Below are 54,677 nucleotides of genomic sequence, written 5' to 3' on the forward strand. Positions count from 1 at the left end.
GTAGGTCATCGTCAAGATTAAATTCCGAAACCCCTATCTGCGTATGCAGGTAGGGGTTTTGTTTTGTCCGCAGGAAAATCTCGCTTGTAGGGTTTCTATGCAACAGCCCGGGGCATGGATATCATGCGGGCCTCATTGTGAGGCGAGACTTGCATGCTGACGTTGTTAAAGCTTCTTAAGGATGGTCGATTCCATTCGGGCCAAGCCCTGGGTGCTGCCTTGGGCGTCAGTCGTAGCGCTGTATGGAAGCAACTTCAGCACTTGGAAGCTGAACTCGGTTTATCCATTCACAAAGTGCGCGGTCGCGGCTATCAACTAACTGCGCCATTGACACTGCTTGATCCTGCGGAAATAAGCGCGCGGGCGCCTTCTTGTGAGTGGCCCATTCTAGTCTTCGACTCAATTGACTCCACCAACGCTGAAGCCTTGCGCGCTATCGAGCGTGGCCAGCCTGCGCCATTTCTGGTGCTCGCTGAGCGGCAAACGGCCGGTCGTGGACGGCGTGGGCGCAAATGGGTCAGCCCGTTCGCGGAAAACATCTATTACAGTCTGGTGCTGCGTATTGATGGTGGGATGCGGCAGCTGGAGGGCTTGAGTCTTGTTGTCGGGCTTGCCGTAATGCAGGCCTTGCGAGAGCTTGGTGTCTCGGGTGTGGGGTTGAAGTGGCCGAATGATGTTCTGGTGGGGCAGCAAAAGATTGCTGGAATACTGCTCGAGTTGGTGGGGGATCCTGCTGATGTGTGTCACGTGGTGATCGGTGTCGGAATAAATGTGAACATGCAGATGACCGATGAGGTTGATCAGCAATGGACGTCCATGCGCCTCGAGTCGGGTAAGGCAGTTGATCGCAATCATCTGGTTGCGGAGTTAGGGTTGATGCTCCAGGCCTATTTAAATCGCCACCAGGCCGGCGGATTTTCGGCTATCCAGGCGGAGTGGGAGCAAAATCATCTATGGCAGGGGCGGGCGGTATCGTTGATTGCCGGTGTGAGTCAGATAGATGGGGAGGTGCTGGGTATCGATAGTCAGGGTGCCTTGCGCTTGAAGGTGAATGGTGTGGAGAAGGTCTTTAGTGGTGGCGAGCTCAGCCTGAGGTTGCGTGATGATTCTTGAGCTCGATTGTGGAAACAGTTTCATCAAATGGCGTGTACTCGGCGAGGATGTCCGGCGGGTGATTGGCGAGGGGGTCGTTGATACAGATCTCGCATTGCTGGAGAGCTTGAGAGGGCTCAAGGGGCTCGCTCTCATGCATTGTCGTTTGGTTAGTGTCAGAACCGCCGAAGAAACCAGTGCATTGATTTCTCTGTTGACCGAGGCTTTTGGCGTTTCCGTCGTGTGCGCGGCACCGGCTCGGGAGATGTCCGGGGTTCGAAATGGCTATGAGGAGTTCGAGCGGCTAGGGCTTGATCGCTGGCTTGCAGTGCTCGGAGGATTTCATCTGGCTTCGGGTGCTTGTCTGGTGCTCGACTTTGGTACGGCTGTTACGGCTGACTTTATTGCAGGAGATGGTGAGCATCTCGGCGGATTCATCTGTCCAGGGATGCCTTTGATGCGCAACCAGTTGCGTACCCATACCCGTAGAATTCGCTATGGAGATCTTGCTGCCGAGCGCGCTTTGGAGAGTCTTGTTCCTGGGCGCACAACCGTCGAGGCGGTCGAGCGAGGTTGTTTGCTAATGTTGAGAGGGTTTGTCCTGACTCAGCTAGAGTTGGCGCGCAGCTATTGGGGAGAAGATTTCGCAGTCTTCCTGACAGGAGGGGATGCTGATCTGATCTCCGAGATTGTGCCCGAGGCCAGGGTGGTTCCAGACCTGGTATTTGTAGGTTTGGCGATGGCGTGTCCCTTGTCCTGAGGTTTTTATGCGTTGGTTGTTCCTGCTGTTGCTTGTTCTCAATGTGTTCTATTACGTCTGGCACCAACAGGAGGCTCCGCTTCGCGCGAAGGATGTAACCCCCTTGAGTTTGTATCGCGGCTCGCAGCAGGACATTCGTTTGTTGAGCGAGGCGACGGATGCGGCTCGAGACAAAGGAAAATCCACGCAGGCGGATAGCAGTTGTCTCTATCTGGGAGGTTCTGCTCGGCAGGACGTCGCCCAGGTAATCGAGCGTCGATTGAGTGACATGGATATCAAGTTTCAGTCCTTGCCGAAGGATCTCCCCGAATATGCTGGTTACTGGGTGCGCATAGCCCCGGAAAGCCGGCGTTTGCTGGGTGACTGGCAGTTGCAAAACCTTTCTAAAGAATTCAATGAGTTAAAACATAAAATAATGCCGTGCGAGGGGGTTGCACCCGTCGAATAGTTTGCATAGAATGGCGCCCGCTTCGCAGTGAAGACCTTTAGCGGTCAGCAGTGTGAAGCGAGGTCAACGCAGCTAACCTCAGGTTTTTAATGAGAAAATGCTTGACAGAAGGCTGGCATGATATAGAATGCCGGCTCGCTTAGGAGGGGTTCCCGAGCGGCCAAAGGGATCAGACTGTAAATCTGACGTCTACGACTTCGAAGGTTCGAATCCTTCCCCCTCCACCATTTTTAGCGAGAGCTGCAAGCTCCGCGGGTATAGTTTAGTGGTAGAACCTCAGCCTTCCAAGCTGATGATGCGGGTTCGATTCCCGCTACCCGCTCCAAGTTTGCAGGTCCTGCAAAGTGTTACGCTCTTGTAGCTCAGTTGGTAGAGCACACCCTTGGTAAGGGTGAGGTCAGCGGTTCAAATCCGCTCAAGAGCTCCATATAACAAGGCAGATATGAAAATATCTGCCTTTGTTTTAATGGCTGATAGTACTTGCTTAATTCTTCTGCTAGGGGTGATTTCGATGGCTAAGGAAAAGTTCGAACGTAACAAGCCGCACGTCAACGTTGGCACCATTGGTCACGTAGACCATGGCAAGACGACCTTGACCGCCGCTCTGACCCGCGTCTGCTCCGAAGTGTTCGGTTCGGCAAAGGTTGACTTCGACAAGATCGATAGCGCCCCGGAAGAAAAAGCTCGTGGTATCACCATTAACACCGCTCACGTTGAGTACGATTCGGCTGTGCGTCACTATGCACACGTTGACTGTCCAGGTCACGCCGACTACGTAAAAAACATGATTACCGGTGCTGCGCAGATGGATGGTGCGATTCTGGTTTGCTCGGCCGCTGATGGTCCGATGCCGCAAACCCGTGAGCATATCCTGTTGTCCCGTCAGGTTGGCGTTCCGTATATCGTTGTCTTCCTGAACAAGGCTGACATGGTCGACGACGCTGAGTTGCTGGAACTGGTTGAGATGGAAGTGCGCGATCTGTTGAGCACTTACGATTTCCCAGGTGATGACACTCCGATCATCATTGGTTCGGCGCTGATGGCGCTGAATGGTCAAGACGATAACGAGATGGGCACTACTGCTGTCAAGAAGTTGGTCGAGACTCTGGATAGCTATATTCCGCAGCCTGAGCGTGCTATCGATAAGCCGTTCCTGATGCCGATCGAGGATGTGTTCTCGATCTCCGGTCGCGGTACTGTCGTGACTGGTCGTGTTGAGCGTGGCATTGTCCGCATTCAGGAAGAAGTTGAGATTGTTGGTCTTCGTGACACTGTCAAAACTACTTGCACTGGTGTTGAAATGTTCCGCAAGCTGCTCGACGAAGGTCGTGCAGGTGAGAACTGCGGCGTTTTGCTGCGTGGTACCAAGCGTGATGATGTTGAGCGTGGCCAGGTTCTGGTCAAGCCCGGCACTGTTAAGCCGCATACCAAGTTCACTGCTGAGGTTTACGTTCTGAGCAAGGAAGAAGGCGGTCGTCACACTCCGTTCTTCAAGGGCTACCGTCCACAGTTCTACTTCCGTACAACTGACGTGACTGGTAACTGCGAGCTGCCAGAAGGTGTTGAGATGGTGATGCCAGGTGATAACGTTCAAATGACCGTTACCCTGATCAAAACCATCGCGATGGAAGATGGTCTGCGTTTCGCTATCCGTGAGGGCGGTCGTACCGTCGGCGCTGGTGTCGTAGCAAAAGTCATCGAGTAAGTTGTTGTAATGTCTTTTTCGGGCCGGCATAATGGTCGGCCTGATTTTGTTTTAGGTCAGTAGCTCAATTGGCAGAGCGACGGTCTCCAAAACCGTAGGTTGGGGGTTCGATTCCCTCCTGACCTGCCAGATTCACTTGGTGTGTCTGGCTTTCTTTTCACAGGATCTTCATAGATGACTCCTAAAGCTGAAGCTCAAGGCTCTCGCTTCGATCTGCTCAAGTGGCTAGTAGTAGTCGCTTTGGTGGTTGTTGGCGTTGTTGGCAATCAGTATTACTCTGCTTCGCCGATCCTGTACCGCGTACTTGCTTTGCTTGTCATTGCTGCTGTAGCTGCCTTTGTAGGCCTGCAGACAGTCAAGGGCAAGTCTTTCTTTGTACTGGTTAAGGAAGCTCGCACCGAGATTCGTAAAGTCGTATGGCCAACTCGCCAAGAAACCACGCAGACCACGCTGATTGTTGTGGCTGTTGTCCTAGTTATGGCGTTGCTGTTGTGGGGGCTTGATTCCCTGCTCGGCTGGCTTGTTTCCTTGATTGTCGGCTAAGGGTGTCCCGTGGCTAAGCGTTGGTACGTTGTGCATGCTTACTCCGGTTACGAGAAGCATGTCATGCGCTCGTTGGTAGAGCGCGTAAAGCTGGCTGGCATGGAAGATGGCTTTGGCGAAATTCTGGTTCCCACTGAAGAAGTGGTTGAAATGCGTAATGGCCAGAAACGCAAAAGCGAGCGCAAGTTCTTCCCGGGTTATGTGCTGGTCCAGATGGACATGAACGAGGGTACTTGGCACTTGGTCAAGGATACTCCTCGGGTGATGGGTTTCATCGGCGGTACTGCTGATAAGCCTGCACCGATCACGGATAAAGAGGCAGAAGCGATTCTGCGTCGCGTTGCTGATGGTAGCGACAAGCCGAAGCCGAAGACGTTGTTCGAGCCGGGTGAGTCGGTACGTGTCAATGACGGGCCGTTTGCTGATTTTACTGGCACGGTTGAAGAAGTTAACTACGAGAAGAGCCGGATCCAAGTGGCAGTGCTCATTTTCGGTCGCTCTACTCCGGTAGAGCTAGAGTTCAGCCAGGTCGAAAAGGTCTAGCTGAGCAAGCATCCCAACCCCGCAGCCCTAGGCTGTGGGGTTTTGTCGTCACTGGGATAAACGCGCAAGTAACCGGGGAGCCTTTCGAGGCGTTCGAACCCGTAATTGGAGTGCCTCATGGCCAAGAAGATTACCGCTTACATCAAGCTGCAAGTGAAGGCCGCTCAGGCTAACCCAAGTCCACCTGTTGGTCCTGCTCTGGGTCAGCACGGCGTGAACATCATGGAATTCTGCAAGGCTTTCAACGCCCGTACTCAGGGTATTGAGCCAGGTCTGCCGACTCCAGTGATCATCACTGTCTACAGCGACCGTAGCTTCACTTTCGAAACCAAATCCACACCTGCTTCGGTTCTGCTGAAGAAGGCTGCTGGTCTGACTAGCGGTTCCGCTCGTCCGAACACCGTTAAGGTTGGCACCGTGACCCGTGCTCAGCTGGAAGAAATCGCGAAAACCAAAAACGCGGATCTGACTGCAGCTGATATGGAAGCAGCCGTGCGTACTATCGCCGGTTCTGCTCGTAGCATGGGCCTTAACGTGGAGGGTGTGTAATGGCTAAGTTGACCAAGCGTCAAAAGGCTATCGCCGGCAAAATCGAAGCAGGCAAGTCCTACAACTTTGTAGACGCTGCTGCTCTGCTGGCTGAGCTGTCGACTGTAAAGTTCAGCGAGTCGTTCGACGTTGCTGTGAACCTGGGTGTTGATCCGCGTAAATCCGACCAGGTCGTTCGTAGCGCTACCGTGCTGCCACACGGCACTGGCAAGACTGTTCGCGTTGCTGTGTTCACCCAGGGTCCAGCTGCCGAGGCTGCTCTGGCTGCCGGCGCTGACCGTGTAGGCATGGACGACCTGGCTGCCGAAATGAAAGGCGGCGACCTGAACTATGACGTAGTTATCGCATCCCCGGATGCCATGCGCGTTGTTGGTCAGTTGGGTCAGATCCTGGGCCCACGCGGCCTGATGCCTAACCCTAAAGTCGGCACTGTAACTCCAGACGTAGCTACCGCGGTTAAAAACGCCAAGGCTGGTCAGGTTCGTTATCGCACCGACAAAAACGGCATCATCCACACCTCCGTTGGCAAGGTCGGCTTCGATGCCGTCAAGCTGAAGGAAAACGTTGAAGCCCTGATCGCTGATCTGAAGCGTATCAAGCCAGCTTCCTCGAAAGGTATTTACGTCAAGCGCGTTACCCTGAGCACCACCATGGGTCCAGGTCTGGTCATCGACCAAGGCTCGCTCGACGCGTAAGACACAGGTTGGCGCAAGCGATTGCGCCAATTGAAAGATTGGGGTCCCTGCCTGGCGGGGGCTATCCAAGACCGTAGGCGACGCAAGTCTTAAACCACAAGCCTACGCAGATGGTGCTCCCGGTTCCTTACCGAATCAGACACCAAAACGACATCCGGCTTCGGTTGGATGAAACGGTAACAAGCAGGAGTTAAACCCGTGGCAATTAAACTCGAAGACAAGAAGGCCATCGTCGCTGAAGTCAACGAGGCTGCCAATGTTGCCCTGTCTGCTGTTGTGGCTGATGCCCGCGGCGTGACAGTTGGCGCTATGACCGGACTCCGTAAAGAGGCTCGTGAAGCTGGCGTTTACGTACGTGTTGTACGTAACACCCTGCTCAAGCGCGCCGTTGCTGGCACTCAATATGACGTGCTCAACGACGTGTTCACCGGCCCGACCTTGATTGCATTTTCGAAAGAACATCCGGGCGCTGCTGCTCGTATCTTCAAAGAATTCGCAAAAGGTCAGGATAAGTTCGAGATCAAGGCAGCTGCGTTCGAGGGCAAGTTCCTCGCAGCTAATCAGATCGACGTACTGGCAAGTCTGCCGACCCGTGACGAAGCAATTTCTCAGCTGATGAGCGTGATTCAAGGCGCAACCAGCAAATTGGCTCGTACTCTGGCGGCCCTTCGCGACCAGAAAGAAGCTGCCGCAGCCTAAGGCTGAGCGACTCCTTTCAGCGTTTATTGTTTATTTCGATGGCCGCGTAGGCTGTCACCCCAATACAGGAATTTATAGTCATGTCTCTGACTAACGACCAAATCATCGAAGCAATCGGCGAAAAATCCGTTCTGGAAATCGTTGAGCTGATCAAGGCCATGGAAGAGAAGTTCGGCGTTTCCGCTGCCGCTGCTTCCGCTGGTCCAGCTGCTGTTGCTGCCGTTGTTGAAGAACAAACTGAATTCAACGTCATGCTGACCGAAGCTGGCGAGAAGAAAGTTAACGTGATCAAGGCAGTACGTGAACTGACCGGTCTGGGCCTGAAAGAAGCCAAGGCTGTAGTTGATGGCGCTCCTGGCATCGTTCTGGAAGCTGTTTCGAAAGACGCAGCTGACAAAGCAAAAGCCACTCTGGAAGAAGCAGGCGCTAAAGTCGAGCTGAAGTAAGCATCGACTTTGCACCTCCAGCCCGAGCGTTAAGCGAAAGGCTGATGGCTGGTGGCTCTTGCCACCGGCCTTTTTCCGTTATTGGCAGCCGACTGGGTCGGTGCTGGTAACGAGCTGTAACCACCCGATGCGGTGGCGCAAACCATGGGGTTTGCACGATTTTCTGGCTGCTCCCGTCGGGAGGGGCCAAACAAGCAGGTGACCAAGCTGGGGAACGCTGATGGCTTACTCATATACTGAGAAAAAACGTATCCGCAAGGACTTTAGCAAGTTGCCGGACGTCATGGATGTGCCGTACCTCCTGGCCATCCAGCTGGATTCGTATCGTGAATTCTTGCAAGCGGGAGCGACTAAAGATCAGTTCCGCGACGTGGGCCTGCATGCGGCCTTCAAATCCGTTTTCCCGATCATCAGCTACTCCGGCAATGCTGCGCTGGAGTACGTCGGTTATCGCCTGGGCGAACCGGCATTTGATGTCAAAGAATGCGTATTGCGCGGTGTAACTTACGCCGTACCTTTGCGGGTAAAAGTGCGCCTGATCATTTTCGACAAAGAATCGTCGAACAAAGCGATCAAGGACATCAAAGAGCAAGAAGTCTACATGGGTGAAATCCCCCTGATGACTGAAAACGGTACCTTCGTAATCAACGGTACCGAGCGTGTAATCGTTTCCCAGCTGCACCGTTCCCCGGGCGTGTTCTTCGACCACGACCGTGGCAAGACGCACAGCTCCGGCAAACTGCTGTACTCCGCGCGCATCATTCCTTACCGCGGTTCGTGGCTGGACTTCGAGTTCGACCCGAAAGACTGCGTGTTCGTGCGTATCGACCGTCGTCGCAAGCTGCCTGCATCGGTACTGCTGCGCGCGCTGGGCTATACCACTGAAGAAGTGCTGGACGCGTTCTACACCACCAACGTCTTCCACGTGCAAGGTGAAAACCTCAGCCTGGAACTGGTGCCTCAGCGCCTGCGTGGTGAAATTGCTGTCCTGGATATCCTGGATGACAAAGGCAAGGTTATTGTCGAGCAAGGTCGTCGTATCACTGCTCGCCACATCAACCAGCTGGAAAAAGCAGGGATCAAAGAGCTGCAAGTGCCTCTGGACTACGTCCTGGGTCGCACTACCGCCAAGGTCATCGTGCATCCGGCAACCGGCGAAATCCTGGCAGAGTGCAACACCGAGCTGAACACCGAGATCCTGGCAAAAATCGCCAAGGCTCAGGTTGTTCGCATCGAAACTCTGTACACCAACGATATCGACTGCGGTCCGTTCGTCTCCGACACTCTGAAGATCGACTCCACCAGCAACCAATTGGAAGCGCTGGTCGAGATCTATCGCATGATGCGTCCTGGCGAGCCGCCAACCAAAGACGCTGCCGAAACCCTGTTCAACAACCTGTTCTTCAGCCCTGAGCGCTATGACCTCTCTGCGGTCGGCCGGATGAAGTTCAACCGTCGTATCGGTCGTACCGAGATCGAAGGTTCGGGCGTGTTGTGCAAAGAAGACATCGTCGCGGTACTGAAGACTCTGGTCGACATCCGTAACGGTAAAGGCATCGTCGATGACATCGACCACCTGGGTAACCGTCGTGTTCGCTGCGTAGGCGAAATGGCCGAGAACCAGTTCCGCGTTGGCCTGGTACGTGTTGAGCGTGCGGTCAAAGAGCGTCTGTCGATGGCTGAAAGCGAAGGCCTGATGCCGCAAGACCTGATCAACGCCAAGCCAGTGGCTGCGGCGGTGAAAGAGTTCTTCGGTTCCAGCCAGCTTTCCCAGTTCATGGACCAGAACAACCCGCTGTCCGAGATCACCCACAAGCGTCGTGTTTCTGCACTCGGCCCTGGCGGTTTGACTCGTGAGCGTGCTGGCTTTGAAGTGCGTGACGTACACCCGACTCACTACGGTCGTGTATGCCCGATTGAAACGCCGGAAGGTCCGAACATCGGTCTGATCAACTCCTTGGCTGCCTATGCGCGCACCAACCAGTACGGCTTCCTCGAGAGCCCGTACCGTGTGGTGAAAGACGCTCTGGTCACTGACGAGATCGTGTTCCTGTCCGCCATCGAAGAAGCTGATCACGTGATCGCTCAGGCTTCGGCCACGATGAACGACAAGAAAGTCCTGATCGACGAGCTGGTAGCTGTTCGTCACTTGAACGAGTTCACCGTCAAGGCGCCGGAAGACGTCACCTTGATGGACGTATCGCCGAAGCAGGTAGTTTCGGTTGCAGCGTCGCTGATCCCGTTCCTCGAGCACGACGACGCCAACCGTGCGTTGATGGGTTCGAACATGCAGCGTCAAGCTGTACCAACCCTGCGCGCTGACAAGCCGCTGGTCGGTACCGGCATGGAGCGTAACGTAGCCCGTGACTCCGGCGTTTGCGTCGTGGCTCGTCGTGGCGGCGTGATCGACTCCGTCGATGCCAGCCGTATTGTGGTTCGTGTTGCTGATGATGAAGTTGAAACTGGCGAAGCTGGTGTCGACATCTACAACCTGACCAAGTACACCCGCTCCAACCAGAACACCTGCATCAACCAGCGTCCGCTGGTGAGCAAGGGTGATCGGGTTCAGCGCAGCGACATCATGGCCGACGGTCCGTCCACCGACATGGGTGAACTGGCTCTGGGTCAGAACATGCGTATCGCGTTCATGGCATGGAACGGCTTCAACTTCGAAGACTCCATCTGCCTGTCCGAGCGTGTTGTTCAGGAAGACCGTTTCACCACGATCCACATTCAGGAACTGACCTGTGTGGCGCGTGACACCAAGCTTGGGCCAGAGGAAATCACTGCAGACATCCCGAACGTGGGTGAGGCTGCACTGAACAAGCTGGACGAAGCCGGTATCGTTTACGTAGGTGCTGAAGTTGGCGCAGGCGACATCCTGGTTGGTAAGGTCACTCCGAAAGGCGAGACCCAACTGACTCCGGAAGAAAAACTGCTGCGTGCCATTTTCGGTGAAAAAGCCAGCGACGTTAAAGACACTTCCCTGCGTGTGCCTACCGGCACCAAGGGTACTGTCATCGACGTACAGGTCTTCACCCGTGACGGCGTTGAGCGTGATGCTCGTGCACTGTCGATCGAGAAGACTCAACTCGACGAGATCCGCAAGGATCTGAACGAAGAGTTCCGTATCGTTGAGGGCGCCACTTTCGAACGTCTGCGTTCCGCTCTGGTCGGCCACAAAGCCGAAGGCGGCGCCGGTCTGAAGAAAGGTCAGGAAATCACCGACGAAGTTCTCGACGGTCTTGAGCATGGTCAGTGGTTCAAACTGCGCATGGCTGAAGATGCTCTGAACGAGCAGCTCGAGAAGGCTCAGGCCTACATCGTTGATCGCCGCCGTCTGCTGGACGACAAGTTCGAAGACAAGAAGCGCAAACTGCAGCAGGGCGATGACCTGGCTCCAGGCGTGCTGAAAATCGTCAAGGTTTACCTGGCAATCCGTCGTCGCATCCAGCCGGGCGACAAGATGGCCGGTCGTCACGGTAACAAAGGTGTGGTCTCCGTGATCATGCCGGTTGAAGACATGCCGCACGATGCCAATGGCACCCCGGTCGACGTCGTCCTCAACCCGTTGGGCGTACCTTCGCGTATGAACGTTGGTCAGATCCTTGAAACCCACCTGGGCCTCGCGGCCAAAGGTCTGGGCGAGAAGATCAACCGGATGGTCGAAGAGCAGCGTAAGGTTGCTGAGCTTCGCACCTTCCTGGACGAGATCTACAACCAGATCGGCGGTCGTAACGAAGATCTGGATAGCTTCTCCGACCAGGAAATCCTGGATCTGGCGAAGAACCTGCGTGGCGGCGTACCAATGGCCACTCCAGTGTTCGACGGTGCCAAGGAAAGCGAAATCAAGGCCATGCTGAAACTGGCAGACCTGCCAGAAAGCGGCCAGATGCAGCTGACCGACGGCCGTACCGGCAACAAGTTCGAGCGCCCGGTTACTGTTGGCTACATGTACATGCTGAAGCTGAACCACTTGGTAGACGACAAGATGCACGCTCGTTCTACCGGTTCGTACAGCCTGGTTACCCAGCAGCCGCTGGGTGGTAAGGCACAGTTCGGTGGTCAGCGTTTCGGGGAGATGGAGGTCTGGGCACTGGAAGCATACGGTGCTGCTTACACTCTGCAAGAAATGCTCACAGTGAAGTCGGACGATGTGAACGGTCGGACCAAGATGTACAAAAACATCGTGGACGGCGATCACCGTATGGAGCCGGGCATGCCCGAGTCCTTCAACGTGTTGATCAAAGAAATTCGTTCCCTCGGCATCGATATCGATCTGGAAACCGAATAACACGTGACGCGAATCGAGAGCGGGGCAGGATTGCCCGCTCTCTGCTCCGCCAGGAGGAAAGGCCTTGAAAGACCTACTGAATTTGCTGAAAAACCAGGGTCAAGTCGAAGAGTTCGACGCCATCCGTATTGGATTGGCATCGCCTGAGATGATCCGTTCGTGGTCGTTCGGTGAAGTTAAAAAGCCGGAAACCATCAACTACCGTACGTTCAAACCTGAACGTGACGGCCTGTTCTGCGCCAAGATCTTTGGCCCGGTAAAGGATTACGAGTGCCTGTGCGGTAAGTACAAGCGCTTGAAGCACCGTGGTGTGATCTGCGAGAAGTGCGGCGTTGAAGTCGCGCTGGCAAAAGTTCGTCGTGAGCGCATGGCGCACATCGAACTGGCCTCGCCAGTTGCCCACATCTGGTTCCTGAAATCGCTGCCGTCCCGTATCGGCTTGCTGATGGACATGACCCTGCGTGATATCGAACGCGTTCTCTACTTCGAGAGCTATGTCGTTATCGATCCAGGCATGACCACCCTTGAAAAGGGTCAGCTGCTCAACGACGAGCAGTACTTCGAAGCGCTGGAAGAGTTCGGCGACGATTTCGATGCCCGCATGGGTGCTGAAGCTGTCCGTGAACTGCTGCACGCTATCGACCTGGAGCACGAGATTGGTCGCCTGCGTGAAGAAATTCCGCAAACCAACTCCGAAACCAAGATCAAGAAGCTGTCCAAGCGTCTGAAGTTGATGGAAGCCTTCCAGGGTTCCGGCAACCTGCCAGAGTGGATGGTGCTGACCGTTCTGCCGGTTCTGCCGCCAGATCTGCGTCCACTGGTCCCGCTGGATGGCGGTCGCTTCGCGACTTCCGACCTCAACGATCTGTATCGTCGAGTGATCAACCGTAACAACCGCTTGAAGCGTCTGCTCGATCTGTCCGCTCCGGACATCATCGTGCGCAACGAAAAGCGTATGTTGCAGGAAGCCGTCGATGCACTGCTCGACAACGGTCGTCGTGGCCGCGCGATCACTGGTTCCAACAAGCGTCCTCTGAAATCCCTGGCTGACATGATCAAGGGTAAGCAAGGTCGTTTCCGTCAGAACTTGCTCGGTAAGCGTGTTGACTACTCCGGTCGTTCGGTAATTACCGTAGGTCCGACCCTGCGTCTGCATCAGTGCGGTCTGCCGAAGAAGATGGCTCTCGAGCTGTTCAAGCCGTTCATTTTCGGCAAGCTGGAAATGCGTGGTCTTGCTACCACCATCAAAGCTGCCAAGAAGATGGTCGAGCGCGAGCTGCCAGAGGTTTGGGACGTTCTCGCTGAAGTGATTCGCGAACACCCGGTTCTCCTCAACCGTGCACCGACCCTTCACCGTCTGGGTATCCAGGCGTTTGAACCGGTACTGATCGAAGGTAAGGCTATCCAGCTGCACCCTCTGGTCTGTGCTGCGTACAACGCCGACTTCGACGGCGACCAAATGGCCGTGCACGTACCGCTGACACTGGAAGCCCAGTTGGAAGCGCGTGCGTTGATGATGTCGACCAACAACATTCTGTCGCCAGCCAACGGTGAGCCAATCATCGTTCCGTCTCAGGACGTTGTATTGGGTCTGTACTACATGACTCGTGAAGCGATCAACGCCAAGGGCGAAGGTCGTGTGTTCGCGGATCTGCAAGAAGTTGACCGTGTGTTCCGTGCCGGCGAAGCCGCACTGCACGCCAAGGTCAAAGTGCGGATCAACGAAACCGTCAACGATCGTGATGGTGGCAGCGTCAAGAACACCCGTATCGTCGACACCACTGTCGGCCGTGCGCTGTTGTTCCAGGTTGTTCCACCAGGCCTGTCGTACGACGTCGTCAACCAGCCGATGAAGAAAAAGGCGATCTCCAAGCTGATCAACCAGTGCTACCGCGTGGTTGGTTTGAAAGAGACCGTGATCTTCGCTGACCAGTTGATGTACACCGGTTTTGCTTACTCGACCATCTCCGGCGTTTCCATCGGTGTTAACGACTTCGTTATCCCGGATGAAAAAGCCCGCATCATCGGTGCTGCTACCGACGAAGTGAAAGAGATCGAAAGTCAGTACGCCTCCGGCCTGGTAACCCAGGGCGAGAAGTACAACAAAGTGATCGACCTTTGGTCCAAGGCGAACGACGAAGTTTCCAAGGCGATGATGGCCAACCTCTCGAAAGAGAAAGTCATCGACCGTCATGGCGTCGAAGTCGACCAAGAGTCTTTCAACTCGATGTACATGATGGCCGACTCGGGCGCACGGGGTTCTGCTGCGCAGATCCGTCAGCTCGCCGGTATGCGTGGCCTGATGGCCAAGCCGGACGGTTCCATCATCGAAACGCCGATTACTGCGAACTTCCGTGAAGGTTTGAGCGTACTTCAGTACTTCATCTCCACTCACGGTGCTCGTAAAGGTTTGGCGGATACCGCATTGAAAACTGCGAACTCCGGTTACCTGACTCGTCGTCTGGTAGACGTTGCGCAGGATCTGGTTGTGACCGAGATCGATTGCGGCACCGAACATGGCCTGGTAATGACTCCGCACATTGAAGGCGGTGACGTTGTTGAGCCGTTGGGTGAGCGCGTATTGGGTCGTGTTATCGCCCGTGACGTATTCAAGCCAGGTACCGAGGAAATCATCGTTCCTGCCGGCACTCTGGTAGACGAGAAGTGGGTCGAGTTCATCGAGCTGAACAGCATCGACGAAGTGATCGTGCGTTCGCCGATCAGCTGCGAAACCCGCTACGGCATTTGCGCCAAGTGCTACGGCCGTGACCTGGCTCGTGGTCACCAGGTGAACATCGGTGAAGCGGTCGGCGTTATCGCTGCCCAGTCCATCGGTGAGCCGGGTACCCAGCTGACGATGCGTACGTTCCACATCGGTGGTGCGGCAAGCCGGACCTCCGCAGCCGACAGTGTTCAGGTGAAGAATGGCGGTACCGTCCGTCTGCATAACCTGAAGCATGTTGAGCGAGTGGATGGTTGCTTGGTTGCTGTGTCCCGTTCCGGTGAGCTGGCGATCGCTGATGACTTCGGTCGTGAGCGCGAGCGTTACAAGCTGCCGTACGGTGCTGTGATTTCGGTTAAAGAAGGTGACAAGGTCGACGCTGGCGCAATCGTGGCCAAGTGGGATCCGCACACTCACCCAATCGTTACCGAAATGAAAGGTACCGTGACCTACGTGGGCATGGAAGAAGGCATTACGATCAAGCGTCAGACTGACGAATTGACCGGTATGACCAACATTGAAGTACTCGACGCCAAAGACCGTCCAGCTGCCGGTAAAGATATCCGTCCTGCTGTGAAGATGGTTGATGACAACGGCAAGGATCTCTTGCTGCCGGGCACCGACGTAATCGCTCAGTACTTCCTGCCTGCTAACGCTCTGGTCGGTGTAGCGGACGGTGCGAAAATCGCGATCGGTGATGTTATCGCTCGTATTCCGCAAGAGACTTCGAAGACCCGTGACATCACCGGTGGTCTGCCGCGTGTTGCCGACTTGTTCGAAGCCCGTCGTCCGAAAGAAGCCTCGATTCTGGCTGAAGTCAGCGGCACCATCGCGTTCGGTAAAGAGACCAAAGGCAAGCGCCGTCTGGTTATCACCCCGAACGACGGCAGCGATCCGTACGAAGAGCTGATTCCGAAGTGGCGTCACCTGAACGTCTTCGAAGGCGAACAGGTAAACCGCGGCGAAGTTATCTCCGACGGCCCGAGCGACCCACACGACATCCTGCGTCTGCTGGGTGTGAGTGCGCTGGCCAAGTACATCGTGAACGAGATCCAGGACGTTTATCGTCTACAAGGCGTGAAGATCAACGATAAGCACATCGAGACCATCCTGCGTCAGATGCTGCGTAAAGTTGAAATCGCTGAATCCGGCGATTCCAGTTTCATCAAGGGCGACCAGATGGAATTGACTCACGTTCTGGTAGAGAACGAGCGTCTGGCTGGCGACGAGAAGTTCGTTTCCAAGTTCACTCGCGTACTGCTGGGTATCACCAAGGCGTCGTTGTCCACCGAATCGTTCATCTCGGCGGCTTCCTTCCAGGAAACCACTCGCGTACTGACCGAAGCGGCGGTAACCGGCAAGCGCGATTACCTGCGCGGCCTGAAAGAAAACGTGGTCGTGGGTCGTTTGATCCCGGCAGGTACCGGTCTGGCTTACCACAGCGAGCGTAAGCGCCGCCGTGATGCTGACAAACCGTTGCGCGTAAGCGCCAGTGAAGTGGAAGCTGCACTGACCGAAGCGCTGAACTCTAGCGGTAACTGAGTTCTGCGATAAATAAGCGTAAGGCCCTGGCCATTCCGTTCATCGAATCGAGACAATTTGTCGAGGTTGGATGAGCGGGGAGGTCGGGGCCTTGCCTTGACTGGGGGCAAGATCCTCTTTAGACTCTTGTACCCCTAAATTTGGCGGGAATTCGTTCCTGCCATTTTGCTTTTCTTGCAAGACAATAGCGTCGCAAGACAACAGTGGAGCTAGTAGATGGCAACTATCAACCAGCTGGTACGTCAGCCGCGTAAGCGTATCGTCGAGAAATCCGACGTGCCTGCGCTGCAGAACTGCCCGCAACGTCGTGGCGTATGCACCCGTGTGTATACCACCACGCCGAAAAAACCTAACTCGGCACTGCGTAAAGTATGCCGTGTGCGTCTGACCAACGGTTTCGAGGTTTCCTCGTACATCGGCGGTGAAGGCCACAACCTGCAAGAACACAGCGTGGTACTGATCCGCGGCGGTCGTGTAAAAGACTTGCCAGGTGTTCGTTACCACACCGTACGCGGTTCTTTGGATACTTCCGGCGTTAAAGGTCGTAACCAGGGTCGCTCGAAGTACGGTACCAAGAAGCCTAAGTAGTAGTGGCTTTTTGTAAAAACTGATTTTCTATTTTTCTGAGTCGATAAGAGTAAGGTCGGAGGCGTCCCGAAAGGGCACCGATTCCGAGCGAACCTGAAGACCGTTTGAGGGCTTATCCATGCCAAGAAGACGCGTAGCAGCCAAGCGCGAAGTGCTTGACGATCCAAAATACGGCAGCCAAATCCTGGCCAAGTTCATGAACCACGTTATGGAAAGCGGCAAGAAAGCCGTTGCCGAGCGTATCGTTTATGGCGCGCTGGAAAAGGTTAAAGAACGCAAGAACAGCGATCCCCTGGAAATCTTCGAGAAAGCTCTCGACGCCATCGCTCCGCTGGTCGAAGTAAAGTCGCGCCGTGTAGGCGGTGCTACTTACCAGGTTCCGGTCGAAGTTCGTCCGTCCCGTCGTAACGCTCTGGCAATGCGCTGGTTGGTAGACTTCGCCCGTAAGCGCGGCGAGAAGTCTATGGCTCTGCGTTTGGCTGGCGAACTGTTGGACGCTGCCGAAGGCAAAGGTGCTGCAGTTAAGAAGCGTGAAGACGTGCACCGTATGGCTGAAGCCAACAAGGCTTTCTCGCACTACCGCTTCTAATTTTAGCGTCACTAATTTTGCGAGGGCTTTATGGCTCGTACTACACCGATTAACCGCTACCGTAACATTGGTATCGTTGCTCACGTGGATGCTGGTAAAACCACCACCACCGAGCGCGTCCTTTTTTACACTGGCAAAAGTCACAAAATGGGCGAGGTGCATGACGGCGCCGCGACCACAGACTGGATGGTGCAGGAGCAGGAGCGTGGTATTACCATTACTTCTGCTGCAATCACCGCCTTCTGGCAGGGTTCCGAGAAGCAGCACAAGGACCAATACCGCTTCAACGTCATCGACACCCCGGGCCACGTTGACTTCACTATTGAAGTTGAGCGTTCCCTTCGTGTTCTCGATGGCGCGGTCGTTGTGTTCTGCGGCACCTCGGGTGTTGAGCCTCAGTCGGAAACCGTATGGCGTCAAGCCAACAAATACGGCGTTCCACGTCTTGTTTACGTAAACAAGATGGACCGTGCTGGTGCGAACTTCCTGCGCGTGATCGGTCAGATCAAGCAGCGTCTGGGTCACACTCCGGTGCCAATCCAGTTGGCCATCGGTTCCGAAGACAACTTCCAGGGTCAGATCGATCTGATGTCCATGGAAGCTGTTTACTGGAATGACGCTGACAAAGGCATGGTTCCAGTTCGCAAGCCTATCCCTGCTGAACTGCAGGAGCTGGCTGACGAGTGGCGCGGCAACATGGTTGAGGCTGCGGCCGAAGCCAGCGAAGAGCTGATGAACAAGTACCTCGAAGGTGAAGAACTCACCAACGCGGAAATCAAGGCCGCTCTGCGTCAGCGTACAATCGCTGGTGAGATCGTTCTGGCTGTTTGCGGTTCTTCCTTCAAGAACAAGGGTGTTCCCCTGGTTCTCGACGCCGTGATCGACTACCTGCCTGCTCCTACCGACATTCCTGCCATCAAGGGTACTGACCCGGATGACGAGACCAAGGAAATGGAGCGTCACGCAGACGACAGCGAGCCGTTCTCGGCTCTGGCGTTCAAGATCGCTACCGACCCATTCGTGGGTACCTTGACCTTTGTTCGAGTTTACTCGGGCGTGTTGGCCTCCGGCGACGGCGTGATCAACTCGGTTAAAGGCAAGAAAGAGCGCGTGGGTCGTATGGTGCAAATGCACGCAAACGCCCGTGAAGAAATCAAGGAAGTACGCGCTGGTGACATCGCGGCCTTGATCGGCATGAAGGACGTCACCACTGGTGAAACTTTGTGCAACGCTGACAAGCCAATCATCCTGGTTCGCATGGACTTCCCGGAGCCGGTTATTTCGGTTGCCGTAGAGCCTAAGACCAAGGACGACCAGGAAAAAATGGGTATCGCTCTGGGCAAGCTCGCTCAGGAAGATCCATCTTTCCGCGTCAAGACTGATGAAGAGACTGGTCAAACGATCATCTCCGGCATGGGCGAGTTGCACCTGGACATCCTGGTTGACCGGATGCGCCGTGAGTTCAACGTCGAAGCCAACATCGGTAAGCCTCAAGTTTCGTACCGTGAGCGCATCACGAAGAGCTGCGAGATTGAAGGCAAGTTCGTTCGCCAGTCCGGTGGTCGTGGCCAGTTCGGTCACTGCTGGATTCGTTTTGCTCCTGCTGACGAAGGTCAGGAAGGTCTGCAGTTCCTGAACGAAGTAGTGGGTGGTGTGGTTCCTAAGGAATACATCCCGGCTATCCAGAAGGGTATCGAAGAGCAGATGAAGAACGGCGTTGTTGCCGGCTATCCGCTGATCGGCCTGAAGGCTACCGTGTTTGATGGTTCCTACCACGACGTCGACTCCAACGAGATGGCGTTTAAGGTGGCTGCTTCCATGGCAACCAAGCAACTGGCCCAGAAGGGCGGTGGTGAGTTGCTTGAGCCGATCATGGCGGTAGAGGTTGTTACGCCTGAAGACTATATGGGTGACGTGATGGGCGACCTTAACCGTCGTCGCGGCATGATCCTGGGTATGGAAGACACGGTCTCCGGCAAAGTGATTCGCGCCGAAGTGCCGTTGGGTGAGATGTTCGGTTATGCGACCGACGTCCGTTCCATGTCCCAAGGTCGCGCAAGCTACTCTATGGAATTCAAAAAATACAATACAGCTCCGTCGCATATCGTCGAAACTGTTACCAAAAAACAAGGCTGATTCAGCCCCTTTAGGCTAGGAGTTAATTGTCGTGGCTAAAGAAAAATTTGACCGTACCCTCCCGCACGTCAACGTTGGCACCATCGGTCACGTCGACCACGGTAAAACCACGCTGACCGCTGCTCTGACTCGCGTCTGCTCCGAAGTTTTCGGTTCGGCCGTTGTTGCTTTCGACAAAATCGACAGCGCTCCGGAAGAAAAGGCTCGTGGTATCACCATCAACACTGCGCACGTTGAATACAACTCGCTGATCCGTCACTACGCTCACGTTGACTGCCCAGGTCACGCTGACTATGTGAAGAACATGATCACCGGTGCTGCTCAGATGGACGGCGCTATCCTGGTTTGCTCGGCCGCTGATGGTCCGATGCCACAAACCCGTGAGCACATCCTGCTGTCCCGTCAGGTTGGCGTTCCGTACATCGTTGTCTTCCTGAACAAGGCTGACATGGTTGACGACGCTGAGCTGCTGGAACTGGTTGAGATGGAAGTGCGCGATCTGCTGAGCACTTACGACTTCCCAGGTGACGACACTCCGATCATCATCGGTTCGGCTCTGATGGCTCTGAACGGCCAAGACGACAACGAAATGGGCACCACTGCCGTTCGTAAACTGGTTGAGACTCTGGACAGCTACATTCCGGATCCAGTCCGTGTTATCGACAAGCCGTTCCTGATGCCGATCGAAGACGTATTCTCGATCTCCGGTCGCGGTACTGTTGTAACTGGCCGTATCGAGCGCGGTATCGTCAAGGTTCAGGATCCACTGGAAATCGTTGGTCTGCGTGACACTACCGTCACCACCTGCACCGGTGTTGAAATGTTCCGTAAGCTGCTCGACGAAGGTCGTGCTGGCGAGAACTGCGGCGTTCTGCTGCGTGGTACCAAGCGTGACGACGTTGAGCGTGGCCAGGTTCTGGTTAAGCCAGGTTCGGTTAAGCCGCACACCAAGTTCGAAGCCGAAGTCTACGTTCTGAGCAAAGAAGAAGGCGGTCGTCACACTCCGTTCTTCAAAGGCTACCGTCCACAGTTCTACTTCCGTACTACTGACGTGACTGGTAACTGCGAACTGCCGGAAGGCGTTGAAATGGTAATGCCAGGCGACAACATCAAAATGGTTGTCACCCTGATCAAAACCATCGCAATGGAAGATGGTCTGCGTTTCGCTATCCGTGAAGGCGGTCGTACCGTCGGCGCTGGCGTCGTAGCAAAAATCATCGAGTAAGCTCTTTTTTGAGTAAGCTTCGATGAGTTGAGAAAGCCCCCGCTTAGCGGGGGCTTTTTTATTGGGTTGACACCTATATGGGGCGTCTATAGAATTGCGCCTCCTTTTAACGGGCGTATTGCGCTCGGTGGGAATAGCAGCCGGAGTCTGAAATCCAATGCAAAATCAGCAAATCCGTATCAGGTTGAAGGCTTTTGACCATCGCCTGATCGACCAATCCACCCAGGAAATCGTGGAAACCGCGAAACGTACTGGTGCTCAAGTGCGTGGTCCAATTCCACTGCCTACCCGTAAAGAGCGGTTCACCGTTCTGGTCTCCCCGCACGTCAACAAAGACGCGCGTGACCAGTACGAGATCCGTACTCATAAGCGCGTTCTGGACATCGTCCAGCCAACGGATAAAACCGTTGATGCACTTATGAAGCTTGATCTTGCGGCCGGTGTGGAAGTGCAGATCAGCCTCGGCTAAGACTCGGTCTTAGTCGTGTAACGCTCTGAAATGGGCGGCCATAGCGGGTGAAAGCCCCGTACACTCATGAGGTTTACAACATGACTATTGGTGTAGTCGGTCGTAAATGCGGTATGACCCGTATTTTCACCGAAGAAGGTGTCTCCATTCCGGTCACGGTCATTGAGATCGAGCCGAATCGCGTCACCCAGTTCAAAACTGAAGAGACCGATGGCTATCGTGCAGTGCAAGTCACTGTAGGCGAGCGTCGTGCTTCGCGTGTTACAGCTGCTCAGGCTGGCCACTTCGCTAAAGCGAACGTTGCCGCTGGTCGTACCGTAATGGAATTCCGCCTTGAAGAAGGCGAGTACCAGGCCGGCGATCTGATCAACGCTGAAATCTTCGCTGCTGGTCAACTGGTTGATGTAACCGGTCAGTCCAAAGGTAAAGGCTTCCAGGGTACGATCAAGCGTTGGAACTTCCGCGGGCAAGATAATACCCACGGTAACTCCGTGTCCCACCGCGTTCCAGGCTCTATCGGCCAGTGCCAGACTCCTGGTCGTGTATTCAAGGGCAAAAAAATGTCCGGTCATATGGGCGCTGAGCGCGTGACCGTGCAGTCCCTCGAAGTAGTGCGCGTGGACGCTGAACGCAATCTGTTGTTGGTCAAGGGCGCTGTTCCTGGCGCTACTGGCGGCAACTTGGTTGTACGTCCAGCAGCCAAGGCTCGCGGTTAAGGGGAAGCTGACATGCAATTAAATGTAAATGACGCTCAAGCGATCGAAGTTTCCGAACTGACATTTGGCGGCGAATTCAACGAGACGCTGGTTCACCAAGCAGTCGTGGCCTACATGGCCGGCGGCCGTCAAGGTAGCAAGCAGCAAAAGACCCGTTCCGACGTTCGTGGTGGCGGTAAGCGCCCATGGCGTCAGAAAGGTACTGGCCGTGCTCGTGCCGGTACTATCCGTAGCCCAATCTGGCGTGGCGGCGGTACCACTTTCGCAGCTCGTCCTCAGGATCACACCCAGAAGCTGAACAAGAAGATGTATCGCGCAGCAATGCGTTCCATCCTTGCTGAGCTGGTGCGTACTGATCGTCTGGTTGTGGTTCAGGACTTCGCTGTTGATGCACCGAAGACCAAAGATCTGCTGAACAAACTGACCGGCATGGGCCTGACTGACGTCTTGATCGTGTCTGAAGTGGTTGATCAGAACCTGTACCTGGCTGCTCGCAACCTGCCACACGTTGATGTACGTGACGTGCAAGGTTCCGATCCAGTTAGTCTGATCGCATACGACAAGGTGTTGATCACCGTGTCGGCCGTGAAGAAATTCGAGGAGCTGCTGGGATGAACCAGGAACGCGTATTTAAAGTTCTGCTTGGCCCGCACGTTTCCGAGAAGGCTACGGTTCTGGCTGACAAGAAAGGCCAGTTCGTTTTCAAGGTTGCAACTGACGCAACCAAGCTGGAAATCAAGAAGGCCGTCGAAAGCCTGTTCAGCGTGAAAGTAGAGCGTGTTACTACCCTGAATGTTCTGGGTAAGAGCAAGCGCACTGCTCGCGGTCTGGGCAAGCGTAATGACTGGAAGAAGGCAGTTATCTCCCTTCAGCCAGGCCAAGATCTCGATTTCAGCAGCAGTGCTGAGTAAGGAAGGGGTGCATCATGGCAATCGTTAAATGCAAACCGACTTCCCCTGGCCGCCGTTTTGTGGTCAAGGTGGTCAACCAGGAGCTGCATAAAGGCGCTCCTCACGCACCGCTGCTCGAGAAAAAATCGAAGACTGGTGGTCGTAACAACAATGGTCGTATTACCACTCGTCACATCGGTGGTGGCCATAAGCAGCATTATCGTCTGGTCGATTTCCGTCGCAACGACAAAGATGGCATCTCTGCCACTGTCGAGCGTATTGAATACGATCCAAACCGTACTGCTCACATCGCTCTGCTGCTGTACGCAGATGGCGAGCGTCGCTACATCATCGCCCCTAAAGGCGTGAGTGCTGGTGACCAGCTGATCGCAGGTGCTTTGGCGCCGATCAAGCCGGGCAATGCTCTGCAACTGCGTAACATTCCAGTTGGTAGCACCGTACACGGCATCGAATTGAAGCCAGGTAAAGGCGCGCAAATCGCTCGTTCCGCTGGTGCTTCGGCTCAGCTGATCGCTCGTGAAGGTGTCTACGTGACCCTGCGTCTGCGTTCTGGTGAGATGCGTAAAGTGCTGGCTGAATGCCGCGCGACCCTGGGTGAAGTCTCGAACTCCGAGCACAGCCTGCGTTCGCTGGGTAAAGCTGGTGCCAAACGCTGGCGTGGCGTTCGCCCAACCGTTCGTGGTGTTGCCATGAACCCGGTTGACCACCCACATGGTGGTGGTGAAGGTCGTACCTCTGGTGGTCGTCATCCGGTATCGCCATGGGGCTTCCCGACTAAGGGCGCGAAGACTCGTGGTAATAAGCGTACCGACAAAATGATCGTCCGTCGTCGCAAGTAAATAGAGGGATACGACAGTGCCACGTTCTCTGAAAAAAGGTCCTTTTATTGATCTTCACCTACTGAAGAAGATCGAAGTGGCGGCGGAAAAGAACGATCGCAAACCAGTTAAGACCTGGTCGCGCCGTTCCATGATCCTGCCACAAATGGTCGGTCTGACCATTGCTGTGCATAACGGTCGTCAACATGTTCCAGTTCTCGTGAACGAAGACATGGTCGGCCACAAACTGGGCGAGTTTGCCGGTACCCGCACATATCGTGGGCACGTGGCAGACAAGAAAGCCAAGCGTTAAGGGGTAAGGAACGATGGAAGTAGCCGCTAAGTTGTCGGGCGCTCGAATCTCCGCCCAGAAAGCCCGCTTGGTCGCCGACCAGATCCGCGGGAAGAAGGTGGGCGAAGCGCTCAACCTGTTGGCTTTCAGCAGTAAGAAAGCCGCCGAGATCATGAAGAAAGTGCTGGAGTCGGCCGTAGCCAACGCCGAGCATAACGAAGGCGCAGACGTTGATGACCTGAAGGTCAGCACCGTTTTCGTCAACGAAGGGCGTTCGCTGAAGCGAATCATGCCACGTGCCAAAGGCCGTGCTGATCGCATCGTCAAGCGGTCTTGCCATATCACTGTCAAGGTTGCTGACAAGTAACGGAGTCGAAGAGATGGGTCAGAAAGTACATCCCATTGGCATTCGCCTGGGAATCGTCAAGGAGCACACCTCCGTCTGGTACGCAGACGGTCGGACTTATGCGGACTATTTGTTCGCTGATCTGAAGGTGCGTGAGTATCTCCAAGACAAACTAAAAAGCGCGTCCGTAAGCCGTATCGATATCCATCGTCCGGCTCAGACTGCACGTATCACCATCCACACCGCTCGTCCAGGTATCGTTATCGGGAAGAAAGGTGAAGATGTTGAGAAACTGCGTCAGGACCTGACCAAGCAAATGGGTGTGCCTGTGCACATCAATATCGAAGAGATCCGTAAGCCGGAGCTCGACGGTATGCTGGTTGCGCAGAGCGTAGCTCAGCAGCTGGAGCGTCGCGTAATGTTCCGTCGCGCTATGAAGCGCGCTGTTCAGAACGCCATGCGCATTGGTGCCAAAGGCATCAAAATCCAAGTGAGCGGTCGTCTCGGCGGTGCTGAAATCGCACGTACTGAATGGTATCGCGAAGGTCGTGTGCCACTGCACACCCTGCGTGCCGACATCGACTATGCCAACTACGAAGCTCACACCACTTACGGTGTGATCGGTGTAAAGGTTTGGATCTTCAAAGGCGAAGTAATTGGTGGTCGCCAAGAAGAACTGAAACCACAAGCACCAGCGCCTCGTAAAAAAGCTGCTAAGTAAGGGGTACGCCAAATGTTGCAACCAAAGCGTACGAAGTTCCGCAAGCAGATGACAGGCCACAACCGTGGTCTGGCTCAGCGCGGTAGCAAAGTCAGCTTCGGCGAGTTCGCGCTGAAGTCTGTAGCTCGTGGTCGTCTCACCGCTCGTCAGATTGAGTCAGCGCGTCGTGCACTGACCCGTCACGTTAAACGTGGCGGCAAGATCTGGATCCGTGTATTCCCGGACAAGCCTATTTCCAAAAAGCCACTCGAAGTTCGGATGGGTAAAGGTAAGGGTAGTGTGGAGTACTGGGTTGCCCAGATTCAGCCAGGCAAAGTCCTGTATGAAATCGAGGGCGTTTCTGAAGAGCTGGCGCGTGAGGCTTTTGCCCTGGCTGCTGCAAAGCTGCCGCTCGCCACCGCTTTTGTTAAACGGACGGTGATGTGATGAAAGCGAATGAACTTCGTGAAAAAGACGCGCCGCAGCTTAACGAGCAACTGCTCGGCCTGCTGCGCGACCAGTTCAATCTGCGGATGCAGAAAGCAACTGGCCAGTTGGGGCAGTCTCACCTGCTCCGGCAAGTTAAGCGTGACATCGCTCGCGTGAAGACTGTGCTCAAACAGCAGGCAGGTAAGTAATCATGGCTGAAGCCGAAAAAACCGTCCGTACGCTGACTGGCCGTGTTGTCAGCGACAAAATGGACAAGACCATCACCGTTCTGATCGAGCGTCGCGTTAAGCACCCGATCTACGGTAAATACGTTAAGCGTTCGACTAAGCTGCACGCGCACGACGAAACCAATCAGTGCCACATCGGCGACAAAGTCACTATTCGTGAAACTCGTCCTTTGGCCAAGACCAAGTCTTGGGCGCTGGTTGATGTTCTCGAACGCGCTGTGGAAGTCTAAGGACTAGGGGTCGGAGAAATTATATGATTCAGACTCAATCCATGCTCGATGTGGCCGATAACTCTGGCGCTCGCCGTGTTATGTGCATCAAGGTGCTGGGTGGCTCCCATCGTCGTTACGCTGGTATCGGTGACATCATCAAAGTTACCGTGAAGGAAGCAATTCCTCGCGGTAAAGTGAAAAAAGGCCAAGTGATGACTGCTGTTGTAGTCCGCACTCGTCACGGCGTACGTCGTGCTGATGGCTCCATTATCCGCTTTGATGGCAACGCTGCTGTTCTTCTGAACAACAAGCAAGAGCCGATCGGCACCCGTATCTTTGGGCCAGTGACCCGTGAACTTCGTACTGAGAAGTTCATGAAGATCGTCTCGCTCGCCCCAGAAGTGCTGTAAGGAGATCCGACATGCAAAAGATTCGTCGTGACGACGAGATCATCGTGATCGCCGGCAAAGACAAAGGTAAGCGCGGTAAGGTGCTTAAGGTTCTCGCTAATAACCGTCTGGTTATTGGTGGTCTGAACCTGGTTAAGCGTCATACCAAGCCTAACCCGATGTCGGGCGTACAAGGCGGTATCGTCGAAAAAGAAGCTCCACTGGACGCTTCTAACGTCGCCATTTTCAACGGCGAAACCAACAAGGCTGATCGCGTTGGTTTCAAAGTAGAAGACGGCAAGAAAATTCGTGTCTTCAAGTCGACCCAAAAAGCGGTTGATGCTTGAACACTGCTAGGTAGAAGACCATGGCACGACTAAAAGAGATTTACTGGAAGGAAATCGCACCGAAGCTTAAGGAAGAACTTAAGCTTTCGAACGTGATGGAAGTTCCACGCGTTACCAAAATCACCCTGAACATGGGTCTGGGCGAAGCAGTCGGTGACAAGAAAGTCATCGAGCACGCTGTTGCTGACCTGGAAAAGATCACCGGTCAGAAAGTCGTTGTGACTTACGCTCGGAAATCCATCGCTGGCTTTAAAGTCCGTGAAGGTTGGCCGATCGGCGTCAAAGTGACTCTGCGCCGTGAGCGTATGTATGAATTCCTGGATCGTCTGCTGTCGATCTCCCTGCCTCGGGTTCGCGACTTCCGCGGCCTGAATGCCAAGTCCTTCGATGGTCGTGGTAACTACAGCATGGGCGTTAAAGAGCAGATCATCTTCCCGGAAATCGACTACGACAAGATCGATGCTCTCCGCGGTCTGGACATTACCCTGACCACCACTGCCAAGAACGATGATGAAGGTCGCGCTCTGCTGCGCGCTTTCAAATTCCCGTTCCGCAACTGATTGGAGTAGGAAAATGGCCAAGATGAGCATGAAAAACCGCGAGCTGAAGCGTCAGCTCACGGTTGCCAAGTACGCCAAAAAGCGTGCAGCACTGAAAGCTATCATCGTTGATCTGAACGCAAGTCCAGAAGCACGCTGGGAAGCTACAGTAGCTCTGCAGAAGCAGCCACGTGACGCAAGCGCCTCGCGCATGCGTAACCGCTGCCGCCTGACCGGTCGTCCACACGGCGTTTACCGCAAGTTCGGCCTCGGCCGTAACAAACTGCGTGAAGCTGCTATGCGTGGTGACGTACCTGGTCTGGTTAAAGCCAGCTGGTAAGCACTGTCAAAGTCTCGGTGCTCGGGATCGCAAGATCCTGACCATCGGTGACCTTGAACTTGAATCAAGCCCCTATTGGGGCTTGATTCATTTGTGGGGTGTGTCTAGAATACCCGGCTCGCCTGAGCCCGTGCTTTTTTCGCGCGGATGTACTCGGCGACACGTAGTAGCCGCAAGGCTAATTTTTTGTGTATTAGGAGCGTCTAGCCCATGAGTATGCAGGACCCGTTAGCGGACATGCTAACTCGAATCCGTAATGCCCAGATGGCTGAAAAGTCCGTCGTAAGCATGCCATCTTCTACTTTGAAGGTAGCTGTTGCCAAAGTCCTGAAGGACGAAGGTTACATTGCGGGTTATCAGATCAGCAGCGAAATCAAACCACTGCTGTCCATCGAGCTGAAGTACTTCGAAGGCCGTCCGGTCATCGAAGAAGTGAAGCGCGTTAGCCGTCCAGGCCTGCGTCAGTACAAGTCCGTCGATGATCTGCCAAAAGTTCGTGGCGGTCTCGGTGTGTCTATCGTCTCCACCAACAAAGGTGTGATGACGGATCGTGCTGCGCGCGCTGCCGGTGTCGGCGGCGAAGTTCTTTGCACTGTGTTCTAAGGGGGGATAAGCATGTCACGCGTCGCTAAGAACCCCGTTAAGCTGCCAGCCGGTGTCGAAGTCAAATTCGCAGGCCAACAGCTTTCGGTGAAGGGTGCCAAGGGTACTCTCGAACTGAACATCCATTCGTCCGTTGAGATTGTTGAAGAAGCTGGTGAGCTGCGTTTTGCTGCTCGCAATGGCGATCAACAGACTCGCGCAATGGCTGGTACCACTCGTGCGTTGGTTAACAACATGGTCCAAGGCGTAAGCCAAGGCTTCGAGCGCAAGCTCCAGCTGGTCGGTGTTGGTTACAAAGCGCAAGCAAAAGGCACAGTGCTGAACCTGGCTCTTGGCTTCTCGCACCCAGTGGATTATGAACTGCCGGAAGGCATCACCGCTGAGACTCCTAGCCAGACCGATATCCTGATCAAGGGCATCGATAAGCAGCTGGTAGGTCAAGTGGCCGCCGAGATCCGCGACTTCCGTCCACCAGAGCCGTACAAAGGCAAAGGTGTGCGCTACGCGGACGAAGTCGTCCGTCGTAAAGAAGCCAAGAAGAAGTAGGGCATAGCAAATGACCGACAAAAAAGTTACTCGACTGCGTCGCGCTCGCAAAGCACGCCTGAAAATGCACGAACTCGAAGTCGTGCGTCTCTGCGTGTTCCGCTCGTCGCAGCACATCTACGCCCAGGTCATTTCGGCCGACGGCAACAAAGTCCTGGCAAGTGCCTCGACTTTGGATAAAGAACTGCGTGATGGCGCCACTGGCAACATCGACGCGGCCACTAAGGTTGGCCAGCTGGTCGCTACGCGTGCTAAAGCCGCTGGCGTCTCGCAGGTGGCTTTCGACCGCTCTGGCTTCAAGTACCACGGTCGCGTCAAGGCGCTGGCTGATGCTGCTCGTGAAGCTGGGCTGGAGTTCTAAGTTATGTCAAATAACGACCAAAAGCGCGACGAAGGCTACATCGAGAAGCTGGTTCAAGTTAACCGCGTAGCCAAAACCGTTAAAGGCGGCCGTATCTTCACTTTCACCGCGTTGACCGTGGTTGGTGATGGTAAAGGGCGTGTTGGCTTCGGCCGTGGCAAGTCGCGTGAAGTGCCTGCTGCGATCCAGAAGGCAATGGAAGCTGCTCGCCGCAACATGATCCAAGTTGATCTGAACGGCACCACTCTGCAGTACGCAATGAAGTCCGCCCATGGCGCTTCGAAGGTGTACATGCAGCCTGCTTCTGAAGGTACCGGTATCATCGCTGGCGGCGCTATGCGTGCTGTTCTCGAAGTTGCTGGCGTTCAGAACGTTCTGGCCAAGTGCTACGGCTCGACTAACCCGGTAAACGTGGTTCACGCCACTTTCAAAGGTTTGAAAGCTATGCAGTCTCCTGAATCCATTGCCGCCAAGCGTGGCAAAAGCGTCAAGGAGATCTTCTGATCATGGCTACCGTTAAAGTTACGCTGATCAAAAGCATGACCGGCCGCATCCCTAACCACAAACTGTGCGTTAAGGGTCTGGGTCTGCGTCGCATCGGTCACACTGTAGAAGTGCTTGATACTCCCGAGAATCGCGGGATGATCAACAAGGCTTACTACATGCTGCGTGTCGAGGGTTAATCGATGAAACTCAATGATCTGAGTCCAGCGCCGGGTTCCCGTCGCGAAAAGCATCGTCCGGGCCGTGGTATCGGTAGTGGTTTGGGTAAGACCGGTGGCCGTGGCCACAAAGGTCAGTCCTCCCGCTCCGGTGGCACCATTGCTCCAGGCTTTGAAGGCGGTCAACAGCCGCTGCATCGTCGCCTGCCGAAGTTCGGTTTCGTTTCCCTGAAAGCCATGGATCGCGCAGAAGTGCGTTTGTCCGAGCTGGCTAAAGTGGAAGGCGACATCGTCACCGTGCAGTCCCTGAAAGATGCCAACGTGATCAACGTCAACGTTCAGCGTGTGAAAATCATGCTGTCCGGCGAAGTTACTCGCGCTGTCACCATCGGAAAGGGAATCGGCGCCACCAAAGGTGCGCGTGCGGCTATCGAAGCAGCTGGCGGCAAGTTCGAGGAATAAATGGCTAAGCAAGGTGCTCTCTCTGCGCTCGGCAAAGGCGGTATGTCTGAACTCTGGGCTCGTCTGCGTTTTCTATTCTTGGCGATTATCGTCTACCGAATAGGCGCACACATCCCGGTTCCAGGTATCAACCCGGACCGACTCGCGGACCTGTTTCGACAGAATGAGGGGACCATTCTTAGCTTGTTCAACATGTTTTCCGGCGGCGCGCTGGAGCGGATGAGCATCTTTGCACTGGGGATCATGCCGTACATTTCGGCATCGATCATCATGCAGCTGATGACCGCCGTCAGCCCGCAGCTGGAGCAGTTGAAGAAGGAAGGTGAAGCTGGGCGTCGCAAGATCGCTCAGTACACCCGCTACGGCACTGTCGTTCTCGCTCTCGTTCAGGCAATTGGCATGTCCATTGGTCTGGCGGGGCAGGGCGTTTCGTTCACTGGTGACTTTGGCTTCCATTTCGTCGCGGTATCCACTTTTGTGGCTGGTGCGATGTTCATGATGTGGCTGGGTGAGCAGATTACTGAGCGTGGTGTTGGCAACGGTATCTCGATGTTGATTTTCGCAGGTATCGTCGCCGGTCTTCCGAGAGCGATCGGGCAGTCTTTCGAGTCTGCGCGTCAGGGTGATATCAACATTTTTGCCCTGGTTGCCATCGGTTTGCTGGCAGTAGCGATTATCGGTTTCGTGGTGTTCATTGAGCGTGGTCAGCGTCGTATTGCTGTTCATTACGCCAAGCGCCAGCAGGGCCGCAAGGTCTTTGCTGCGCAGACTAGCCACTTGCCGTTGAAGGTGAACATGGCCGGTGTTATTCCGGCCATTTTCGCGAGCAGCATTTTGCTGTTCCCGGCTTCGTTGGGTACCTGGTTTGGTCAGTCTGAAGGTATGGGCTGGCTGCAGGACATCTCGCAGTCGATCGCTCCTGGTCAGCCGTTGAATATTCTGCTGTTTAGTGCAGGGATTATTTTCTTCTGCTTCTTCTATACGGCGTTGATGTTCAATCCGAAAGACGTAGCGGAAAACCTGAAGAAGTCCGGTGCCTTTATTCCGGGCATCCGTCCAGGAGAGCAGTCTGCGCGCTACATTGATGGCGTTCTGACTCGTTTGACCCTGTTCGGTGCTCTATATATGACGGCCGTGTGTCTGTTGCCCCAGTTCCTGGTGGTTGCGGCAAACGTTCCGTTCTACCTTGGCGGGACCTCGTTGCTGATCGTCGTCGTGGTTGTGATGGACTTCATGTCCCAAGTACAATCGCACCTCGTTTCGCACCAGTACGAATCCCTGATGAAGAAAGCCAACCTGAAGGGTTACGGCAGCGGCATGTTGCGCTGAGTACCCATAAGGTTCGAGGAGTTGGTGATGAAAGTTCGTGCATCGGTGAAAAAGCTGTGCCGTAACTGCAAGATTATTCGCCGCGAAGGTGTTGTTCGAGTAATTTGCAGCGCGGAACCGCGTCACAAACAGCGCCAAGGCTGAGTGTGATTGTGCTTCAAGCCCGGCAGCTAGTGCGCTGCCGGGTTGATTATTTGTTATTACAGCGATATTATCTCGCGCCCTATTTCTTGGCTTCCGGGGCGTAGGTAGCTGTCAATTGGAGTCCCACTGAATGGCCCGTATTGCAGGCGTTAACATTCCAGATAACAAGCATACTGTTATCTCGCTGACCTACATCTATGGTGTTGGTCGCACTACTGCACAGAAAATTTGTGCAGTGACTGGGGTAAACCCAGCCGCAAAGATCAAAGATCTGAGCGACGAGCAGATTGAACAGCTGCGTGGCGAAGTGGCGAAGTTCACCACTGAAGGTGACCTGCGTCGCGAAATCAACATGAAAATCAAGCGTTTGATGGACCTCGGTTGCTATCGCGGTCTGCGTCATCGTCGTGGTCTTCCAGTGCGCGGTCAGCGTACGAAGACTAACGCGCGTACCCGTAAAGGTCCGCGTAAGCCGATCCGCAAGTAATCGCCCCAGCGAATCGACAGGAAATTAATCATGGCTAAACCTGCTGCTCGTCCTCGTAAAAAAGTTAAAAAGACAGTGGTTGATGGCATCGCCCACATCCATGCTTCTTTTAACAACACAATCGTGACCATCACCGACCGTCAAGGCAACGCTCTTTCCTGGGCTACCTCCGGTGGTTCGGGTTTCCGCGGTTCCCGCAAGTCCACCCCGTTCGCTGCTCAAGTAGCTGCTGAACGTGCTGGTCAAGCTGCGCTGGAATACGGCCTGAAAAACCTCGACGTTAACGTCAAAGGTCCAGGCCCAGGTCGTGAATCCGCAGTCCGCGCTTTGAACGGCTGTGGCTACAAGATCGCCAGCATCACCGACGTGACGCCAATCCCGCACAACGGGTGCCGTCCGCCGAAGAAGCGCCGCGTGTAATCCAGGAGATTGTAAAGAATGGCTCGTTACATTGGTCCAAAATGCAAACTCGCTCGTCGCGAAGGCACCGATCTCTTTCTGAAGAGCGGCGTGCGCGCGATCGAATCGAAGTGCAACATCGAAGCAGCACCTGGTATCCACGGCCAACGCCGCGGTCGCCAGTCCGATTACGGCACCCAACTGCGTGAAAAGCAGAAGGTCCGTCGTATCTACGGCGTTCTCGAGCGTCAATTCAGCGGCTACTACAAAGAAGCTGCTGGCAAGAAAGGCGCAACTGGCGAAAACCTGTTGCAGCTGCTCGAATGCCGTCTGGACAACGTTGTATACCGTATGGGTTTTGGCTCTACTCGTGCCGAATCCCGTCAGCTGGTATCGCACAAGTCGATCAGCGTTAACGGTCAGACCGTAAACGTTCCGTCTTACCAGGTTCGTGCTGGTGACGTGGTCGCAGTTCGCGAGAAAGCAAAGAACCAACTTCGCATTGTCCAAGCTCTCGATCTGTGTGCCCAACGTGGCCGCGTAGAATGGGTAGAAGTAGACACTGAGAAGAAGTCGGGCGTTTTCAAGAACGTTCCAGCTCGCAGTGATCTGTCCGCCGACATCAACGAAAGCCTGATTGTCGAGCTCTACTCCAAGTAAGGGCTAGAAAATAGGTGCATCCATGCAGATTTCGGTAAATGAGTTCCTGACACCCCGCCATATTGATGTGCAGGTTGTCAGTCCAACCCGCGCCAAGATCACTCTCGAGCCTCTCGAGCGTGGTTTTGGCCACACCCTGGGCAACGCGCTGCGCCGCATCCTGTTGTCCTCAATGCCCGGCTGTGCAGTAGTCGAGGCCGAGATTGACGGTGTGCTCCATGAGTACAGCGCCATCGAAGGTGTACAGGAAGACGTAATTGAAATCCTGTTGAACCTTAAAGGTCTGGCTATCAAGCTGCACGGTCGAGACGAAGTTACGCTGACCTTGTCGAAGAAGGGTTCGGGGGTGGTTACCGCTGCCGATATTCAGCTGGATCATGATGTCGAGATCGTTAACCCCGATCACGTAATCGCTAACCTGGCGTCTAACGGCGCCCTGAACATGAAGCTCACCGTAGCTCGTGGTCGTGGTTATGAACCGGCAGACTCGCGTCAGAGCGATGAAGACGAAAGCCGCAGCATTGGTCGCTTGCAGCTTGACTCTTCGTTCAGCCCGGTTCGCCGTATCGCTTACGTGGTGGAAAACGCCCGTGTCGAACAGCGTACTAACCTGGACAAGCTGGTTATTGATCTGGAAACCAACGGTACCCTGGATCCTGAAGAGGCTATCCGCCGTGCTGCAACCATCCTGCAACAGCAGTTGGCTGCGTTCGTCGATCTCAAAGGTGACAGTGAGCCAGTGGTTGTCGAGCAGGAAGACGAGATCGATCCGATCCTGCTTCGCCCGGTTGACGATCTGGAACTGACTGTACGTTCGGCTAACTGCCTTAAGGCGGAAAACATCTACTACATCGGTGACCTGATTCAGCGCACCGAAGTAGAGCTGTTGAAGACTCCGAACCTTGGCAAGAAATCCTTGACCGAAATCAAGGACGTTCTGGCCTCCCGCGGTCTGTCCCTCGGCATGCGCCTCGACAACTGGCCGCCTGCAAGTCTTAAGAAGGACGACAAGGCGACTGCCTGATCGTCGTAATCACCGAACGTTGTGTTTGGTAAGGAATGAACCATGCGTCATCGTAAAAGTGGTCGTCACCTGAGCCGCACCAGCTCGCACCGCAAGGCCATGTTTCAAAACATGGCGGTGTCGCTGTTCGAGCACGAGCTGATCAAAACTACACTGCCAAAAGCCAAAGAACTGCGTCGCGTTGCTGAGCCGCTGATCACTTTGGCCAAGACAGACAGTCTGGCTAACCGCCGTCTGGCTTTCGACCGTACTCGTTCGAAAGCTATCGTTGGTAAGCTCTTCAACGACCTGGGCAAGCGTTACGCTACCCGTGAGGGTGGCTACCTGCGCATCCTCAAGTGCGGCTTCCGCACTGGCGACAACGCGCCTATGGCGTACGTCGAGTTGGTTGATCGTCCTGTCGGCGGTGAAGCTGTATCCGCTGAGTAAGACGTCAGTCTGAAACAAAGAACCGGGCCTAGTGCCCGGTTTTTTGTGCGTGTAAGAAACGCGCTGTTTGTACAAGCTTCTTTGCGGTTCATGCCTTCAGTATATGAGTGGGATTGTTGGTAGTATTTTTCTATTGATGTCTGCAAATTAATGAATTTGTAGGTGTCATGATTGATGGTCAATACTCCCTCCCACGCCGATTAGCCGGCAGTTCCAAAACTGACAGAGGATGAGATCGCATGAGCCAAAACAAAACGCTTACGACCGCCAGTGGCGCTCCTGTCGCCGACAACCAGAATTCCCGCTCCGCCGGCCCTCGTGGCCCTTTGCTGCTCGACGATTTCCACCTGATCGAGAAGCTTGCTCATTTCAACCGTGAAAACATCCCTGAGCGTCGTGTACACGCCAAAGGTTCGGGGGCTTACGGTACGTTCACCGTGACTCGCGACATCACCGAATACACCAGCGCCAAGCTGTTTGAGTCCGTCGGCAAACAAACCCCGACATTCTTGCGATTCTCCACCGTAGGTGGCGAGCGTGGTTCGGCTGACACCGAGCGTGATCCGCGCGGTTTCGCCCTGAAGTTCTACACAGAAGAAGGCAACTGGGACATCGTTGGTAACAACACGCCAGTGTTCTTCATTCGCGACCCGCTGAAATTCCCTGACTTTATCCACACCCAAAAGCGCTTGCCGCAAAGCAACCTGAAAAGTGCGCAGGCGATGTGGGATTTCTGGTCGCATTCGCCTGAGGCGTTGCACCAGGTCACTATCCTGTTCTCGGACCGTGGCATCCCAGACGGCTATCGCCACATGCATGGCTTCGGCAGCCACACCTACAGCCTGATCAACGCCAATGGCGAGCGTCACTGGGTGAAGTGGCACTACAAAACCAGGCAAGGGATCAAGAACCTCACTCCTGCAGAAGCGGCACGTCTGGCCGGTACTGACCCAGATTACGCACAGCGCGACCTGTTCGGCGCCATTGAGCGCGGTGACTTCCCGAAATGGAGCGTCAACATACAAGTCATGACTGAGGCTCAAGCCGCGGCTCATTACGAAAACCCGTTTGACGTGACCAAAACCTGGTCGCAGAAAGAGTTTCCGCTGATCGAAGTGGGTGAGTTGGAGCTCAACCGTAATCCGTTGAATTACTTCGCTGAAGTCGAGCAGGCGGCGTTCGGTCCGAGCAACATGGTGCCGGGTGTTGGTTTATCGCCTGACCGCATGCTGCAAGGTCGTGTGTTCGCGTACGCTGATGCCCACCGCTACCGCGTGGGAACCAACCACCAGCAACTGCCGGTGAATGCACCTCGCAGCCCGGTTAATACTTATCAGCGCGACGGTTCGATGGCCTTTGGCAGCAATGGTGGTGCAGCCCCGAACTACGAGCCGAACAGCTATGTGGAATCACCAAAACAGGCACCGCGCTATGCGGAACCTGCCTTGGCCTTGAGTGGCGCGGCTGATCGTTACGATCATCGCGAAGATACCGACTACTACAGCCACGCTGGTGCGTTGTTCCGCCTGATGAGCGATGAGCAGAAAACGCTGCTGATCAACAACATTGCCGGCGCAATGGCTGGTGTTTCCAGCGATGTGGTTGATCGCCAATTGCAGCATTTCTTCAAGGCCGACCCGGCGTATGGAGAAGCAATCGCAAAGGCACTCAACGTACAGCTTAACTAAGTCTAAACGATAAGCAGAACCGCCCTCATTTGGGCGGTTTTTGCGTTATTTAAACTGCTTTTCTCAGAATATCTTCGCTTTTATAGCGTCGGGCGAGTGACCTTCCGGTCAGGTTGGTTCAAACTACAGACTTTCAAGCAGGGAGATGTAGGGCGATGCAAGGTCACCCAGACGTAATCGATTACCTCAACACGTTGCTGACAGGCGAACTGGCAGCCCGTGATCAATATTTCGTCCATTCGCGGATGTATGAGGACTGGGGTTTCACCAAGCTCTACGAACGTATCAACCACGAGATGGAAGAAGAAGCCGGGCACGCTGATGCCCTGATGCGTCGTATTCTGATGCTCGAAGGCACGCCTCGCATGCGTCCGGACGACCTTGATGTTGGCACCACTGTGCCGGACATGCTCGCCGCTGACCTGCGCCTGGAATACAAAGTCCGCGCCGCGCTCTGCAAGGGCATTGAACTCTGCGAGCAGCACAAGGACTATGTCAGCCGCGAGATGCTGCGGGTTCAATTGCATGACACCGAAGAAGACCACACCTACTGGCTTGAAAAGCAGATGGGTCTGATCAAGTTGATCGGTCTCGAGAACTACCTGCAATCCCACGCCTGATTGCACCGATACAAAAAGCCCCTGTCACTGAGAAAGTGACAGGGGCTTTTTTTGGAGCCGGATTCAGGCCCGATCACGCTCCAGCAGTGGCTTGAGATAGAAGCCAGTGTGGGACTGCTTCATCTCCGACACTTCCTCTGGCGTACCGACGGCAATGATCTGCCCACCCTTGGAACCACCTTCCGGCCCCAGGTCCACCAACCAGTCGGCGGTCTTGATCACGTCCAGGTTGTGCTCGATCACCACCACGGTATTACCGTGGTCGCGCAGACGATGCAGTACGTCGAGCAGTTGCTGGATATCCGCAAAGTGCAGGCCGGTAGTCGGTTCATCGAGAATATAAAGCGTCTTGCCAGTATCACGCTTGGACAGCTCGCGAGACAGTTTCACCCGCTGGGCTTCACCGCCGGACAGCGTCGTCGCCGATTGCCCCAGCTTGATGTACGAAAGACCTACGTCCATCAGCGTCTGAAGCTTGCGCGCCAAGGCTGGAACCGCGTCGAAGAACACTCGGGCTTCCTCGATGGTCATCTCGAGGGTTTCGTGGATGCTCTTGCCCTTGTACTTGATCTCCAGCGTTTCGCGGTTGTAGCGCTTGCTCTTGCAGACGTCGCACGGTACATAGATGTCCGGGAGGAAGTGCATTTCTACCTTGATCAGGCCATCGCCCTGACAAGCTTCGCAGCGTCCGCCCTTCACGTTGAAGGAGAAACGCCCCGGCCCGTAACCGCGGGAGCGCGATTCCGGCACGCCGGCGAACAACTCGCGAATCGGCGTGAACAGCCCGGTATAGGTCGCGGGGTTGGAGCGCGGTGTGCGACCGATCGGGCTCTGGTCGATGTCCACAACCTTGTCCAGATGTTCCAGGCCTTTAATGCTGTCGTGAGCAGCCGCTTCCAGGGTCGTTGCCCCATTGAGTGCGGTAGCGCTCAAAGGAAACAGAGTGTTGTTGATCAGCGTTGACTTGCCCGAACCGGAAACACCCGTCACGCAGGTCAACAGGCCGATGGGAATCTCCAGATCGACATTGCGCAAATTGTTGCCGCGAGCGCCCTTGAGGGCCAGCGACAACTTCTTGTTACGCGGCGTGCGTTTGGCTGGCACTGCGATCTTCACTCGCCCCGACAAGTACTTGCCGGTCAGCGAGTCAGGGTGAGCCATGACCTCGGCCGGCGTACCTTCGGCGACGATATGCCCACCGTGTACACCCGCGCCCGGGCCGATATCCACCACATAGTCGGCCAGACGAATCGCGTCTTCGTCGTGCTCGACCACGATCACCGTGTTGCCGATGTCCCGCAGGTGCTTGAGGGTGCCCAGCAGCCGGTCGTTGTCCCGCTGGTGCAGGCCAATTGACGGTTCATCGAGGATGTACAGAACCCCCACCAGGCCGGCGCCAATCTGACTGGCCAGGCGGATACGCTGGGCCTCACCGCCGGACAGCGTGTCGGCACTGCGATCCAGTGACAGATAGTCCAGGCCAACGTTGACCAGGAACTGCAAACGCTCGCGAATTTCCTTGAGAATCTTGTCGGCAATTTCGCCACGGCGGCCGGTCAGTTTCAGTACGCCGAAATATTCACACGCGTCGCCAATTGGCAGATTGGTTACAGCCGGCAAGGTCTTCTCGCCAACCCACACGTGCCGCGCCTCGCGACGCAGACGGGTGCCACGGCAATCGGGGCAGGGCTGGGTGCTGAGGAATTTGGCCAGTTCTTCACGGACCGAAGCCGATTCGGTTTCGCGGTAGCGGCGTTCCAGGTTTGGCACGATGCCTTCGAACGGGTGCGAGCGTTTGACGATATCGCCACGGTCGTTCAGGTACTTGAAGTCGACATTCTGCGAGCCGCTGCCGTGCAGGATGAATTTCTGCTGATCGGCCGGCAGGTCGTTGAACGGCACTTCAAGGCTGAACTTGTAGTGCGAGGCCAGCGAGCCGAGCATCTGGAAGTAATAGACGTTGCGCCGGTCCCAGCCGCGGATCGCACCTTCGGCCAGGGTCAGTTCACCGTTCACCAATCGTTTGGTATCGAAGAACTGTTTAACCCCCAGGCCATCGCAGGTCGGGCAGGCGCCGGCCGGGTTGTTGAAGGAAAACAGCTTGGGTTCCAGCTCGCTGATGGCGTGGCCGCAGATCGGGCAGGCAAAGCGCGCGGAGAAGATGATTTCTTCGCCGGGCTCGTCATCCATTGGCGCCACAAGAGCGATACCGTCCGCCAGTTTCAGCGCGGTCTCGAACGATTCGGCCAGGCGTTGTTGCAGATCAACGCGGACCTTGAAGCGGTCGACCACGACGTCGATCGAATGCTTCTTCTGTTTATCCAGCTTCGGCAGCTCGTCCAGCTCGCACAATCTGCCGTTGACCCGGGCTCGTACAAAACCCTGGGCGCGCAGTTCTTCGAAGACCGAAAGATGTTCGCCTTTGCGCTCACGGATCACCGGGGCCAGCAGCATCAGTTTGCTGCCCTCCGGTTGTGCCAGCACCAGGTCGACCATCTGGCTGACGGTCTGGGCTTCCAGCGGAATGTCGTGGTCTGGGCAGCGCGGAATGCCGACGCGAGCGTAGAGCAGGCGCAGGTAGTCGTAGATTTCGGTAATGGTGCCAACCGTCGAGCGCGGGTTGTGCGAGGTCGACTTCTGTTCGATGGAGATCGCTGGCGACAGACCTTCAATGGTGTCGACGTCAGGTTTTTCCATCATCGACAGGAATTGCCGGGCGTAAGCCGACAGCGATTCGACATAACGGCGCTGGCCTTCGGCGTACAGCGTGTCGAAGGCCAGGGACGACTTGCCGGATCCGGACAAGCCGGTGATGACGATCAGTTTGTCCCGTGGCAGGGTCAGGTCGATGTTCTTCAGGTTGTGGGTTCGGGCCCCACGAATCAGGATCTTGTCCAAAGTGGCCTCGCTCGGCGGGCGTCGAAAACGTAGGAGTATACGGCCAAATACTGGATGGATGCACACTATCAAATGAGGGGCGCGTAGCCTTGCATGAAGACTGTGTCATCTGTGCGCGTCATAGCGTCGCGATATACCCCGTCAATCGATGGGACTGGTAGAATCGCCGCCGGTTCACATGAGGTTTTTCCATGCACGATCCCCACAGCGAACGCATGAGTGGCAGTGAGACCCGCGCAGCAAGCGGTCTGGCCCTGGTGTTCGCCTTCCGTATGCTTGGCATGTTCATGGTGTTGCCGGTTCTGGCGACCTATGGGATGGACCTGGCGGGAGCGACCCCGGCCCTCATCGGGTTGGCGATTGGCGCTTATGGCCTGACCCAGGCGATCTTTCAGATTCCTTTCGGCTTCATTTCCGACCGCATCGGTCGCCGGCCGGTGATTTACCTGGGGCTGATCGTCTTCGCCCTGGGCAGCGTGCTGGCGGCCAATGCCGATTCGATCTGGGGCGTCATCGCCGGACGCATCCTGCAGGGCGCAGGGGCGATTTCCGCGGCGGTGATGGCGTTGCTGTCAGACCTGACCCGGGAACAGCATCGGACCAAAGCCATGGCCATGATCGGCATGACGATTGGTCTGTCGTTCGCTGTCGCCATGGTTGTAGGCCCGTTGCTGACCCGTGTCTTCGGTCTGTCCGGGTTGTTCTTCGCCACCGGTGGCATGGCGCTGGTCGGCATCGTCATCGTGATGTTCATGGTGCCGCGTGCAACCGGGCCGTTGCAGCACCGCGAGTCCGGCGTTGCGCGCCAGGCGCTGATACCGACACTCAAGCATCCGGACCTGCTGCGCCTGGACCTGGGTATTTTTGTGTTGCATGCGATGTTGATGTCGAGCTTCGTTGCATTGCCCCTGGCCCTGGTCGAAAAAGCCGGGCTGCCCAAAGAGCAGCACTGGTGGGTGTACCTGACCGCGTTGTTGATTTCCTTCTTTGCCATGATCCCGTTCATTATCTACGGCGAGAAGCGACGCAAAATGAAACGAGTTTTGCTCGGTGCCGTCGTGACGCTGATGCTCACTGAGCTATTCTTCTGGCAGTTCGGCGACAGCTTGCGGGCGCTGGTGATTGGTACGGTGGTGTTCTTCACCGCGTTCAATCTGCTGGAAGCCTCCTTGCCATCGCTGATCAGCAAGGTTTCACCGGCAGGCGGCAAGGGCACAGCGATGGGGGTTTATTCCACCAGTCAGTTCCTCGGTTCGGCACTGGGCGGGATCCTCGGCGGCTGGATGTTCCAGCACGGCGGTTTGTCGGTTGTATTCCTCGGATGCGCTGGCCTGGCTGCCCTCTGGCTGGCCTTTGCTGTTACCATGCGCGAACCACCTTACGTCACGAGCCTGCGCTTGCCGTTGTCGCCCGAGGCGATCCGCGAAGCGGGTCTGGTCGAGCGCCTGAAGGCCGTCGTAGGGGTAACAGATGCAGTGATCGTCGAAGATGAAGCGGCGATTTACATCAAATTGGACACAGAACTATTGGATCGCACCACCCTTGAGCGCCTGGTGAACAACCCGGCCGGGGCAGCGTGCGTAGCCTAGGAGAACGTTATGGCCCGTGGGGTTAACAAAGTCATATTGGTCGGCACTTGCGGCCAGGATCCCGAAGTTCGCTACTTGCCTAACGGTAACGCCGTGACCAACCTGAGTCTGGCGACCAGCGAACAATGGACCGACAAGCAAACCGGTCAGAAGGTCGAGAAGACCGAATGGCACCGTGTTTCGATGTTCGGCAAGGTTGCCGAAATTGCCGGCGAATACCTGCGTAAAGGTTCGCAGGTGTACATCGAAGGCAAGCTGCAGACCCGCGAGTGGGAAAAAGACGGTATCAAGCGTTACACCACTGAAATCGTGGTCGACATGCAAGGCACCATGCAGCTGTTGGGCGGCCGTCCACAGCAGGGCGACCAACAAGGCGGGGGCAATAACTACCAGCAGTCCGCCCCGGCTCCACGCCAACAGGCTCCGCGTCCGCAGTCGGCACCGCAACAGTCGCGTCCGGCTCCACAGCAGCAGGCCGCTCCTCAGCCGGCTCCGGATTTCGACAGCTTTGATGACGATATTCCGTTCTAAAAAGCAGCTATCCAGTCAGTAATAAAAAAGCGAAGCCAGTGATCTGGCTTCGCTTTTTTGTGGGCGCTATTAACTGAATACAGCAGTCACATTGGCCCGTGCCGAGTGCAGTTTCTTGTAGCTATCAATCAACCGCAGATGCCTGTCGAGCCCCTCCAGTTTCATGCTGGTCGGCGTCAAGCCATGGAAGCGCACGCTGCCGTCTACCGATCCGATTGCTGCATCCGTCCGCTCGTTGCCAAACATCCGGCGGAAATTGGCCTCGTAGTCTTCCAGTTCCAGGTCTTCGTCCAGCTTCATCTCCAGCACCACATTGACGGCCTGGTAGAACAAGCCACGCTCAACCGTGTTGTCGTTGTACTGAAGGAACATCTCCACCGCCTCTTTCGCCTCTTCGAATTGCTGCAAGGCGAGATAAATCAGCAGCTTCAACTCCAGGATCGTCAGCTGACCCCAAGCCGTATTGTCGTCGAATTCGATGCCGATCAAGGAGGTGATGTCGGTGTAGTCGTCCAGCTCACTTTCCACCAGGCGCTCAACCAGCGCTTTCAGTTCGTCTTCGTCCAGGCGATGCAGGTTCAGGATGTCGGTGCGGAAGAACAGCGCTTTGTTGGTGTTATCCCAGATCAGATCGTCCGCGGGATAGATTTCCGAATAGTTCGGCACCAGGATGCGACACGCCTTCGCGCCGATATGCTCGTAGACCGCCATGTACACTTCCTTGCCCATGCCTTCGAGAATGCCGAACAAGGTCGCGGCTTCCTCTGCGTTCGAGTTTTCACCCTGGCCGGAGAAGTCCCACTCCACGAACTCGTAATCCGATTTGGCACTGAAGAAGCGCCACGACACCACGCCGCTGGAGTCGATAAAGTGCTCGACGAAGTTATTCGGCTCGGTCACCGCATGCCCTTCAAACGTCGGCTGAGGCAAGTCGTTGAGGCCTTCGAAGCTGCGGCCCTGCAGCAATTCGGTCAGGCTGCGTTCCAGCGCCACTTCCAGGCTCGGATGCGCGCCGAACGAGGCGAACACACCGCCGGTACGCGGGTTCATCAACGTGACGCACATCACCGGGAATTCACCTCCCAGGGACGCATCCTTCACCAGCACGGGAAACCCTTGCGCTTCCAGCGCCTGAATACCGGCCAGTATCCCGGGGTACTTCGCCAGCACGTGGGCGGGCACATCCGGCAGGGCAAATTCGCCTTCGATGATTTCGCGTTTTACCGCACGTTCGAAGATCTCCGACAGGCACTGCACCTGGGCTTCGGCCAGCGTGTTACCGGCACTCATGCCGTTGCTCAGGAACAGGTTTTCAATCAGATTGGACGGGAAATACACCACCTCGCCATCCGACTGGCGCACGTACGGCAGCGAGCAGATGCCGCGCTCTTCATTGCCCGAGTTGGTATCGATCAGATGGGAGCCACGCAGCTCGCCGTCGCGGTTGTAAATCTTCAGGCAGTACTCGTCGAGAATTTCAGTTGGCAGCTCATCTTTACGGCCAGGCATGAACCAGCGTTCGTCCGGGTAGTGCACAAACGCTGCGTTGGCGATGTCTTCGCCCCAGAACTGGTCGTTGTAGAAGAAGTTGCAGTTGAGTCGCTCGATAAACTCGCCCAACGCCGACGCCAACGCGCCTTCCTTGGTCGCACCCTTACCGTTGGTAAAGCACATCGGCGAGTGCGCATCGCGGATGTGCAGCGACCACACATTGGGCACGATATTGCGCCACGAGGCGATTTCAATCTTCATGCCCAGGTCCGCCAGAATGGCCGACATATTGGCGATGGTTTGCTCCAGCGGCAGATCCTTGCCCGCGATATAAGTGCTCGCCTCTGAACTGGACGCAGGCATTAGCAACGCCTGGGCATCGGCGTCGAGGTTTTCGACTTCTTCGATCACAAACTCAGGCCCGGCTTGCACCACTTTTTTCACGGTGCAACGGTCGATGGAACGCAGGATGCCCTGACGGTCCTTGTCGGAGATGTCCGCCGGCAACTCGACCTGGATCTTGAAAATCTGGTTGTAGCGGTTTTCCGGATCAACAATGTTGTTCTGCGACAGGCGGATGTTATCCGTGGGAATACTGCGAGTGTCGCAGTACAACTTCACGAAATAAGCCGCACACAAAGCCGATGAAGCCAGAAAGTAGTCGAACGGACCCGGTGCCGAGCCATCGCCCTTGTAGCGGATAGGTTGATCGGCCACCACCGTGAAGTCATCGAACTTGGCTTCAAGTCGAAGGTTGTCGAGAAAGTTGACCTTGATTTCCATGGGGGATTACCAGAATAACGGCTAAACGAATGGCCGCCATTATCCGGTATTTCAGCCGTAAGTCTTGCGGACATCGTACTTATGTCCACACCGGCGATGGATGGGTCAGTCGAGTATCAGGTGCGGCAAGAAACGGCTCGAATCCTTGGTGATCAAACTGTTGTCTTCCCGCACACCAATACCGGCTGCCTGATCGCCAATAACCCAGGAACCCACCAGCGTAAAGCTGTCGCCAAACTTCGGCAGTGGGGCGAATTCCTGAAGGATAAATGGCGCGTCGGTGTAGGGGCCGTCCTCTTTTACGATCAGACCGTCAGCCGTTTGCAACTCGATGTTGGCGCCTTCCCGGGAGAAGAACGGTTTGCGCACCCAACCTTTAGGCACCGCTTTGCCTGGGTCGGTATCCAGGTGCGCCGCGAGCAGGTTCGGGTGACTTTTGTTGAACTCCCACAGCAGCGGCAGGATGCCCTTGTTGGAGATGATTGATTTCCAGGCCGGCTCGAAAAACTGTGTATCGCTCTGGGCAATCGCTGCACCGAAGGGCTCGTGGAAGATGAACTCCCAGGCATGCAGTTTGAACAGGTGAGGAATCCAGCGATCTTCAAGGTCGACGAAACGTCCATCGCTGGTGAGGCCAATGTCTTCGATATCGATGTGCCGCGATTCGATGCCGACCTTTTCCGCGATCAGGCGCAAGTAGTCGGTGGTGCCTTTGTCTTCGACCGAGTCTTTCATCGAGGCGAAATAGAAGGGGCGTTTGAGCTGCAGTTGGGCAAAGGCCTGATGCAGCTTGGTGTCGATGCTGTTGAACTGGTCGGCATGCTTGGGCAGCAAGCCGCGTTCGATGCATTGCTCCAGCCAGCCCCACTGAAACGCCGCAGCCTCATACAGGCTGGTCGGTGTGTCGTAGTTGAGTTCCAGCAGCTTGGCGGGCCCGCTGCCGTTATAGGAGAAGTCCATGCGCCCATACAGGTGCGGGTGGCCTTCGAGCCATGAAGTGCGAACCATGTCGAAGAATGGCGCCGGAATGCTCAGGCGCTCCAGCAGCTCCTCGCTCTGAACCACGCGGGCCACCAGATCCATGCACATCTCATGAATCTCGGTGGTCGGGTCTTCGAGATCGTTCTCGATCTGTTTGAGCGTGAATTGGTAATACGCGCTTTCGTCCCAATAGGGTTCGTCGTCAATGGTATGGAACAGAAAGCCGAGACTTTCGGCGGTCTGTTTCCAGTCGTGACGCTCGGCGCAGAGGATCTTCTTCATGGTGCCCGTTCCTTAACTGCTCGATCGGCCAGCGCTGCTTGAACCGCCCCAACCGCTGCGGGCGCTGGCTTTGCTGCCGAAGCCGCCACGGGAGGTGGATGAGGCAACGGACATCGGCTTGCTGCCAGAACGGATTGAGTCGGCGTAGCTGCTGCTGCCATACCTCGCCTGATTGGACTTGGTAAAGGTTGAGCCTTTGGAAATCCGCTGGTTGAGCGTCGAGGAGCCATAGTTGCCGCGATCATCGCGGTAGCGGTAGACCGGCTCGGAGAAGTAGCTGTTGCGGTTGCTGCTCAGCATGTTGCCGATCAGCAGGCCGGTCAGCAGGCTGGTGCCGGAGAACCCGGAGCCTCCACTGTTCGCTTCCGAGGCTGGTAATTGAGCCTTGGCTGCGTCCACTTGGGATTGTGTTACCTCGCCATCGGCAGTCAGTTCGAAACCACCCAGCTTGGGGATGAACTTACCGGCGGAATCCTGTTGGCACCAGTCGGCGACAAAGTCGGCATCGCAATCGGCCTGGTTGTCGTAGACCGGCGCGATGCGGCGGTGCTCGGCCATGGCGCTCATGTAGGCGTCAGAGCAGACGTCCACCGGGAGCTTTTCATCGGCGCACTGCTGAACGGACTGGAAGTTGTATTTCTTCTGCACCGGGTAGGTTTTTTCCGCTTGCCCGCAACCTGATATGGCCATGGCGACCGACGCGGCCAGCGAGAGCTGAACGTACTTGCTTCGTTTCATCGGGATCTCCGTGGCGCAATCAGTTCTGGGAAGGGGTCATGCAGGCGGCGTTCAACATGCCGACGCTGATGGCCACTGCCGCGATATAGATACCCGCAGCGATTTCACCTTTTTTAATGCGTTCAGAGGCGCCTTTAAGCACCAGGCTGGTCACCAGAAACGCCAGCAGTTGTACGAAAGCGGCGATCACTGCCCAGACGACAAAATCCAGAATGCTGATCGAGTAGGCGATCACATTGCTGGCCGGAATGGCGAAACCGATGATGGCACCACCCAGTGCGATCGAGGCCGCAACGTTGCCAGAACGGATCAGTTCGAACTCTTTGTGCGGGGTGATTCGGGTGTAGATGAACTGGAACAGCGCGAACAATACGGCGGCACCGAGGATGTACAACACAAACCCGAGCACGGCGGCTTTGTTCAGGGAGATGGAGAGCGCTTCAAGCATGGACTTCTTCCTTATTTAAAAAGTGTTCAGGTCAGTGGTGTACAACGAAATGCCCAGCGAAGTGCTCAAGCTGATGGTGCCTTCGGCGTCTTCTTCGACGGAAAACAGCAGGAATTCCCGGCGATCGGTCAGGCCGGTTTCGCGGGCATACAGCATCGAACGGTGCTCGATGCTGTAGGACTCATCCGGGTTTTTCAGGTGTTCGCTCAGCGCCACCAGTTCTGTCTGGCCGTTCTCGGTGCCCCATTCGCGGGTGTATTCGACACCGTTGTGGGTGTAGGTCGGCAGGCCGATCAAGCTTTCAGGGCCGGCCAGTCGACGCAGTTCCGCTTCACTGTTGATGGTGATGTAGTTGAGGTAATTGAACAGGATCACCGACTCGACCTGTCCGGCAATGTCGCCGGTGGTGTGCACTTGCAACCAGTAGTCTTCGTCGTTCATGTAATAGCGCGACAGCCAGGTCGACTGCCCGAGATCAATGGTGCCGGCGCTCCAGACTTGCTGGGAGCCAGGGATGACCACATCGGTGTTGCCATCGAGCAACAATTTCAGGGTCGTGTCGAACATCACGCCTTTGCCCAATGCCAGGCCCAGCGGGCCGATGGCGGGCAGGGTTTCGTTGGCTGTCCATTTCGATTCCGTATTCGCTTTCGGGGCCTCAAGCCCCATCAACTGTTTAAACCATCCCATTGGTGATTTCCTTGAGGCGAGAGGAGGCGATGTAGAAGAGTTCGCCGCCCTCAACGCGAGTGGTGCCGGGCGGATTGATCCAAGGCTGTCGGGCGCCTTTGGCGCGGTAGCCGATAAGGGTCGCGTTGTGCTGTTCTTTCAGCTGTGCGTACAGATCGCCGAACGTGGCTTCAAAGGTCTCGGGCAGTTTCATCAGGTACTGGGTGGCGCCTTGACCCACGCACAGCAATTCATTGATGACCGCGGATGAGCCCGGATCCTGGGAGGCGCGTACCAACATCTCGATGGCCATGCTTGAGGTGCATTCCAGGCTGGGCGCGTAGGCGCTGGCAAGGGCGGCGATTTCGCTTTCATTGAAGTGGGCGACCACATGGCCGACAGGGCCCAGTTGATTGACTGCCAGCACGGTGGCCAGGGTCAGGTCGTCTGAATGGGTTCGCACCAGCACGCGTTCGGCACCGGGAACACCGGCCCGCAGCAACAGCGCGGCAGAGGACAGGCTTTCGCCTTTGATAAAGTCCGCTTTGCCCGGCATGGGATTTTCTTCGAGGTCGCAATCGCAAATGACGATCAGGTTGTCATTGGAGGTTTCGTCCTGCAGCAATAATTCAATGACCCGCTCGCTGGACGCGCCTTCCCAGCCGATGAGTACGGTATGGCCGACCTTGCCGGTGAAATCGCCTTTGCCTTTCATGCCTTTTCTCCATACATCGATGACACTGCTGGTGGTTTTGCCGATGGCTGCCGTCAGCAGCGCAATGCCCCCGAGCATGACCCAGGTAGCCACGAAAATTCGTCCCGCGGCTGTCTGTGGCGCAAGATCGCCATAGCCGACGGTGAGCGTGGTGGTGAGATAGAAATAGATAAACGTGGCGGGAGCGGTGAGGTGTTGTTCGCCCAGAAGCACCAGGCCGATATAGGCCGTGCTTATGTGTATACCCAGCGCAATGGCCAGGCCTGCCCAGCCGAACCGATGGAAGAAGGACGAGGCGTATGTGCGCAATAAAAGGAAAATCGACATTACATCCCTGACTCCGTGGGGCTATTCCTGGCGACGTAATCGCTCTGGCGTCTGAGTGCTCAAATGCGGTTACCGGGTGGCATTAAACCTGCTGCGCGGCGTAGATAACAGTACCTTGGCTGCAATAAATCCGGCGATCGCACCAAAGATATGCCCTTCGAAGGACATGCCCTGGCGAGGAAGGAAGCCAAAAATCAGGCCGCCATAGAGCAGGACCACGACACTGGCTGTTATCAGGTTGCTCCAGCTCCTTTGGAACCAGGCGCGTGACAGGAGGTACGCCCACAGCCCGAATACCCATCCGCTGGCACCGATGTGAACGCCTGCAAAACCGAACAGCCAGACCAGCGAACCGCCCAGCAGAATAATGATAGCGCTGACGGCCATGAAGCGGCTGAGCCCTTCGACAATGACCAAAGTACCGAGGATCAAAAAGGCAATCAGGTTGGTGCTCAGGTGCGCAAAGGACCCGTGCAAGAAAGGCGAGGTGATGATGCCGACCAGTCCCTGCCATGTTCTCGGGACCAGGCCGAAGGCAATAAGGCTGTAGCCGGTCGCCACATTGAGCAGTTGCAGCGCAACCATGAAGAGGGCCACGCCCGCGATTGTCTTGAAACCCTTCAGGGCATCCATCCATGACCTCGAGTCAACAAAAAATATGGCAACGAATCCATGTGGGAGCGGGCTTGCTCGCGAAGGCGGTGTGTCAGGCAACATTGATGTCGACTGATACTCCCTCTTCGCGAGCAAGCCCGCTCCCACAGGTTATGCGCCAGGCATCAGGGCCGGTTACTCAGCCGATTTTTTCTTCAGGCGTTCCAGAATCGCATTGGCGCTGCCTTCGTTCGGCGTGATGCCGGCATCGCGCAGCTTGCGCTCCAGGTCGGTGCCGGTCGACGCATCGGCCAGTTGGTCCTGGGCTTCCAGTTCCGCGGCGCGTTGCTGCTGCTTGGCTTGCAGGCGGTTCAGCGTACCGACGGCGGTTTCCAGCTTGCCGTTGGCGCCGCCACTGGCGATCGAAGCACTGACCTGGGCTTTCTGTACGCTTTCACGCGCCTTGGCCATGTCCACTTGCTGACGCAGGCTTTTGATGCGGCTTTCGGCCTTGGTGATGTCTTTGCGCATGTTGTCCGCGTAACCGCCGAATTCGGTGGCCTGCTTTTGCTCGACATCCAGTTCGTTGGTCAGGGTCGAAATGGCTTCTGCCACTTCCAGTGCCAGGTCTTCGCGGTTGGCCTGGATCGCGGCCAGAGCCTTGGATTCCAGATCCTTGATCTTGGCGTTGTACTCGCTGACGCGATCAGCCGACAGTTTGTGCTTGGCCATGATGGTGACCAGCTCACGCTTGGCGTTGGCCAGCGCGCTGTCAGCATCGCGAATTTCCTGGTCGAGGATGCGCAGGGCCTGTTGGTCGACGATCGATTCGCCGACTTCGTTGGCACCGCCACGCAGCGCGGTGAACAATTTGCTCCAGATGGACTGAGTCATTGGATATTTCCTGTTCCCGAAAAATTAGATGAAGAAACGTTCAAAGGCTTCGCTGGCGCGCTGGACGTTGTCGACGAGGGTTTTGACCTCGGTCACGACGTTGGTCAGGCTGGAGTCGGAGCTGAGTGCGCCGAACATGTTGTAAACGATCTGCCCGTTGGGCATGGACTCGATGCCGATCGAGGACAGCGGGAACATTTCCCGGCTGCGCAGAACGGCATCGTTGAATGCCGGTACGTCGTTGATGGACTCGATATCGACCAGAACGGTATCGACAATGATCTGATCGCCAACCACTGCGATGTAAATCGGCAAGCCACCGAAATCGTTCATTTCCAGCTTGATGCTGGACTCGGCGCCTTGAACCAGGGAGAGGGTGATGTCGTTCGAAACCACTTCGTCGAGGGCCTGAAGGGCGCTGTAGAGGCGATCGATGTTCCAGTTATTACCTGCGCTCATGTAATTCTCCGACATGAATGAGCCAGCCAGAATCGGTTGGCGTAGCTGTTTCTCCATCTGCTTGAGCAGGCTTCGGTTTTCGGGAAGCACCCAAGTCTCGTGTTTCACATACCCGGCGGCACCCAGGCCCGCGCGCATTTGCTTCATATAGAAACTAGATGGTTTTTTCGCGGACGGTTTCGAGCGCTCTCCCTTTTGGCTCGCTGAATCGGTCACAGATCCGGTAGGCGGATCTGATGGAGAGCTGCTTTTCATACTGGTGACTCCGTAGTGAAAATCTCACGCGTGAGAAACACTACAGGCAATTTTCGTGGCCCTCAATAGCTCACGCGTGAGATTTTTTCGACTGTGGTGTCTACCGATTAATCCTGTGGGAGCGGGCTTGCCCGCGATAGCGATGTAACAGTCAACAAAGATGTTAGATGTGATGGCCTCATCGCGGGCAAGCCCGCTCCCACAGGTTCCTCATCTAACCAACCAGAAAGTCATCGGTGGACACCACACTTGCATAGGCAAAACCCAGGGACGACATGAAGGCGGCGTGAACGTGGGCGGCCGGGACGGTGACGCCGTTGAATTCCAGGTCTCGGGTGGCACAGGCGTCGTGAATCACCGTGACGGTATAGCCCAGGTCGGCCGCGGCGCGGGTGATGCCGTCGACGCACATATGGCTCATGCTGCCGACGATTACCAGGTGTTCGATGCCTTGCTGGTCGAGGATGGCCTCCAGTTCGGTTTCGCGAAACGAGTTGACGAAGTGCTTGAGTACCACCGGCTCGTCGGCACGGTTGAGGACTTTGGGGTGCAACTTCGCGCCGTCGGAGCCCGGAGTGAAGAACGGCGCGGCGTCGGAGGTGAATTCGTGGCGGATATGCACCACCGGATCACCGGCCTCGCGAAACGCCTGAATCATCCGTGCGGCGTTGTCTGCTGCGGCGTCGGCGCCGACTAAAGGCCACTTGCCCTGGGGGAAGTAGTCGTTCTGGATATCGACTACGATGAGTGCTTGCTTGGCCATGACTGTTTCCTCGAAGTGTGTATTGGGTGTGGAATGAAGTATTGGCGCTGGCCCTCCGTCCGAGGATTGGCCGCACCGACAATAGAAGGGGGAAAACTGACAATGGGTGCAGAAAGGACAGTCGCCGAACTGGGGGTGCTGATCTATCCCGGTGCGCAGATGGCGGCGGTGCATGGGCTGACGGACCTGTTCGGCGTGGCCAACCGGATCGCCGCCGAGCATCAGTCGGCGCAGCTACCGTTGCTGCGGGTCAGTCATTGGCAGGTCGAGGGTGATCAAGTGCCCGAGCGGGTCTATGACACTGATCCCGGCCCGGCCGGCGCATTGGTTGCCGTATTGATTCCGCCCTCGATCGGAGGTTTTACCGAGGGGCAGGCGCCCCAAGGGCTGATTCGCTGGCTTCGTCAGCAACATGCCAACGGTGCAACCCTCGGCGGGGTCTGCGTGGGTTCTATTCTGTTGGCTGAAAGTGGCTTGCTCGACGGCCGTAGCGCCACCACCCACTGGACCTCGGCCAAAGCCTTTGCCGAGCGTTACCCGGCGATCAAGCTCAAGACTGACACGCCGATTGTCGACGATGGTGACCTGATCACCACCGCCGGCTTGATGGCCTGGTCAGAGCTCGGATTACGATTGGTGAACCGCTTGCTCGGGCCGAGCATCGCCACCGGCACAGCGCGGTTTCTGGTGGTGGAACACAGCGACAGTGCGAGCGAGTGCGGCAGTAATTTTTCACCGATTCTCAACCATGGCGATGCATCGATTCTCAAGGTCCAGCATTGGCTGCAAAGCACTGGGGCGACCGATGTCTCGCTGGCGGCAATGGCCGAGCGGGCGGGGCTGGAAGAGCGCACTTTCCTGCGGCGATTCCGTGCGGCAACCGGGTTGAAACCCACCGAGTACTGCCAGCACCTGCGGGTTGGCAAGGCGCGGGAAATGCTCGAATTCACCAACGGCACCATTGATCACATTGCCTGGACCGTGGGTTACCAGGACCCGAGTGCGTTTCGGGCAACGTTCAAGAAGATTACCGGGCTGGCGCCGAGCGATTACCGGGCGCGGTTTGGTGTGTCTGCGACCGCAGCAGTGGCTCGGTAGCGAGTATCACCACAGCACCCATGTGGGAGCGGGCTTGCTCGCGAAAGCGGTCTATCAGGCGAAATTGATGCTGACTGACCCACCGCCTTCGCGGGCAAGCCCGCTCCCACATTGGATCTGTGCCAGACTTTGAGTCGTGCAAAATGCCGGGAGTATTGAAAGGTGTCGTGCAGAATAAAACAGGCCTTGTGCTATCGCATATTTCACAAACGGCTGATTTGAAACCCGTTTCTCTCCAGCCGCCGTTGGCCTGATCTCTGCACCTCCTTCAGCTACATTCATCAAGCGCAAATTGAAGGGGAACGCATGACCCCAACAAACCGCAAGAAACTGGTGCTCGCCCATTCGGTGCGCCCCGATGCCCCGCTGCACGAAGTCGAAACCAACCGCGCGCTGGCCCGTTGGCTGGCGAAGGTCGTCGGGCTCGAATACGGCGGCAGTTATGACGTGGAGCTGCACAGCGGTCGTGACGTTTATCTGTTGCCGACCCAGACGCTGGTGGGTGTCGCTGCCGCAAGGCAATTGGGCGTCAAAGGGCCGGAGGATTTGTGGGGCGGTTACGTCGACCACGCTTTCATCTGTACCAAAGCCATCAGTCATGGATTGTTGAACCGCTATGCGTTCGCCCCCGAAGGCTGGGCACCGTTGTTTTCCGAACGGGTACGCGGCGTTGTGCTCGATGGCCTCAGCGTGTTCTCCCTCGATGATGCTCGCCCGGCAGCGGAGCATCTGCTCTACAGCGGTCCGATCCGCATGAAGCCGATTCATGCCTGCGCCGGGCGCGGTCAGGAAGTGATCAAAAGCCTCGACCAGTTCGACGCCATCCTCGCTCGCCCCGATGCCAAAACATTGTTCACCGAAGGTGTGGTGCTGGAACAAGACTTGACCGAGGTGGTCACCCATAGCGTCGGTCAGAGTTTTATCGGCGACAAAGTGCTGAGTTATTGCGGTGATCAATACTTGACCGAAGACGGTCAGGGCGAGCAGGTTTATGGCGGGTCCAATCTGTTGGTGGTGCAGGGTTATTACGAGGACCTGCTGGCGCTGGAACTCCCGGATGACACGAGGCTGGCGATCCAGCAAGCGCAGGTTTTCGACAGCGCGGCCGATGAAGCCTACCCCGGTTTCTATGCCTCGCGGCGCAACTACGACATCGCCCAGGGGCTGGATTGCGATGGCAAACAACGCAGCGGCGTGCTCGAACAGTCCTGGCGCCTGGGCGGTGCCAGCAGTGCTGAAGTCGCGGCGCTGCAGAGCTTCGTCAACAACCCCGGCTTGCGCGCGATTCGCGTGTCGTCGGTCGAAACCTATACCGATCAACCGCTGCCGGCCAACGCCATTGAGGTCTACCGGGGGGCTGCGGAATACAGTGACTTTCTTCTCAAGTACGTAACGGTCAAATCCTATGACGGCTAGAAGCGAAACCATTGCGATCGACATCGACGATGAACAGATGAGCGGAACCTTCCTCAGCCCCAAATCGAAAGTCCCGGGTGTGCTTTTCGTACACGGCTGGGGCGGTAGTCAGGAGCGCGACCTGGAGCGCGCCAAAGGCATCGCCGGGTTGGGTTGCGTGTGCCTGACATTCGACTTGCGCGGCCACACCGGCGGGACCGGTATTCCGTTGTCCCGGGTCACCCGCGAAGACAACCTGCGTGACCTGCTGGCGGCCTACGATCGACTGCTCGCCCATCCGGCGCTCGACACGTCTGCGATCGCCGTGGTCGGCACCAGTTATGGTGGTTATCTGGCGGCGATCCTGACGTCCTTGCGCCCGGTGCGCTGGCTGGCGCTGCGGGTGCCAGCGTTGTATCGCGACGACTTTTGGCACACACCCAAGCGTGAACTGGACAAGCTCGATCTGCGCGATTACCGCAGCAGGCGGGTCAGCGCCGACAGCAATCGCGCACTGCATGCCTGCTCGCAATTCACCGGGGATGTGTTGCTGGTGGAGTCCGAGACCGACGCCTATGTGCCTCACGCGACCATCATGAGTTACCGCGCGGCGTGTCAGCAGACCCACTCGCTGACTCACCGGATTATCGACGGCGCCGATCACGCCTTGAGCGAGCCGGTCTCACAACAGGCGTACACCTCAATCCTGGTGGGCTGGATCACGGAAATGGTGGTGGGTGAGCGGTTGAGCATTATTCAGTCGAGTTGAGGATTGCGGTGTTCTTGCGATCATTCGCGAGCAAGCCCGCTCCCACATTGATCGCGTTCAGGCAGGCAATGCGGATCAAATGTGGGAGCGGGCTTGCTCGCGAAAGCGGCATCCGTTTCAACCAATCTCTCAAGAAGGTTTCTTCTGGATCCGCAACGACCTGGCCTTGGCTTCCACCACCAGGTACATCACCACGGTAATCAGCAGCGGCAGCAGGAAATAGATCGCCCGATACGCGAGTAACCCCGCCAC

63 protein-coding genes and 4 tRNA genes (1 of these 67 running past the window's edge) are annotated in these 54,677 nt (G+C 56.0%); 55 read left to right on the forward strand and 12 right to left on the reverse strand.

All coding sequences use genetic code 11. The annotated features are described in order from the left end of the window. Positions 1-153: 153 nt before the first annotated feature. From birA to bfr, 50 genes are all read left to right on the forward strand, one after another. Positions 154-1,113, forward strand: coding sequence for a bifunctional biotin--[acetyl-CoA-carboxylase] ligase/biotin operon repressor BirA (gene birA, locus AC1RQB_RS07390; protein ID WP_008073871.1), 960 nt, complete (start codon positions 154-156; stop codon positions 1,111-1,113). After that, on the forward strand, positions 1,103-1,852 hold the full coding sequence (locus AC1RQB_RS07395; protein ID WP_008073873.1) for a pantothenate kinase: 750 nt from the start codon (positions 1,103-1,105) through the stop codon (positions 1,850-1,852). The genes birA and AC1RQB_RS07395 overlap by 11 nt, the downstream gene beginning before the upstream one ends. Before the next feature lie 7 nt (positions 1,853-1,859). Then, positions 1,860-2,300: a hypothetical protein gene (locus tag AC1RQB_RS07400; RefSeq protein WP_063342381.1), complete on the forward strand. Its 441-nt coding sequence runs from the start codon at positions 1,860-1,862 to the stop codon at positions 2,298-2,300. A gap of 142 nt (positions 2,301-2,442) precedes the next feature. Further along, a tRNA-Tyr gene (locus AC1RQB_RS07405) sits at positions 2,443-2,527 on the forward strand. 24 nt (positions 2,528-2,551) lie between these two features. Continuing rightward, a tRNA-Gly gene (locus AC1RQB_RS07410) sits at positions 2,552-2,625 on the forward strand. 26 nt (positions 2,626-2,651) lie between these two features. After that, positions 2,652-2,727: transfer RNA gene (locus AC1RQB_RS07415), tRNA-Thr, on the forward strand. Positions 2,728-2,811: 84 nt separating this feature from the next. Then, positions 2,812-4,005 carry an elongation factor Tu gene (tuf, locus tag AC1RQB_RS07420; RefSeq protein ID WP_007896619.1) on the forward strand — a complete coding sequence of 398 codons (1,194 nt, stop codon included), beginning with the start codon at positions 2,812-2,814 and terminating at the stop codon, positions 4,003-4,005. 53 nt (positions 4,006-4,058) lie between these two features. Next, positions 4,059-4,134: transfer RNA gene (locus AC1RQB_RS07425), tRNA-Trp, on the forward strand. Positions 4,135-4,179: 45 nt separating this feature from the next. Next, entirely contained in the window at positions 4,180-4,548 is a 369-nt protein-coding gene (gene secE, locus AC1RQB_RS07430) for a preprotein translocase subunit SecE (RefSeq protein ID WP_007896620.1), read from the forward strand. A 9-nt stretch (positions 4,549-4,557) separates the two neighbouring features. Then, the gene (nusG, locus tag AC1RQB_RS07435) at positions 4,558-5,091 is read left to right on the forward strand and encodes a transcription termination/antitermination protein NusG (RefSeq protein ID WP_007896622.1); all 534 of its coding nucleotides are present in this window, start codon (positions 4,558-4,560) and stop codon (positions 5,089-5,091) included. Positions 5,092-5,208: 117 nt separating this feature from the next. After that, positions 5,209-5,640 (forward strand): 50S ribosomal protein L11, encoded by a 432-nt coding sequence (rplK, locus tag AC1RQB_RS07440; RefSeq protein ID WP_008008888.1) that lies wholly within the window; start codon positions 5,209-5,211, stop codon positions 5,638-5,640. Next, complete coding sequence (gene rplA / locus AC1RQB_RS07445; protein ID WP_007896626.1) at positions 5,640-6,335, forward strand: 50S ribosomal protein L1; 696 nt, start codon at positions 5,640-5,642, stop codon at positions 6,333-6,335. The genes rplK and rplA overlap by 1 nt, the downstream gene beginning before the upstream one ends. Positions 6,336-6,533: 198 nt before the next feature. After that, positions 6,534-7,034, forward strand: a complete 501-nt coding sequence (gene rplJ, locus AC1RQB_RS07450) for a 50S ribosomal protein L10 (RefSeq protein ID WP_007896629.1) — start codon at positions 6,534-6,536, stop codon at positions 7,032-7,034. 80 nt (positions 7,035-7,114) lie between these two features. Further along, complete coding sequence (gene rplL / locus AC1RQB_RS07455) at positions 7,115-7,480, forward strand: 50S ribosomal protein L7/L12 (RefSeq protein WP_007896630.1); 366 nt, start codon at positions 7,115-7,117, stop codon at positions 7,478-7,480. A 220-nt stretch (positions 7,481-7,700) separates the two neighbouring features. Then, entirely contained in the window at positions 7,701-11,774 is a 4,074-nt protein-coding gene (gene rpoB, locus AC1RQB_RS07460) for a DNA-directed RNA polymerase subunit beta (RefSeq protein WP_007896631.1), read from the forward strand. 64 nt (positions 11,775-11,838) lie between these two features. Further along, positions 11,839-16,038: a DNA-directed RNA polymerase subunit beta' gene (gene rpoC / locus AC1RQB_RS07465; protein WP_007896632.1), complete on the forward strand. Its 4,200-nt coding sequence runs from the start codon at positions 11,839-11,841 to the stop codon at positions 16,036-16,038. Between the two features lie 216 nt (positions 16,039-16,254). Continuing rightward, a complete protein-coding gene (gene rpsL, locus AC1RQB_RS07470; RefSeq protein ID WP_002555494.1) occupies positions 16,255-16,626 on the forward strand; it encodes a 30S ribosomal protein S12 in 372 nt (123 codons plus the stop codon). A gap of 118 nt (positions 16,627-16,744) precedes the next feature. Then, a complete protein-coding gene (gene rpsG / locus AC1RQB_RS07475) occupies positions 16,745-17,215 on the forward strand; it encodes a 30S ribosomal protein S7 (RefSeq protein ID WP_002555493.1) in 471 nt (156 codons plus the stop codon). Between the two features lie 30 nt (positions 17,216-17,245). After that, positions 17,246-19,351 carry an elongation factor G gene (gene fusA / locus AC1RQB_RS07480; protein ID WP_007896659.1) on the forward strand — a complete coding sequence of 702 codons (2,106 nt, stop codon included), beginning with the start codon at positions 17,246-17,248 and terminating at the stop codon, positions 19,349-19,351. Between the two features lie 31 nt (positions 19,352-19,382). Next, positions 19,383-20,576, forward strand: a complete 1,194-nt coding sequence (gene tuf / locus AC1RQB_RS07485; RefSeq protein WP_007896660.1) for an elongation factor Tu — start codon at positions 19,383-19,385, stop codon at positions 20,574-20,576. Positions 20,577-20,733: 157 nt separating this feature from the next. Continuing rightward, a complete protein-coding gene (gene rpsJ, locus AC1RQB_RS07490) occupies positions 20,734-21,045 on the forward strand; it encodes a 30S ribosomal protein S10 (RefSeq protein WP_003186070.1) in 312 nt (103 codons plus the stop codon). An 80-nt stretch (positions 21,046-21,125) separates the two neighbouring features. After that, complete coding sequence (gene rplC, locus AC1RQB_RS07495; protein ID WP_003186059.1) at positions 21,126-21,761, forward strand: 50S ribosomal protein L3; 636 nt, start codon at positions 21,126-21,128, stop codon at positions 21,759-21,761. A gap of 12 nt (positions 21,762-21,773) precedes the next feature. Further along, positions 21,774-22,376, forward strand: a complete 603-nt coding sequence (gene rplD, locus AC1RQB_RS07500) for a 50S ribosomal protein L4 (protein WP_007896707.1) — start codon at positions 21,774-21,776, stop codon at positions 22,374-22,376. Continuing rightward, positions 22,373-22,672, forward strand: a complete 300-nt coding sequence (gene rplW / locus AC1RQB_RS07505; RefSeq protein WP_002555488.1) for a 50S ribosomal protein L23 — start codon at positions 22,373-22,375, stop codon at positions 22,670-22,672. The genes rplD and rplW overlap by 4 nt, the downstream gene beginning before the upstream one ends. Before the next feature lie 14 nt (positions 22,673-22,686). Then, on the forward strand, positions 22,687-23,511 hold the full coding sequence (rplB, locus tag AC1RQB_RS07510; protein WP_003176423.1) for a 50S ribosomal protein L2: 825 nt from the start codon (positions 22,687-22,689) through the stop codon (positions 23,509-23,511). Between the two features lie 16 nt (positions 23,512-23,527). Beyond that, positions 23,528-23,803: a 30S ribosomal protein S19 gene (rpsS, locus tag AC1RQB_RS07515; protein ID WP_002555486.1), complete on the forward strand. Its 276-nt coding sequence runs from the start codon at positions 23,528-23,530 to the stop codon at positions 23,801-23,803. Between the two features lie 13 nt (positions 23,804-23,816). Next, positions 23,817-24,149 carry a 50S ribosomal protein L22 gene (rplV, locus tag AC1RQB_RS07520; RefSeq protein WP_003103908.1) on the forward strand — a complete coding sequence of 111 codons (333 nt, stop codon included), beginning with the start codon at positions 23,817-23,819 and terminating at the stop codon, positions 24,147-24,149. 13 nt (positions 24,150-24,162) lie between these two features. After that, positions 24,163-24,849 (forward strand): 30S ribosomal protein S3, encoded by a 687-nt coding sequence (gene rpsC, locus AC1RQB_RS07525; RefSeq protein WP_003176422.1) that lies wholly within the window; start codon positions 24,163-24,165, stop codon positions 24,847-24,849. A 12-nt stretch (positions 24,850-24,861) separates the two neighbouring features. Next, complete coding sequence (gene rplP, locus AC1RQB_RS07530) at positions 24,862-25,275, forward strand: 50S ribosomal protein L16 (protein ID WP_007896757.1); 414 nt, start codon at positions 24,862-24,864, stop codon at positions 25,273-25,275. Then, positions 25,275-25,466 carry a 50S ribosomal protein L29 gene (rpmC, locus tag AC1RQB_RS07535; protein WP_008030901.1) on the forward strand — a complete coding sequence of 64 codons (192 nt, stop codon included), beginning with the start codon at positions 25,275-25,277 and terminating at the stop codon, positions 25,464-25,466. The genes rplP and rpmC overlap by 1 nt, the downstream gene beginning before the upstream one ends. A 2-nt stretch (positions 25,467-25,468) precedes the next feature. Continuing rightward, positions 25,469-25,735 (forward strand): 30S ribosomal protein S17, encoded by a 267-nt coding sequence (rpsQ, locus tag AC1RQB_RS07540; protein WP_003176419.1) that lies wholly within the window; start codon positions 25,469-25,471, stop codon positions 25,733-25,735. A gap of 23 nt (positions 25,736-25,758) precedes the next feature. Beyond that, positions 25,759-26,127, forward strand: coding sequence for a 50S ribosomal protein L14 (rplN, locus tag AC1RQB_RS07545; RefSeq protein ID WP_002555479.1), 369 nt, complete (start codon positions 25,759-25,761; stop codon positions 26,125-26,127). An 11-nt stretch (positions 26,128-26,138) separates the two neighbouring features. Beyond that, complete coding sequence (rplX, locus tag AC1RQB_RS07550) at positions 26,139-26,453, forward strand: 50S ribosomal protein L24 (protein ID WP_003176416.1); 315 nt, start codon at positions 26,139-26,141, stop codon at positions 26,451-26,453. A 20-nt stretch (positions 26,454-26,473) separates the two neighbouring features. Further along, entirely contained in the window at positions 26,474-27,013 is a 540-nt protein-coding gene (rplE, locus tag AC1RQB_RS07555; RefSeq protein ID WP_003176415.1) for a 50S ribosomal protein L5, read from the forward strand. A 13-nt stretch (positions 27,014-27,026) separates the two neighbouring features. After that, a complete protein-coding gene (gene rpsN, locus AC1RQB_RS07560; RefSeq protein WP_003176414.1) occupies positions 27,027-27,332 on the forward strand; it encodes a 30S ribosomal protein S14 in 306 nt (101 codons plus the stop codon). 210 nt (positions 27,333-27,542) lie between these two features. Further along, on the forward strand, positions 27,543-27,935 hold the full coding sequence (gene rpsH, locus AC1RQB_RS07565; protein WP_003186040.1) for a 30S ribosomal protein S8: 393 nt from the start codon (positions 27,543-27,545) through the stop codon (positions 27,933-27,935). Between the two features lie 12 nt (positions 27,936-27,947). After that, positions 27,948-28,481 carry a 50S ribosomal protein L6 gene (gene rplF, locus AC1RQB_RS07570; RefSeq protein ID WP_003176412.1) on the forward strand — a complete coding sequence of 178 codons (534 nt, stop codon included), beginning with the start codon at positions 27,948-27,950 and terminating at the stop codon, positions 28,479-28,481. Positions 28,482-28,491: 10 nt separating this feature from the next. Next, positions 28,492-28,842: a 50S ribosomal protein L18 gene (rplR, locus tag AC1RQB_RS07575; protein ID WP_003186037.1), complete on the forward strand. Its 351-nt coding sequence runs from the start codon at positions 28,492-28,494 to the stop codon at positions 28,840-28,842. Positions 28,843-28,845: 3 nt separating this feature from the next. Then, on the forward strand, positions 28,846-29,346 hold the full coding sequence (rpsE, locus tag AC1RQB_RS07580; protein WP_003186035.1) for a 30S ribosomal protein S5: 501 nt from the start codon (positions 28,846-28,848) through the stop codon (positions 29,344-29,346). 2 nt (positions 29,347-29,348) lie between these two features. Next, positions 29,349-29,525, forward strand: coding sequence for a 50S ribosomal protein L30 (gene rpmD, locus AC1RQB_RS07585; RefSeq protein WP_003186033.1), 177 nt, complete (start codon positions 29,349-29,351; stop codon positions 29,523-29,525). Positions 29,526-29,528: 3 nt separating this feature from the next. Further along, the gene (rplO, locus tag AC1RQB_RS07590; protein WP_007896782.1) at positions 29,529-29,966 is read left to right on the forward strand and encodes a 50S ribosomal protein L15; all 438 of its coding nucleotides are present in this window, start codon (positions 29,529-29,531) and stop codon (positions 29,964-29,966) included. After that, positions 29,967-31,295, forward strand: a complete 1,329-nt coding sequence (gene secY, locus AC1RQB_RS07595; protein WP_008073883.1) for a preprotein translocase subunit SecY — start codon at positions 29,967-29,969, stop codon at positions 31,293-31,295. Positions 31,296-31,322: 27 nt separating this feature from the next. After that, positions 31,323-31,439: a 50S ribosomal protein L36 gene (gene rpmJ, locus AC1RQB_RS07600; RefSeq protein ID WP_002555468.1), complete on the forward strand. Its 117-nt coding sequence runs from the start codon at positions 31,323-31,325 to the stop codon at positions 31,437-31,439. Between the two features lie 130 nt (positions 31,440-31,569). Then, a complete protein-coding gene (rpsM, locus tag AC1RQB_RS07605) occupies positions 31,570-31,926 on the forward strand; it encodes a 30S ribosomal protein S13 (RefSeq protein ID WP_003186020.1) in 357 nt (118 codons plus the stop codon). A 30-nt stretch (positions 31,927-31,956) separates the two neighbouring features. Then, positions 31,957-32,346: a 30S ribosomal protein S11 gene (gene rpsK, locus AC1RQB_RS07610; RefSeq protein WP_002555466.1), complete on the forward strand. Its 390-nt coding sequence runs from the start codon at positions 31,957-31,959 to the stop codon at positions 32,344-32,346. An 18-nt stretch (positions 32,347-32,364) separates the two neighbouring features. Continuing rightward, positions 32,365-32,985, forward strand: a complete 621-nt coding sequence (gene rpsD, locus AC1RQB_RS07615; RefSeq protein ID WP_003176404.1) for a 30S ribosomal protein S4 — start codon at positions 32,365-32,367, stop codon at positions 32,983-32,985. A gap of 22 nt (positions 32,986-33,007) precedes the next feature. Next, the gene (locus AC1RQB_RS07620) at positions 33,008-34,009 is read left to right on the forward strand and encodes a DNA-directed RNA polymerase subunit alpha (protein WP_003186012.1); all 1,002 of its coding nucleotides are present in this window, start codon (positions 33,008-33,010) and stop codon (positions 34,007-34,009) included. Between the two features lie 42 nt (positions 34,010-34,051). Next, the gene (gene rplQ, locus AC1RQB_RS07625) at positions 34,052-34,438 is read left to right on the forward strand and encodes a 50S ribosomal protein L17 (protein WP_007896790.1); all 387 of its coding nucleotides are present in this window, start codon (positions 34,052-34,054) and stop codon (positions 34,436-34,438) included. 239 nt (positions 34,439-34,677) lie between these two features. After that, a complete protein-coding gene (locus tag AC1RQB_RS07630) occupies positions 34,678-36,126 on the forward strand; it encodes a catalase (RefSeq protein ID WP_008073886.1) in 1,449 nt (482 codons plus the stop codon). 155 nt (positions 36,127-36,281) lie between these two features. After that, the gene (gene bfr, locus AC1RQB_RS07635; protein ID WP_007896795.1) at positions 36,282-36,746 is read left to right on the forward strand and encodes a bacterioferritin; all 465 of its coding nucleotides are present in this window, start codon (positions 36,282-36,284) and stop codon (positions 36,744-36,746) included. 63 nt (positions 36,747-36,809) lie between these two features. Here the strand turns inward: bfr and uvrA are convergent, their stop codons facing one another. Further along, a complete protein-coding gene (gene uvrA, locus AC1RQB_RS07640) occupies positions 36,810-39,644 on the reverse strand; it encodes an excinuclease ABC subunit UvrA (protein ID WP_063342382.1) in 2,835 nt (944 codons plus the stop codon). A gap of 191 nt (positions 39,645-39,835) precedes the next feature. Here uvrA and AC1RQB_RS07645 point away from each other — a divergent pair, with 191 nt between their 5' ends. Next, positions 39,836-41,233, forward strand: a complete 1,398-nt coding sequence (locus AC1RQB_RS07645) for an MFS transporter (protein ID WP_063342383.1) — start codon at positions 39,836-39,838, stop codon at positions 41,231-41,233. Between the two features lie 9 nt (positions 41,234-41,242). Then, complete coding sequence (locus tag AC1RQB_RS07650; protein WP_063342384.1) at positions 41,243-41,764, forward strand: single-stranded DNA-binding protein; 522 nt, start codon at positions 41,243-41,245, stop codon at positions 41,762-41,764. Positions 41,765-41,833: 69 nt separating this feature from the next. Here the strand turns inward: AC1RQB_RS07650 and AC1RQB_RS07655 are convergent, their stop codons facing one another. From AC1RQB_RS07655 to AC1RQB_RS07700, 10 genes are all read right to left on the reverse strand, one after another. Then, on the reverse strand, positions 41,834-44,038 hold the full coding sequence (locus tag AC1RQB_RS07655; RefSeq protein WP_008073894.1) for an OsmC domain/YcaO domain-containing protein: 2,205 nt from the start codon (positions 44,036-44,038) through the stop codon (positions 41,834-41,836). A 105-nt stretch (positions 44,039-44,143) separates the two neighbouring features. Then, complete coding sequence (locus tag AC1RQB_RS07660) at positions 44,144-45,301, reverse strand: glutathionylspermidine synthase family protein (protein ID WP_063342385.1); 1,158 nt, start codon at positions 45,299-45,301, stop codon at positions 44,144-44,146. A 12-nt stretch (positions 45,302-45,313) separates the two neighbouring features. Beyond that, positions 45,314-46,039: a DUF1190 domain-containing protein gene (locus AC1RQB_RS07665; protein WP_007896804.1), complete on the reverse strand. Its 726-nt coding sequence runs from the start codon at positions 46,037-46,039 to the stop codon at positions 45,314-45,316. A 19-nt stretch (positions 46,040-46,058) separates the two neighbouring features. Then, on the reverse strand, positions 46,059-46,487 hold the full coding sequence (locus AC1RQB_RS07670; RefSeq protein WP_008073898.1) for a DUF350 domain-containing protein: 429 nt from the start codon (positions 46,485-46,487) through the stop codon (positions 46,059-46,061). 15 nt (positions 46,488-46,502) lie between these two features. Continuing rightward, entirely contained in the window at positions 46,503-47,177 is a 675-nt protein-coding gene (locus AC1RQB_RS07675) for a DUF2491 family protein (protein WP_008073900.1), read from the reverse strand. Then, positions 47,164-48,198 (reverse strand): ion channel, encoded by a 1,035-nt coding sequence (locus AC1RQB_RS07680; RefSeq protein WP_008073902.1) that lies wholly within the window; start codon positions 48,196-48,198, stop codon positions 47,164-47,166. Before AC1RQB_RS07680 ends, AC1RQB_RS07675 begins: the two co-directional genes overlap by 14 nt. Positions 48,199-48,267: 69 nt before the next feature. After that, positions 48,268-48,831 (reverse strand): rhomboid family intramembrane serine protease, encoded by a 564-nt coding sequence (locus tag AC1RQB_RS07685; RefSeq protein ID WP_063342386.1) that lies wholly within the window; start codon positions 48,829-48,831, stop codon positions 48,268-48,270. Between the two features lie 156 nt (positions 48,832-48,987). After that, positions 48,988-49,686: a PspA/IM30 family protein gene (locus tag AC1RQB_RS07690; RefSeq protein WP_008073905.1), complete on the reverse strand. Its 699-nt coding sequence runs from the start codon at positions 49,684-49,686 to the stop codon at positions 48,988-48,990. 24 nt (positions 49,687-49,710) lie between these two features. Beyond that, complete coding sequence (locus AC1RQB_RS07695; RefSeq protein WP_063342387.1) at positions 49,711-50,292, reverse strand: YjfI family protein; 582 nt, start codon at positions 50,290-50,292, stop codon at positions 49,711-49,713. Between the two features lie 322 nt (positions 50,293-50,614). Beyond that, complete coding sequence (locus AC1RQB_RS07700) at positions 50,615-51,163, reverse strand: cysteine hydrolase family protein (RefSeq protein WP_063342388.1); 549 nt, start codon at positions 51,161-51,163, stop codon at positions 50,615-50,617. A 102-nt stretch (positions 51,164-51,265) separates the two neighbouring features. Between AC1RQB_RS07700 and AC1RQB_RS07705 the strand changes: the two genes are divergently transcribed. The 3 genes from AC1RQB_RS07705 to AC1RQB_RS07715 all read left to right on the forward strand — a co-directional run bounded on the left by AC1RQB_RS07705 (position 51,266) and on the right by AC1RQB_RS07715 (position 54,425). Next, on the forward strand, positions 51,266-52,261 hold the full coding sequence (locus tag AC1RQB_RS07705) for a GlxA family transcriptional regulator (RefSeq protein ID WP_063342389.1): 996 nt from the start codon (positions 51,266-51,268) through the stop codon (positions 52,259-52,261). 306 nt (positions 52,262-52,567) lie between these two features. Further along, positions 52,568-53,677 (forward strand): DUF3182 family protein, encoded by a 1,110-nt coding sequence (locus AC1RQB_RS07710; RefSeq protein WP_207267413.1) that lies wholly within the window; start codon positions 52,568-52,570, stop codon positions 53,675-53,677. Further along, positions 53,667-54,425, forward strand: coding sequence for an alpha/beta hydrolase family protein (locus tag AC1RQB_RS07715; RefSeq protein WP_063342390.1), 759 nt, complete (start codon positions 53,667-53,669; stop codon positions 54,423-54,425). The genes AC1RQB_RS07710 and AC1RQB_RS07715 overlap by 11 nt, the downstream gene beginning before the upstream one ends. Positions 54,426-54,554: 129 nt before the next feature. Here AC1RQB_RS07715 and AC1RQB_RS07720 read toward each other — a convergent pair whose 3' ends face one another. After that, positions 54,555-54,677 carry the final stretch of a lysylphosphatidylglycerol synthase domain-containing protein gene (locus AC1RQB_RS07720; RefSeq protein WP_063342391.1) on the reverse strand. 864 nt of this gene lie beyond the right edge of the window, so 123 of the gene's 987 nt are visible here — the last part of the coding sequence; its start codon lies beyond the right edge, outside the window — the gene reads right to left on this strand; it ends in the stop codon at positions 54,555-54,557.

The organism is Pseudomonas sp. GW822-FHT02E03 (genome assembly GCF_058802325.1).

What these genes read in the sequence shown, in the direction of transcription:
- AC1RQB_RS07685 (WP_063342386.1), bottom strand. Translation starts at nt 48,831, where the DNA reads ATGGATGCCCTGAAGGGTTTCAAGACAATCGCGGGCGTGGCCCTCTTC.
- rplO (WP_007896782.1), top strand. Translation starts at nt 29,529, where the DNA reads ATGAAACTCAATGATCTGAGTCCAGCGCCGGGTTCCCGTCGCGAAAAG.
- rplW (WP_002555488.1), top strand. Translation starts at nt 22,373, where the DNA reads ATGAACCAGGAACGCGTATTTAAAGTTCTGCTTGGCCCGCACGTTTCC.
- rpmJ (WP_002555468.1), top strand. Translation starts at nt 31,323, where the DNA reads ATGAAAGTTCGTGCATCGGTGAAAAAGCTGTGCCGTAACTGCAAGATT.
- rpsE (WP_003186035.1), top strand. Translation starts at nt 28,846, where the DNA reads ATGTCAAATAACGACCAAAAGCGCGACGAAGGCTACATCGAGAAGCTG.
- rplX (WP_003176416.1), top strand. Translation starts at nt 26,139, where the DNA reads ATGCAAAAGATTCGTCGTGACGACGAGATCATCGTGATCGCCGGCAAA.
- rplC (WP_003186059.1), top strand. Translation starts at nt 21,126, where the DNA reads ATGACTATTGGTGTAGTCGGTCGTAAATGCGGTATGACCCGTATTTTC.
- rplV (WP_003103908.1), top strand. Translation starts at nt 23,817, where the DNA reads ATGGAAGTAGCCGCTAAGTTGTCGGGCGCTCGAATCTCCGCCCAGAAA.
- AC1RQB_RS07670 (WP_008073898.1), bottom strand. Translation starts at nt 46,487, where the DNA reads ATGCTTGAAGCGCTCTCCATCTCCCTGAACAAAGCCGCCGTGCTCGGG.
- rpsQ (WP_003176419.1), top strand. Translation starts at nt 25,469, where the DNA reads ATGGCTGAAGCCGAAAAAACCGTCCGTACGCTGACTGGCCGTGTTGTC.
- rpsN (WP_003176414.1), top strand. Translation starts at nt 27,027, where the DNA reads ATGGCCAAGATGAGCATGAAAAACCGCGAGCTGAAGCGTCAGCTCACG.
- secY (WP_008073883.1), top strand. Translation starts at nt 29,967, where the DNA reads ATGGCTAAGCAAGGTGCTCTCTCTGCGCTCGGCAAAGGCGGTATGTCT.
- rplB (WP_003176423.1), top strand. Translation starts at nt 22,687, where the DNA reads ATGGCAATCGTTAAATGCAAACCGACTTCCCCTGGCCGCCGTTTTGTG.
- AC1RQB_RS07695 (WP_063342387.1), bottom strand. Translation starts at nt 50,292, where the DNA reads ATGAAGCAAATGCGCGCGGGCCTGGGTGCCGCCGGGTATGTGAAACAC.
- AC1RQB_RS07620 (WP_003186012.1), top strand. Translation starts at nt 33,008, where the DNA reads ATGCAGATTTCGGTAAATGAGTTCCTGACACCCCGCCATATTGATGTG.
- AC1RQB_RS07705 (WP_063342389.1), top strand. Translation starts at nt 51,266, where the DNA reads ATGGGTGCAGAAAGGACAGTCGCCGAACTGGGGGTGCTGATCTATCCC.
- AC1RQB_RS07650 (WP_063342384.1), top strand. Translation starts at nt 41,243, where the DNA reads ATGGCCCGTGGGGTTAACAAAGTCATATTGGTCGGCACTTGCGGCCAG.
- rpmD (WP_003186033.1), top strand. Translation starts at nt 29,349, where the DNA reads ATGGCTACCGTTAAAGTTACGCTGATCAAAAGCATGACCGGCCGCATC.
- AC1RQB_RS07655 (WP_008073894.1), bottom strand. Translation starts at nt 44,038, where the DNA reads ATGGAAATCAAGGTCAACTTTCTCGACAACCTTCGACTTGAAGCCAAG.
- AC1RQB_RS07665 (WP_007896804.1), bottom strand. Translation starts at nt 46,039, where the DNA reads ATGAAACGAAGCAAGTACGTTCAGCTCTCGCTGGCCGCGTCGGTCGCC.
- fusA (WP_007896659.1), top strand. Translation starts at nt 17,246, where the DNA reads ATGGCTCGTACTACACCGATTAACCGCTACCGTAACATTGGTATCGTT.
- AC1RQB_RS07690 (WP_008073905.1), bottom strand. Translation starts at nt 49,686, where the DNA reads ATGACTCAGTCCATCTGGAGCAAATTGTTCACCGCGCTGCGTGGCGGT.
- birA (WP_008073871.1), top strand. Translation starts at nt 154, where the DNA reads ATGCTGACGTTGTTAAAGCTTCTTAAGGATGGTCGATTCCATTCGGGC.
- rpsH (WP_003186040.1), top strand. Translation starts at nt 27,543, where the DNA reads ATGAGTATGCAGGACCCGTTAGCGGACATGCTAACTCGAATCCGTAAT.
- AC1RQB_RS07680 (WP_008073902.1), bottom strand. Translation starts at nt 48,198, where the DNA reads ATGTCGATTTTCCTTTTATTGCGCACATACGCCTCGTCCTTCTTCCAT.
- rpsL (WP_002555494.1), top strand. Translation starts at nt 16,255, where the DNA reads ATGGCAACTATCAACCAGCTGGTACGTCAGCCGCGTAAGCGTATCGTC.
- AC1RQB_RS07400 (WP_063342381.1), top strand. Translation starts at nt 1,860, where the DNA reads ATGCGTTGGTTGTTCCTGCTGTTGCTTGTTCTCAATGTGTTCTATTAC.
- rplL (WP_007896630.1), top strand. Translation starts at nt 7,115, where the DNA reads ATGTCTCTGACTAACGACCAAATCATCGAAGCAATCGGCGAAAAATCC.
- rpsC (WP_003176422.1), top strand. Translation starts at nt 24,163, where the DNA reads ATGGGTCAGAAAGTACATCCCATTGGCATTCGCCTGGGAATCGTCAAG.
- rpsG (WP_002555493.1), top strand. Translation starts at nt 16,745, where the DNA reads ATGCCAAGAAGACGCGTAGCAGCCAAGCGCGAAGTGCTTGACGATCCA.
- rplP (WP_007896757.1), top strand. Translation starts at nt 24,862, where the DNA reads ATGTTGCAACCAAAGCGTACGAAGTTCCGCAAGCAGATGACAGGCCAC.
- rplA (WP_007896626.1), top strand. Translation starts at nt 5,640, where the DNA reads ATGGCTAAGTTGACCAAGCGTCAAAAGGCTATCGCCGGCAAAATCGAA.
- AC1RQB_RS07660 (WP_063342385.1), bottom strand. Translation starts at nt 45,301, where the DNA reads ATGAAGAAGATCCTCTGCGCCGAGCGTCACGACTGGAAACAGACCGCC.
- AC1RQB_RS07710 (WP_207267413.1), top strand. Translation starts at nt 52,568, where the DNA reads ATGACCCCAACAAACCGCAAGAAACTGGTGCTCGCCCATTCGGTGCGC.
- rplN (WP_002555479.1), top strand. Translation starts at nt 25,759, where the DNA reads ATGATTCAGACTCAATCCATGCTCGATGTGGCCGATAACTCTGGCGCT.
- rplR (WP_003186037.1), top strand. Translation starts at nt 28,492, where the DNA reads ATGACCGACAAAAAAGTTACTCGACTGCGTCGCGCTCGCAAAGCACGC.
- rpsM (WP_003186020.1), top strand. Translation starts at nt 31,570, where the DNA reads ATGGCCCGTATTGCAGGCGTTAACATTCCAGATAACAAGCATACTGTT.
- rpsJ (WP_003186070.1), top strand. Translation starts at nt 20,734, where the DNA reads ATGCAAAATCAGCAAATCCGTATCAGGTTGAAGGCTTTTGACCATCGC.
- AC1RQB_RS07395 (WP_008073873.1), top strand. Translation starts at nt 1,103, where the DNA reads ATGATTCTTGAGCTCGATTGTGGAAACAGTTTCATCAAATGGCGTGTA.
- AC1RQB_RS07645 (WP_063342383.1), top strand. Translation starts at nt 39,836, where the DNA reads ATGCACGATCCCCACAGCGAACGCATGAGTGGCAGTGAGACCCGCGCA.
- AC1RQB_RS07700 (WP_063342388.1), bottom strand. Translation starts at nt 51,163, where the DNA reads ATGGCCAAGCAAGCACTCATCGTAGTCGATATCCAGAACGACTACTTC.
- secE (WP_007896620.1), top strand. Translation starts at nt 4,180, where the DNA reads ATGACTCCTAAAGCTGAAGCTCAAGGCTCTCGCTTCGATCTGCTCAAG.
- rpsD (WP_003176404.1), top strand. Translation starts at nt 32,365, where the DNA reads ATGGCTCGTTACATTGGTCCAAAATGCAAACTCGCTCGTCGCGAAGGC.
- rplQ (WP_007896790.1), top strand. Translation starts at nt 34,052, where the DNA reads ATGCGTCATCGTAAAAGTGGTCGTCACCTGAGCCGCACCAGCTCGCAC.
- rpsK (WP_002555466.1), top strand. Translation starts at nt 31,957, where the DNA reads ATGGCTAAACCTGCTGCTCGTCCTCGTAAAAAAGTTAAAAAGACAGTG.
- rplE (WP_003176415.1), top strand. Translation starts at nt 26,474, where the DNA reads ATGGCACGACTAAAAGAGATTTACTGGAAGGAAATCGCACCGAAGCTT.
- rpoB (WP_007896631.1), top strand. Translation starts at nt 7,701, where the DNA reads ATGGCTTACTCATATACTGAGAAAAAACGTATCCGCAAGGACTTTAGC.
- bfr (WP_007896795.1), top strand. Translation starts at nt 36,282, where the DNA reads ATGCAAGGTCACCCAGACGTAATCGATTACCTCAACACGTTGCTGACA.
- rplD (WP_007896707.1), top strand. Translation starts at nt 21,774, where the DNA reads ATGCAATTAAATGTAAATGACGCTCAAGCGATCGAAGTTTCCGAACTG.
- AC1RQB_RS07630 (WP_008073886.1), top strand. Translation starts at nt 34,678, where the DNA reads ATGAGCCAAAACAAAACGCTTACGACCGCCAGTGGCGCTCCTGTCGCC.
- AC1RQB_RS07675 (WP_008073900.1), bottom strand. Translation starts at nt 47,177, where the DNA reads ATGGGATGGTTTAAACAGTTGATGGGGCTTGAGGCCCCGAAAGCGAAT.
- rpmC (WP_008030901.1), top strand. Translation starts at nt 25,275, where the DNA reads ATGAAAGCGAATGAACTTCGTGAAAAAGACGCGCCGCAGCTTAACGAG.
- rplF (WP_003176412.1), top strand. Translation starts at nt 27,948, where the DNA reads ATGTCACGCGTCGCTAAGAACCCCGTTAAGCTGCCAGCCGGTGTCGAA.
- AC1RQB_RS07715 (WP_063342390.1), top strand. Translation starts at nt 53,667, where the DNA reads ATGACGGCTAGAAGCGAAACCATTGCGATCGACATCGACGATGAACAG.
- tuf (WP_007896619.1), top strand. Translation starts at nt 2,812, where the DNA reads ATGGCTAAGGAAAAGTTCGAACGTAACAAGCCGCACGTCAACGTTGGC.
- rplK (WP_008008888.1), top strand. Translation starts at nt 5,209, where the DNA reads ATGGCCAAGAAGATTACCGCTTACATCAAGCTGCAAGTGAAGGCCGCT.